The 57,671-nt window shown below is 34.9% G+C and carries 59 protein-coding genes and 1 other annotated feature (2 of these 60 running past the window's edge); of the genes, 10 read left to right on the top strand and 49 right to left on the bottom strand.

Features of this window, described 5'->3' with window-relative positions:
- Positions 1-129, bottom strand: partial view of a PTS system mannose/fructose/N-acetylgalactosamine-transporter subunit IIB gene (locus NQ499_RS02820; RefSeq protein WP_006507021.1) — the 5' end (the start) only. It extends 363 nt beyond the left edge of the window; only the first 129 of its 492 coding nucleotides appear in the window; it begins with the start codon at positions 127-129; its stop codon lies beyond the left edge, outside the window.
- Positions 130-143: 14 nt separating this feature from the next.
- Positions 144-575 (bottom strand): PTS sugar transporter subunit IIA, encoded by a 432-nt coding sequence (locus NQ499_RS02815; protein WP_040390237.1) that lies wholly within the window; start codon positions 573-575, stop codon positions 144-146.
- A gap of 324 nt (positions 576-899) precedes the next feature.
- Here NQ499_RS02815 and NQ499_RS02810 point away from each other — a divergent pair, with 324 nt between their 5' ends.
- The gene (locus NQ499_RS02810; RefSeq protein WP_259848584.1) at positions 900-2,036 is read left to right on the top strand and encodes an IS30 family transposase; all 1,137 of its coding nucleotides are present in this window, start codon (positions 900-902) and stop codon (positions 2,034-2,036) included.
- A 9-nt stretch (positions 2,037-2,045) separates the two neighbouring features.
- Here NQ499_RS02810 and NQ499_RS02805 read toward each other — a convergent pair whose 3' ends face one another.
- From NQ499_RS02805 to NQ499_RS02790, 4 genes are read right to left on the bottom strand one after another with little or no spacing between them, the layout of a single operon-like run.
- Complete coding sequence (locus tag NQ499_RS02805) at positions 2,046-3,317, bottom strand: extracellular solute-binding protein (RefSeq protein ID WP_259848592.1); 1,272 nt, start codon at positions 3,315-3,317, stop codon at positions 2,046-2,048.
- The gene (locus tag NQ499_RS02800) at positions 3,310-3,984 is read right to left on the bottom strand and encodes a response regulator transcription factor (protein ID WP_006506227.1); all 675 of its coding nucleotides are present in this window, start codon (positions 3,982-3,984) and stop codon (positions 3,310-3,312) included. Before NQ499_RS02800 ends, NQ499_RS02805 begins: the two co-directional genes overlap by 8 nt.
- Positions 3,977-5,281 (bottom strand): sensor histidine kinase, encoded by a 1,305-nt coding sequence (locus NQ499_RS02795; RefSeq protein WP_006506226.1) that lies wholly within the window; start codon positions 5,279-5,281, stop codon positions 3,977-3,979. The genes NQ499_RS02800 and NQ499_RS02795 overlap by 8 nt, the downstream gene beginning before the upstream one ends.
- Entirely contained in the window at positions 5,281-6,231 is a 951-nt protein-coding gene (locus tag NQ499_RS02790) for a sugar ABC transporter substrate-binding protein (protein ID WP_259848591.1), read from the bottom strand. The genes NQ499_RS02795 and NQ499_RS02790 overlap by 1 nt, the downstream gene beginning before the upstream one ends.
- Positions 6,232-6,397: 166 nt before the next feature.
- Here NQ499_RS02790 and NQ499_RS02785 point away from each other — a divergent pair, with 166 nt between their 5' ends.
- The 3 genes from NQ499_RS02785 to NQ499_RS02775 all read left to right on the top strand — a co-directional run bounded on the left by NQ499_RS02785 (position 6,398) and on the right by NQ499_RS02775 (position 8,408).
- On the top strand, positions 6,398-6,586 hold the full coding sequence (locus NQ499_RS02785; RefSeq protein WP_040390026.1) for a hypothetical protein: 189 nt from the start codon (positions 6,398-6,400) through the stop codon (positions 6,584-6,586).
- A 195-nt stretch (positions 6,587-6,781) separates the two neighbouring features.
- Complete coding sequence (locus tag NQ499_RS02780) at positions 6,782-6,982, top strand: hypothetical protein (RefSeq protein ID WP_006504377.1); 201 nt, start codon at positions 6,782-6,784, stop codon at positions 6,980-6,982.
- Positions 6,969-8,408 (top strand): IS4 family transposase, encoded by a 1,440-nt coding sequence (locus NQ499_RS02775; protein WP_006504378.1) that lies wholly within the window; start codon positions 6,969-6,971, stop codon positions 8,406-8,408. The genes NQ499_RS02780 and NQ499_RS02775 overlap by 14 nt, the downstream gene beginning before the upstream one ends.
- Positions 8,409-8,614: 206 nt before the next feature.
- On the opposite strand, the gene NQ499_RS02770 is transcribed toward NQ499_RS02775, so the two are convergent.
- Genes NQ499_RS02770 through NQ499_RS02760 form a run of 3 tightly spaced genes read right to left on the bottom strand, consistent with a single transcriptional unit; the run spans position 8,615 to position 12,042 of the window.
- Positions 8,615-8,800 (bottom strand): PspC domain-containing protein, encoded by a 186-nt coding sequence (locus NQ499_RS02770; protein ID WP_006505188.1) that lies wholly within the window; start codon positions 8,798-8,800, stop codon positions 8,615-8,617.
- A 34-nt stretch (positions 8,801-8,834) separates the two neighbouring features.
- Positions 8,835-9,746 (bottom strand): glycosyltransferase family 2 protein, encoded by a 912-nt coding sequence (locus tag NQ499_RS02765; protein WP_006505189.1) that lies wholly within the window; start codon positions 9,744-9,746, stop codon positions 8,835-8,837.
- Positions 9,739-12,042, bottom strand: a complete 2,304-nt coding sequence (locus NQ499_RS02760) for a YfhO family protein (RefSeq protein WP_006505190.1) — start codon at positions 12,040-12,042, stop codon at positions 9,739-9,741. Before NQ499_RS02760 ends, NQ499_RS02765 begins: the two co-directional genes overlap by 8 nt.
- A gap of 162 nt (positions 12,043-12,204) precedes the next feature.
- Here NQ499_RS02760 and NQ499_RS02755 point away from each other — a divergent pair, with 162 nt between their 5' ends.
- From NQ499_RS02755 to NQ499_RS02745, 3 genes are read left to right on the top strand one after another with little or no spacing between them, the layout of a single operon-like run.
- A complete protein-coding gene (locus tag NQ499_RS02755) occupies positions 12,205-12,876 on the top strand; it encodes a PIG-L family deacetylase (protein WP_040389738.1) in 672 nt (223 codons plus the stop codon).
- Positions 12,877-12,878: 2 nt separating this feature from the next.
- Positions 12,879-13,574: a response regulator transcription factor gene (locus NQ499_RS02750; RefSeq protein ID WP_006505192.1), complete on the top strand. Its 696-nt coding sequence runs from the start codon at positions 12,879-12,881 to the stop codon at positions 13,572-13,574.
- The gene (locus NQ499_RS02745) at positions 13,567-14,892 is read left to right on the top strand and encodes a HAMP domain-containing sensor histidine kinase (protein ID WP_006505193.1); all 1,326 of its coding nucleotides are present in this window, start codon (positions 13,567-13,569) and stop codon (positions 14,890-14,892) included. Before NQ499_RS02750 ends, NQ499_RS02745 begins: the two co-directional genes overlap by 8 nt.
- A 194-nt stretch (positions 14,893-15,086) precedes the next feature.
- Here the strand turns inward: NQ499_RS02745 and NQ499_RS02740 are convergent, their stop codons facing one another.
- The 21 genes from NQ499_RS02740 to NQ499_RS02640 form a co-directional block, all read right to left on the bottom strand.
- Entirely contained in the window at positions 15,087-16,526 is a 1,440-nt protein-coding gene (locus tag NQ499_RS02740) for an IS4 family transposase (RefSeq protein WP_006504378.1), read from the bottom strand.
- Positions 16,513-16,713 (bottom strand): hypothetical protein, encoded by a 201-nt coding sequence (locus NQ499_RS02735; protein WP_006504377.1) that lies wholly within the window; start codon positions 16,711-16,713, stop codon positions 16,513-16,515. Before NQ499_RS02735 ends, NQ499_RS02740 begins: the two co-directional genes overlap by 14 nt.
- A gap of 182 nt (positions 16,714-16,895) precedes the next feature.
- Entirely contained in the window at positions 16,896-18,572 is a 1,677-nt protein-coding gene (gene ilvB / locus NQ499_RS02730; RefSeq protein WP_006505170.1) for a biosynthetic-type acetolactate synthase large subunit, read from the bottom strand.
- Positions 18,573-18,588: 16 nt separating this feature from the next.
- Positions 18,589-20,262, bottom strand: a complete 1,674-nt coding sequence (ilvD, locus tag NQ499_RS02725) for a dihydroxy-acid dehydratase (protein WP_006505169.1) — start codon at positions 20,260-20,262, stop codon at positions 18,589-18,591.
- A 9-nt stretch (positions 20,263-20,271) separates the two neighbouring features.
- Positions 20,272-21,354 carry a 3-isopropylmalate dehydrogenase gene (leuB, locus tag NQ499_RS02720; protein WP_006505168.1) on the bottom strand — a complete coding sequence of 361 codons (1,083 nt, stop codon included), beginning with the start codon at positions 21,352-21,354 and terminating at the stop codon, positions 20,272-20,274.
- Between the two features lie 5 nt (positions 21,355-21,359).
- Positions 21,360-21,851 carry a 3-isopropylmalate dehydratase small subunit gene (gene leuD / locus NQ499_RS02715; protein ID WP_006505167.1) on the bottom strand — a complete coding sequence of 164 codons (492 nt, stop codon included), beginning with the start codon at positions 21,849-21,851 and terminating at the stop codon, positions 21,360-21,362.
- Positions 21,851-23,128 carry a 3-isopropylmalate dehydratase large subunit gene (gene leuC, locus NQ499_RS02710; RefSeq protein WP_006505166.1) on the bottom strand — a complete coding sequence of 426 codons (1,278 nt, stop codon included), beginning with the start codon at positions 23,126-23,128 and terminating at the stop codon, positions 21,851-21,853. Before leuC ends, leuD begins: the two co-directional genes overlap by 1 nt.
- A gap of 97 nt (positions 23,129-23,225) precedes the next feature.
- On the bottom strand, positions 23,226-24,242 hold the full coding sequence (ilvC, locus tag NQ499_RS02705) for a ketol-acid reductoisomerase (protein ID WP_006505165.1): 1,017 nt from the start codon (positions 24,240-24,242) through the stop codon (positions 23,226-23,228).
- Between the two features lie 6 nt (positions 24,243-24,248).
- Entirely contained in the window at positions 24,249-24,773 is a 525-nt protein-coding gene (gene ilvN / locus NQ499_RS02700; protein WP_006505164.1) for an acetolactate synthase small subunit, read from the bottom strand.
- Positions 24,773-26,461 (bottom strand): 2-isopropylmalate synthase, encoded by a 1,689-nt coding sequence (leuA, locus tag NQ499_RS02695; RefSeq protein WP_006505163.1) that lies wholly within the window; start codon positions 26,459-26,461, stop codon positions 24,773-24,775. The genes ilvN and leuA overlap by 1 nt, the downstream gene beginning before the upstream one ends.
- 53 nt (positions 26,462-26,514) lie before the next feature.
- Positions 26,515-26,768: a binding site (T-box leader), on the bottom strand.
- 276 nt (positions 26,769-27,044) lie between these two features.
- Complete coding sequence (locus NQ499_RS02690) at positions 27,045-28,073, bottom strand: D-alanine--D-alanine ligase family protein (protein WP_006505162.1); 1,029 nt, start codon at positions 28,071-28,073, stop codon at positions 27,045-27,047.
- On the bottom strand, positions 28,074-29,417 hold the full coding sequence (locus NQ499_RS02685; RefSeq protein ID WP_006505161.1) for a UDP-N-acetylmuramoyl-tripeptide--D-alanyl-D-alanine ligase: 1,344 nt from the start codon (positions 29,415-29,417) through the stop codon (positions 28,074-28,076).
- Between the two features lie 78 nt (positions 29,418-29,495).
- On the bottom strand, positions 29,496-30,722 hold the full coding sequence (locus tag NQ499_RS02680; RefSeq protein ID WP_006505160.1) for a DUF5050 domain-containing protein: 1,227 nt from the start codon (positions 30,720-30,722) through the stop codon (positions 29,496-29,498).
- Positions 30,723-30,992 carry a hypothetical protein gene (locus NQ499_RS02675; protein ID WP_006505159.1) on the bottom strand — a complete coding sequence of 90 codons (270 nt, stop codon included), beginning with the start codon at positions 30,990-30,992 and terminating at the stop codon, positions 30,723-30,725. It lies immediately after the preceding gene.
- 127 nt (positions 30,993-31,119) lie between these two features.
- Complete coding sequence (locus NQ499_RS02670; protein WP_006505158.1) at positions 31,120-31,326, bottom strand: helix-turn-helix domain-containing protein; 207 nt, start codon at positions 31,324-31,326, stop codon at positions 31,120-31,122.
- Complete coding sequence (gene whiA, locus NQ499_RS02665; RefSeq protein ID WP_006505157.1) at positions 31,326-32,270, bottom strand: DNA-binding protein WhiA; 945 nt, start codon at positions 32,268-32,270, stop codon at positions 31,326-31,328. The genes NQ499_RS02670 and whiA overlap by 1 nt, the downstream gene beginning before the upstream one ends.
- Before the next feature lie 15 nt (positions 32,271-32,285).
- Positions 32,286-33,134 carry an RNase adapter RapZ gene (rapZ, locus tag NQ499_RS02660; protein ID WP_006505156.1) on the bottom strand — a complete coding sequence of 283 codons (849 nt, stop codon included), beginning with the start codon at positions 33,132-33,134 and terminating at the stop codon, positions 32,286-32,288.
- A gap of 77 nt (positions 33,135-33,211) precedes the next feature.
- A complete protein-coding gene (gene trxB, locus NQ499_RS02655; protein WP_006505155.1) occupies positions 33,212-34,123 on the bottom strand; it encodes a thioredoxin-disulfide reductase in 912 nt (303 codons plus the stop codon).
- 3 nt (positions 34,124-34,126) lie between these two features.
- On the bottom strand, positions 34,127-34,774 hold the full coding sequence (ppaX, locus tag NQ499_RS02650; protein ID WP_006505154.1) for a pyrophosphatase PpaX: 648 nt from the start codon (positions 34,772-34,774) through the stop codon (positions 34,127-34,129).
- Positions 34,775-34,798: 24 nt separating this feature from the next.
- On the bottom strand, positions 34,799-35,857 hold the full coding sequence (gene hisC / locus NQ499_RS02645) for a histidinol-phosphate transaminase (protein ID WP_006505153.1): 1,059 nt from the start codon (positions 35,855-35,857) through the stop codon (positions 34,799-34,801).
- Positions 35,857-36,633, bottom strand: a complete 777-nt coding sequence (locus NQ499_RS02640) for a Cof-type HAD-IIB family hydrolase (RefSeq protein ID WP_259848590.1) — start codon at positions 36,631-36,633, stop codon at positions 35,857-35,859. Before NQ499_RS02640 ends, hisC begins: the two co-directional genes overlap by 1 nt.
- Before the next feature lie 329 nt (positions 36,634-36,962).
- Between NQ499_RS02640 and NQ499_RS02635 the strand changes: the two genes are divergently transcribed.
- Positions 36,963-38,213 (top strand): IS110 family RNA-guided transposase, encoded by a 1,251-nt coding sequence (locus tag NQ499_RS02635; protein WP_259848539.1) that lies wholly within the window; start codon positions 36,963-36,965, stop codon positions 38,211-38,213.
- Between the two features lie 187 nt (positions 38,214-38,400).
- On the opposite strand, the gene NQ499_RS02630 is transcribed toward NQ499_RS02635, so the two are convergent.
- The 18 genes from NQ499_RS02630 to NQ499_RS02545 all read right to left on the bottom strand — a co-directional run bounded on the left by NQ499_RS02630 (position 38,401) and on the right by NQ499_RS02545 (position 55,047).
- Positions 38,401-38,781, bottom strand: coding sequence for a prealbumin-like fold domain-containing protein (locus NQ499_RS02630; protein WP_006506749.1), 381 nt, complete (start codon positions 38,779-38,781; stop codon positions 38,401-38,403).
- A 177-nt stretch (positions 38,782-38,958) separates the two neighbouring features.
- Positions 38,959-41,292, bottom strand: coding sequence for a SpaA isopeptide-forming pilin-related protein (locus tag NQ499_RS02625; RefSeq protein WP_040390163.1), 2,334 nt, complete (start codon positions 41,290-41,292; stop codon positions 38,959-38,961).
- A 139-nt stretch (positions 41,293-41,431) separates the two neighbouring features.
- Positions 41,432-42,235 (bottom strand): zinc ribbon domain-containing protein, encoded by an 804-nt coding sequence (locus NQ499_RS02620; protein ID WP_040390164.1) that lies wholly within the window; start codon positions 42,233-42,235, stop codon positions 41,432-41,434.
- A 6-nt stretch (positions 42,236-42,241) separates the two neighbouring features.
- The gene (locus NQ499_RS02615) at positions 42,242-42,745 is read right to left on the bottom strand and encodes a thioredoxin family protein (RefSeq protein ID WP_006506752.1); all 504 of its coding nucleotides are present in this window, start codon (positions 42,743-42,745) and stop codon (positions 42,242-42,244) included.
- A gap of 76 nt (positions 42,746-42,821) precedes the next feature.
- Positions 42,822-44,348, bottom strand: a complete 1,527-nt coding sequence (gpmI, locus tag NQ499_RS02610) for a 2,3-bisphosphoglycerate-independent phosphoglycerate mutase (protein WP_006506753.1) — start codon at positions 44,346-44,348, stop codon at positions 42,822-42,824.
- Positions 44,349-44,425: 77 nt separating this feature from the next.
- Positions 44,426-44,821: a hypothetical protein gene (locus tag NQ499_RS02605; RefSeq protein ID WP_040390165.1), complete on the bottom strand. Its 396-nt coding sequence runs from the start codon at positions 44,819-44,821 to the stop codon at positions 44,426-44,428.
- A 48-nt stretch (positions 44,822-44,869) separates the two neighbouring features.
- Positions 44,870-45,778, bottom strand: a complete 909-nt coding sequence (gene ftsX / locus NQ499_RS02600; protein WP_006506755.1) for a permease-like cell division protein FtsX — start codon at positions 45,776-45,778, stop codon at positions 44,870-44,872.
- The gene (gene ftsE / locus NQ499_RS02595; RefSeq protein WP_040390170.1) at positions 45,766-46,458 is read right to left on the bottom strand and encodes a cell division ATP-binding protein FtsE; all 693 of its coding nucleotides are present in this window, start codon (positions 46,456-46,458) and stop codon (positions 45,766-45,768) included. Before ftsE ends, ftsX begins: the two co-directional genes overlap by 13 nt.
- Positions 46,459-46,528: 70 nt before the next feature.
- Positions 46,529-47,425 (bottom strand): YitT family protein, encoded by an 897-nt coding sequence (locus NQ499_RS02590; RefSeq protein WP_006506757.1) that lies wholly within the window; start codon positions 47,423-47,425, stop codon positions 46,529-46,531.
- Positions 47,418-48,533 carry a peptide chain release factor 2 gene (prfB, locus tag NQ499_RS02585; protein ID WP_006506758.1) on the bottom strand — a complete coding sequence of 372 codons (1,116 nt, stop codon included), beginning with the start codon at positions 48,531-48,533 and terminating at the stop codon, positions 47,418-47,420. The genes NQ499_RS02590 and prfB overlap by 8 nt, the downstream gene beginning before the upstream one ends.
- Positions 48,533-51,175 (bottom strand): preprotein translocase subunit SecA, encoded by a 2,643-nt coding sequence (secA, locus tag NQ499_RS02580; RefSeq protein WP_006506759.1) that lies wholly within the window; start codon positions 51,173-51,175, stop codon positions 48,533-48,535. The genes prfB and secA overlap by 1 nt, the downstream gene beginning before the upstream one ends.
- A 67-nt stretch (positions 51,176-51,242) precedes the next feature.
- Entirely contained in the window at positions 51,243-51,653 is a 411-nt protein-coding gene (locus NQ499_RS02575) for a phosphoribosyltransferase (protein ID WP_006506760.1), read from the bottom strand.
- Positions 51,654-51,874: 221 nt separating this feature from the next.
- Positions 51,875-53,011, bottom strand: coding sequence for a DEAD/DEAH box helicase (locus NQ499_RS02570; RefSeq protein WP_040390167.1), 1,137 nt, complete (start codon positions 53,009-53,011; stop codon positions 51,875-51,877).
- 234 nt (positions 53,012-53,245) lie between these two features.
- Positions 53,246-53,362 (bottom strand): putative holin-like toxin, encoded by a 117-nt coding sequence (locus NQ499_RS02565; protein WP_238319897.1) that lies wholly within the window; start codon positions 53,360-53,362, stop codon positions 53,246-53,248.
- A gap of 300 nt (positions 53,363-53,662) precedes the next feature.
- A complete protein-coding gene (locus NQ499_RS02560) occupies positions 53,663-53,935 on the bottom strand; it encodes a hypothetical protein (RefSeq protein WP_006506762.1) in 273 nt (90 codons plus the stop codon).
- On the bottom strand, positions 53,922-54,308 hold the full coding sequence (locus NQ499_RS02555) for a hypothetical protein (protein ID WP_006506763.1): 387 nt from the start codon (positions 54,306-54,308) through the stop codon (positions 53,922-53,924). Before NQ499_RS02555 ends, NQ499_RS02560 begins: the two co-directional genes overlap by 14 nt.
- Before the next feature lie 161 nt (positions 54,309-54,469).
- On the bottom strand, positions 54,470-54,586 hold the full coding sequence (locus NQ499_RS02550; protein ID WP_259848589.1) for a putative holin-like toxin: 117 nt from the start codon (positions 54,584-54,586) through the stop codon (positions 54,470-54,472).
- A 263-nt stretch (positions 54,587-54,849) separates the two neighbouring features.
- Positions 54,850-55,047 carry a type II toxin-antitoxin system HicA family toxin gene (locus NQ499_RS02545; RefSeq protein ID WP_006506764.1) on the bottom strand — a complete coding sequence of 66 codons (198 nt, stop codon included), beginning with the start codon at positions 55,045-55,047 and terminating at the stop codon, positions 54,850-54,852.
- A gap of 458 nt (positions 55,048-55,505) precedes the next feature.
- Here NQ499_RS02545 and asnB point away from each other — a divergent pair, with 458 nt between their 5' ends.
- Together asnB and NQ499_RS02535 are read left to right on the top strand one after the other, a co-directional pair.
- Positions 55,506-57,089 (top strand): asparagine synthase B, encoded by a 1,584-nt coding sequence (asnB, locus tag NQ499_RS02540; RefSeq protein ID WP_006506765.1) that lies wholly within the window; start codon positions 55,506-55,508, stop codon positions 57,087-57,089.
- 27 nt (positions 57,090-57,116) lie between these two features.
- Entirely contained in the window at positions 57,117-57,263 is a 147-nt protein-coding gene (locus NQ499_RS02535; RefSeq protein WP_006506766.1) for a hypothetical protein, read from the top strand.
- A gap of 55 nt (positions 57,264-57,318) precedes the next feature.
- On the opposite strand, the gene NQ499_RS02530 is transcribed toward NQ499_RS02535, so the two are convergent.
- Positions 57,319-57,671, bottom strand: partial view of a GDSL-type esterase/lipase family protein gene (locus tag NQ499_RS02530; protein ID WP_040390168.1) — the 3' portion only. Its footprint extends 1,591 nt past the window's final position; 353 of the gene's 1,944 nt are visible here — the last part of the coding sequence; the start codon falls outside the window, past its right edge; the stop codon is at positions 57,319-57,321.

The following is a 57,671-nucleotide window of genomic DNA, read 5'->3' as shown; positions in this document are numbered from 1 at the left end:
TAATACGCTGTTATCTGCTGCTTTATCATTAACAGCAATTAATCCATCACATGGATATTCTCTTGCCCAGCGAGTACAAGTCTGACCATGAATCATACGGTCATCAATACGAATAAATGAAACTGACATATTTGTTTTCCTCCTTAAATATCGTCTTCTTCGTCATCATCTTCTGATGCGAGTTTAAATTCTTTTAATGCTTCATGTGCTTCACCAAGTACTGCCTGAGGAAGCATTTCCTTATCAAGGTTGTCCTTCATTAATACTGTAGTTAATGCAAGTGGAAGGTTCATACCACCAAGAACAACTGTATTATTTGTGAAACCTTTTTCATTGATTACATTGAGTGCAGTAGTTAATGGTGATCCACCAATTAAATCACCAAGAAGAATGATTTCATCTTCTGCAGTAATTGGACTTACTGCTTCTTTGAATACTTCTGCGAATTCATCAGCAGTCTTACCATTTTCTAATCCTACGGCAATAACTTCTTTCTTTTCTCCAGCTAACATGCTAAGTGCATTGGCTAATCCCTTAGCAAACTCACCATGGCTTACAAGTACTACATATTTCATTTCTTTTCTCCTCCTGTGACTACATTCTAGCATTCAAGCGTTTTCATTCCATCTGTCTAAAGTCATGACTTTAATATGACATTTGTCATATTAAAAAAAGAGTGGCCAAACCACTCTATTCATTTAAATATTTATTTACTGCTTTTTGTAATTCTATTAAAGATCTGAATTGTAAAATGAAACTGGAATTAAGGAATTGGGATAAAGGGGCATGCCCCTTTATCCCAATTCGCGCGGTCGCAGGCCCACTATTCTCAATTTTTGTATAAAAAAAGTCCATAGAAATCGTATTATATAGTTACCACACTTTATAAGGAGATTTCTATGAACAGCATTAATATATCACAAAAAGCCAAAAATAAACACCTTAATTTTTCTCATTATGAATTCATCATCAATTCTTTGATTCAGTTCAATGCTTCCCATTCTGGTAAGCGTAACATTGGCAAGACTCAATTCATTAGAGATTTAGCTTCTACTGTAGGCACTACCGTCTCTAATGTCTATTCAGTCATTAAGGATGCCACTATAACTATCAAAGATACTCATCTTAAAATTCATTATGAACTTTCTGCCATGGCTGCATTCGAAAAGAGATCAAAGATTCATAAAATTCCAAATAACTCTAAATTTGAAGAATCAAAAGAGTTCATCTCTCTTGTCGAACAGGAAATTAAATCAAATAGATTATCCTCTATTGATGAGACCATAAACTATTTAAGGATTCATCAGCCAGACAGAATAAAGAATATGGTGACTGTGTCTACTAAAACTTTTTACAACTATGTACATCAGGGAAAAACATCCATCAAGCCTCTTGATCTTCCTCGCATGGTCAGAAGAAAGACAAAAAAGAACTGGAAGTCATACATTCCAAAAAGACAGAAAGGCACTTCCATTACCGAAAGGCCTGAATATATCAAGAATAGAGAAGAATTCGGACACTGGGAAGGTGATCTAGTTACTGGACCTAGAGACGGACAGAATGGTGCATATCTTACTCTCATTGAAAGAAAGACACGCTTCTATTATATGATTCCCATCTCTGCTAAATCTTCAAAGCAGGTCTATATGCAGATAAACAAGCTTCATAAGTTTTATGGTGATAGCTTTAAGGATATCTTTAAATCAATCACCTTTGATAACGGTAGTGAGTTTTCTAGATGGAAGGATATAGAGCAGAAGCCAAAATCAAAAGAGAAAAGAACCACTGTCTATTTCGGTAGACCCTATCATTCATGTGACAGAGCCTCAAATGAGAACTGCAATGGACTTATAAGATATTTTATTACGAAAGGAACTGATATTAATACAATTGATAAGGAGACAACTATTGATATAAACAATAAAATAAACCAGAAGAAAAGAAAGATACTTGGATACCTTTCTTCTGAAGAACTATTTCTTAACGAACTAGCTAAACTTAATGTAACTGATAATACCATTTTCTATAAAATCTAATTTATCTTCTTATTTCCAGTTTCTGCTTGCAATTCGGGATTCTATTAAAGAGAGATCAAAATCATCACTTGAATGAATCATCTTCATCATATTGATATCAATCATAGTCTTCGCCGCATCATATTTCTTAAACTTTTCACGGTTACGTGCACCCAGTAATGCCTGATTCAATAACGATATACTGATTTTAGAATCACCTGTTTCTTCATCGAGCATATCAATGATTGTTTGTGACTGTGCAACCTTCTTCAAAGGAGAAATTCCTTGAGAGTATTGTGTTATAGACTGCTGAGTTGTTTGATCATGACATAATTCTTTTAACAGATTCCAAGACTGTGATTTATGATGTGATTTTGCACTCATACCCATCAATAATGTAGACACCTGTGCACTTCCCTGATTCTTTGAGGCAGTAGGCATCTTTAAACAATCCCATTCAAATGTAGAATACTTTTTAACACGCCATGGATAGGGCTTATATGTACGATATACAGCTAAAGAAAGAGGTGAAAAAGCAACTAACCCTTTATCAAATTCTTCAGATGTGACTGTATGTCCTTTATTTAAATTATTGAGTTTACGATAAAATTCTATAGCACGCTTCACGGCACTCTGATCTAGATAACATTTAGTTCCCTTTTCATTAAAGACCTGTGCGCCATATGCATAAATAGAATCAAGCCATTCATAATCATAATAGCCATAATAATTTGAAGAATACTCACTTACCTTTTTACATATAGAATAGAGATCATCCAATGTCCAATCATTATCAGGCATCTGAATATGACAATTTTCCAGAAGAGTCTTATTCACAAACATCAATGTCGGATTACATTCATAAGGAAGTGCATATTGACTATTCGAATACGTTCCTGCTTTTAAAACACTGGAATAATAATCATCCGTACTAAAATTCTGATCAAAAGACATATAACTGTCTATTTCAGCAAGTGCACCGATAGAACTTAATGTATTGAAATCATCATCAAGAATCATAAAAACATCCGGTTCTTCTCCCTTGACAATCTTATCTGAAAGCCATGAAGAATAATCATTCTTCATGATTCCACTCTCATACTTTACTTTAACCCCTGGATATTTCTTTTCAAATCGTTCTATAGCACCATCAATGATTTTATAGCTCTCTCCGCTTGGAACATCCCAATTACTTCCTGAGAAAACACCTAATTCCAAAGTAATTGTATCTGGATAATTTGCGATAATCATGAAAAAGAGTGAAAAAACAACAATACTGAGAAAGACCTTTGACCTATTCATCATCAAACGTCCTTGTCATAAGACCACTTTCTACTGCCCATATAGCCAGCTGTGTGCGGTCTCTTAAATTTAATTTAGAGAGGATAGAACTCAAGTAATTTCTTACAGTTCCTTCAGATAAGAAGAGTTTCTGGGCAATTTCTTTATTGGATAAGCCATAGCCCACATGCTGGATTACTTTCCATTCTGGCTTACTTAATGTTTCTACATCTTTTTCATCTACTTGTATTGTATAGTTGTTCTGCTGCATCTTAGAGAACATACTGAAGACTTTTGTCGCAATATCAGGATTAATCATTGCCCCTCCTGTATTCACTGTCACAACTGCCTTATAAAGTTCATCCATGGATACACCTTTTAATAAATAACCACTGGCTCCATAACGCAAAGCACTAAAGACAAAATCATCATCATCAAAAGTCGTTAATATAATTATCTTTGTATCAGGATACTTAGATTTCACTTCTTTTGTTGCCATAACTCCATCCATTCCTGGCATACGAATATCCATTAAAATAACATCAACAACATTCTTTTCTAAACATTTTAATACTTCAAACCCATCAGATGCAGTCCCCACTACATCTATATCCTCATGTGTACTTAATACTATCTTCAATGATTCTCTAATCAGTTCCTGATCATCCGCAATCATTACTTTAATCATAAAGTTCTCCCTCCTGCATTGGAATTGTGACCACTGTTAAGAAACCATGATGTCCATCATATGTCACTCTTCCATTGATCATAGATAAACGTTCTCTCATCTGTTTTAATCCAAAGCCATAATGAATCTCTTCACATCCCTGTCCATTATCCTGGATTTCTAGTTTCAATTTCTGATCTTCTATATATATAGAAATATTAATATGCGTTGCATCTCCATGCCTTACTGCATTAGTAATACTTTCCTGAATGACTCTAAATAAAATATCTTCTTTTGTATTCTCAAAGTCCACCTTCTCAAGACGATAGTCTAAGGTGATTTCTAGATCACTGACACTGGTAAATTCTTCAATCCTATTTTCTAATGCCCCTTTAAAGCCATGCTGTTCTAAAGCACCAGGTCGTAATTTATTCAATGAATTACGTACATCCCCAATTCCCTGCCTTACAACTTTACTGATGACCATCAATTTTTGTTTGGTTGCCTGAGGATTGATATCGATCATCGCAATACAGGCATCAACACCTGCCGCAATTCCTGTTAAAGCATGGCCGAGTGTATCATGTATTTCACGTGCTAATCTTTTTCTTTCTTTATCTTCTGCAATCTTTTCACTTACTGCAGCATAATTCTCTAATTCATGATTGACTTGATGAACCATAATTAATTCCTGTGTCATACGTTCATTTTCCTGTACTTCATTCGCAATATAAATCATCAAGAATAAAATAAAAAACAATAAATTCACAATATCTAGTAAATTGATTCCTACCTGTAATAACCCTCTTGTCGTACTGGTATACACATTTAGATATGCATCAGCATTCACAAGAGGAAATAATGTACTGAAGAAATTATAGTTAGAAATAATAAGAAGTAGACTTAACGGAATAGTCAGCCACTTAACGTATTTATTCTCTTTAAATCTAAATAATGCATCACTGAATATCAAATAGATAATACCACTATAAATGAAATACAATGATTTCATAATAATAAAGCCTATAAGTGTTTCAATAAGTAGAAAGAGAATATTCTCAAATGGATATTCCTTAACACGATGATCAAAGAGATTCATAAGTATCATGATGATTATATATAAAATCAATGATTTAAAGAAAATAATGGATGGATTTGTAGGAATGTAGTTAAGAGAACTCAAAAAGTCTCGTGAGATATTATTCATAATAATATACTTGGTACTAAACATGAATATCATTGCATAACTTGTAATCATGACGAGGTTCCAGAACATCATTATTGCACGTATTCTTTTTAAATTAAATCGTTCTAACATTACTGCCACCCCCTGACATTGAAGGTATCAATATTGTCTTTTGTGATAAGTGTCACAGGGACCTCTATTATTTCAGGCACATCTTTTCTATTGAGAAGAGAATACATGTTCTTTGCAGCTAATCTGCCAAACTGGATAGGTGACTGAGCGGCCGTCCCTGCTACTAAAGGACTCTGCTTAATGAGTGATTTCAAATCTGGTGTGCCATCCACACCATAAACAAGAATATTTGTGCGCTTCATTGACTCAATAGCGGCCAAAGCACCTAAAGCTGAAGGATCATTTAAAGACATAACAACATCTACTTTAGAATGTCTTTTTAGAATATTCTGCATCACCGGCATCGCACGTTCAAGCTGTCCTTCACACTCTGCAGAATCCACAATATGATATTGTGGATTATTATTAATTGTGTCTATAAAGCCCTGAATTCTAGATTTTGCTGATTCAGCAGTGGAATGTTTTAATAAGACGATATTTGCTGATTGAAACCTCTTCATCATATCTTGTGCACATAATACACCCGCATCATAGTTATCTGATTCAATTGTGCAATCTATAAAATCACCATTATCAACTGCAGCATCAATTGCGATAACAGGTATTCCAGCTTTTCTTGCTGATTCTAAAGAAGTCAGCTTATTAGAAACAATAGGATTCACAAAGATTCCATCCACCTTCTTTGCAACAAATTCTTCTATCTGCTGATTCTGTTTCTCTATATCAAGTTCAGGATTACGAACAATAAGTTCGTCTCCTTTTTTTTCTATTTCTTTTCTTAATTCATTGTTGATTACTTCATAAAAAGGGTTATTCATAGTCATATAAGTAGCCCCAAACACCAAATGTGTCTTATAGGGTGTGACATAACTTCCATATATCGTCCCAAGTAATGTCGCAATAACAACCCAGATAATAATATAAAGTGTCTTTCTGCTTCTTTCATCCATACTTTTTCACCTACTTGCATTCATTTTACCACAGTTTCAATCCATCATGTAGAATTAAAAAATTACATCTTTATTATATAATTTATTACAAATCATTTTATTTGTATTATAATATATCTAGCAAGGATAATCTCATTGTTTTTTATTATTCGAGGAGATGATTTCTATGGTTGATATGAGAATTTTAAGTGATCCTTATGAAGAAGAATGCTTTCTAATCTTAAAAAGTAATCTTCCTAAGATGAAAGATGAGGATGCATTGGAACTCTATGTAAAACTTAAAAAATCTTATAAAAGAGACAGAGGTTTAATGCGTTATATCTTCGATGAAACAGATAAGATTGCACAAGAATAACAACTATCTAACCAAAAAAAAAGAAGGTTCTAACACGAGCCCAATGGAGTCAACTTAAGAAGTCGGCTCTTTTTTATTGCTATTTTTCCTATTATAAGTGTATATTTATGGTGTTGTAGTTAAGAATAAAAGATTGCATATGTTTATATAAAGCCATAAATATAGTATAATGTAGTTAAGAAAGAAGGCGATTATATGTTTGTTAGAGCTGTAAAAAATAATAAAGGTAAGAAAAATACCTACTTCTGCTCACTTGTTGAGTCATATCGTGACGAATCCGGTGTCCCTAAACACCGTGTCCTTATCAACTTTGGACAGGTTGATGAGGAAGCTGTCCCTTATTTAAAGGCTGCTTTCGCTAAAAAGAAGCCTCGTCTTGTTTATGATGATGAATGATGTAGTTAAGTCTTCTGAACTATCTGAACTTTTCTTTGACTTCAATACTTTAATACATTCTACCAGGGTCAATGAACTCTGCAGAAAGAAAAAGTGCGATTTCACTCGCAGCAGAAACATGAACTTCTATTCTATTATCTACTATTTCATTTTCAGAAACAGAACTACCACTAATGCTGAGCTTACACATTTCTACTCTTCTATAGACAGATTTGAAAAGAGAATCAGTAAGCAGGCACTGAATAAAGCTATAAGAAAGCTCAACCCTAATGTCTTCACATATCTTATTAATCAGTTCGCATCTATCTATTATTCAACTTCACTTCCTAAAAAATACCGAGATCATCTTCTTATTGCAGAAGACGGTACCTATATGGAGATTCCTTATAATATGCTTAATATCAATGAATTTCAGTTCGCGCTTGGATGTCATGTACGTAATATGTTTGATGTAAAGAAGGTCCAGTCAAAGGCAGGAGGGCTATATGATGTTACCAATGGATTATTTATAGACTTTTCATTGAGACAGGCTCCCTATTCTGAGACGCCTCTAGCCTTTGCACATCTCTACAGGACAAGGGAGATGCTGGAAAATCAAAAAGTCATCTATCTGGCTGACAGATATTATGGATCTGCTGAAATCATATCTCACCTGGAAGACCTAAGATACAGTTATGTCATCAGAGGGAAATCAAACTTCTATAAGAAGCAGGTTGCGGGCATGGAATCAGATGATGAATGGATTGAAGTTGAAGTTGATGAAAAATGGCTTAAAAGATTTCGATTTTCTCCAGAAGCCAAGAAACTGAGAAAAGAAAATCCAACCCTTAAGATCAGGGTCATTAAAAGAGAGTATCGATATACTGATAATAAGAATAAGGAGCACTGTGAAAACCTGATATATTTTACTAATCTTAGTAGCGAAAGCTTTACAACTGATGAAATCATGGAAATCTACTCAAGAAGATGGGATATAGAGGTTTCGTATAAGACAATGAAGACAACACAGGAAGTTGAGAGACATATAAGCAGTGATGGAGATGTTGCAAGAAATGATATATATGCCAAGGTTCTGTTTCATAATATAGCCGGTGTTATAAGAAAGGAAATGAATCAGGAATTAAAGAATAGACATGTACCAGATACTAAAGAATGCGTAACGAACATAACGCAGCTGCACTCTATTATTCATGAAACGAATTTCCTGTACTGCTTTATGTTTGGATTGAAGGAAAGAATCAAAGAAAAGATAGATAATATCACGAAGCATCTAAACAAAATAAAAGTACCTGTCCGTCCAAACAGGCACTTCCAACGCTGGGGTAGAATCATGAAGAGTCCGCCATCATATCGCTTTAGACTTGATGGAAGGAACAATCCGAAATACAGACGACACCAGTCTGTTCTCATGACCGTAGCCCCGTAGTTAAGAATATACATATATATTCTAACACACAATTTTTAAAAATGGGCTGATTTTTTATGGGGATTTATGCGCTTTTTTTGGAAGTTGAAATCCAAACTCAAATTAATCCTCACATTTTTCTATAAAACTAAAAAAAGCATCAACTTAGTGGATGTCTAAATCCTTAAGTTGATGCCATTGAGAAGGTTCTAACACGAGCCTTCTTTTTAGTATTCACTTGGTACAATAATCGCAAGAATAATATATGCAAGAATACCGCTTCCTCCAAGTGCTGTAAATGCAACCCATCCTAATCTTACTAAAGTAGGATCAATCTGGAAGTATTCTGCAATTCCTCCACAAACGCCTGCTAACATACGATCATGTGCTGAGCGATATAGTCTTTTGTTCATTTTTACCCCTCCTCACAAATATTACCATATATCTTTAATATTTTCTATTTGTATCTTTAATAATATAGATTGGTCTTTTCTTTGTTTCAAAGTAACATGATGTACAATACTGACCAAGTATGGAAACAAAGATCAATTGGACACCACTTAAGAAAAGGATAAGATCAACCACTAAAGTATGATAGTGCATCACTACAGAGATCACACTAATAATAAGAGATAAGAAAATCAGGAATGTACCTATAATACCTGCAAAGGTAATAGGTGTTGCCGAGAAAGAGAAGATACCTTTAAAGGCATAAGAGAATAGACTCGTAAAGTTCCATTTTGTCTGCCCTGCGGCTCTTTCTACATTATGGAATTCAATCCATTTTGTATCAAAACCTACAAAAGAGAATAAGCCTTTCATATATCTATTATATTCTTTGAGTTCTAGTATGGCATCCACCATCTGACGAGACATCATTCTAAAGTCCCCTGCACCATCATCCATATCCATCTTTGTTAATTTCTGAATGACTTTGTAGAAAGAATGAGAAAGGAAGTTACGAAGTCTTCCTTCTCCAGTACGGTCTACTCTTTTACCTGCTGCACAATCATAGCCTTCATATTTACAGGCATGATACATGTCAGGTAGAAGTCTAGGTGGATGCTGTAAGTCGGCATCCATGATAACGACATAGTCACCTGTAGCCTTTTCTAATCCTGCAAACATGGCTGCTTCTTTCCCAAAATTACGAGAGAATGTGAAATAGAAACAATGGCTATCTTTTTCAGCAAGTTCTTTTAAGACTGATGCTGTATGGTCTTTCGACCCATCATTTATAAATAATAATTCATAATCGATATCCGGTATACGATGTAATTGTTTAGTTGTTTCCTGATAAAACATAGAAACAACGTCCTCTTCATTAAAACAAGGAACGATAATACTGATTTTATCCATTTAAATGTCTCCTTCCATAGACATAGAATATAACTAATAAAATAACGCCTGCACCACTTGTAATACATGCAAGAGTATATCCAGGTGGACTAAAGGTGATCTTTATTTGATGAGATCCTTTACTTATAGGACATCCAATAAAAGCTTGATTCACTTTTTCAATATTGACTTCTTTATTATCAACATAAAGACGGTAACCTTTTTCATAAGGAATACGGGTAATGAAGTAACCATCTTTTGATACATGGATGTTTCCTTCTAAAACATGGGAAGTTTTCTTTAAGTTTAAGGCATCTACTTTTTGATTTAAGGCTGATGCAGGTAAAGTATGCATCTTGATATTCTTAATCAAATAGTTTCCTTTAGATAAAGAAACCTTTAATTGGTTTGTAGTAGTGACAAATGTGAAATGTGTATGCGGATGATAATAAGGGTTTGTAATACTTGCTAGCTTATTTTTCATTCCATTAACTGTGATAAAGACACCTTTTTCAGGTCTGTTGTTGACAATATCACATTCTAATACAACGATTTCATTGTTTGTCTGACGCTTAAGTGTCAATTCTATCTTCTGTTTATTTTTAATATGATAAGATTTCTTAAATCCTGGATTCTCTTCTACAAATTGACTTTTGTAGTGACTATTACCTTTATTCACAATGGCACAATTCATTAATGTATCCAATGTATAAGGGTAAGAGAGCTGTTTAAACTGCTTCTCACTCATTAATGAACTTGTTGCATAGGCCTGTGGTAAGGCTGTATTGGATTGATAAAGCTTAATCTTCTTAGCATGATCTTTTAAAGAATAACCATAAGGAGCCTGGCTTTTAGATATCACTGTATCAATACCTAATGTTCTTAAGTAGAAGATATTGTCGGTATCATTCTGAGCGACACGGTTATTTGTCGGAATAGGTATTCTTAATGTATCAAATAGGAATGTATTGTAGTATTTATTATTTGTTGATGTATAACCTGATACACGCTTTATTCTATTCCCATATGTCTGATTGACATTCTGTCTTGTAGTGAGATCGGCTGCAGTGACTATCTTATTTCTTCTTACTAACTGTGATACATTCTTTTCATACTTCTTAGGCTGATAGAAAGAGGATGGACAGTTTGTATAGGATACAACCAACATTGGTATAACAAGATAAGCATAAATGAGATTCTTTCTTTTCTGTAATAAAAGAAGAATCACAAAGAGACAGTCTATAAGTGCTGAAAGTGGGTATTTAATAAAAAATACTGGAATAATAAGTAATACAAGAGAATACTTAGAGAGTTTGATATTTCCCTCTTTAATCTTAACCAACATCATACACATGATATAAGCGACGAGTGGTATAAAGACAAGCATGATCTTACTTCTTGCATATAAGAAGCCATTCATAATAAACCATACAAATGGAGAGTAGAATGATGCAAGACATACAGCTGAAAGCTTCTGTAACTGTTTATCACTTAATGCGAGAACTAAGAGTACATAAGAGATATAAGTGAGTCCACACCCATATTCACTATAAAGAAGTCCTTTTAAATTAAGTGAAGGAATAAATAGAGAAGCAAGCTGTATAGGAGCCCCAGATTTCCCATTACTTAAAATAACAAGTAATGTAGGGATTGTCAGTATTGCTGTCAATAAGACAATGAGTATATAAGAGACAAAGAGCTTCTTCCATTCACCTGGATGACGATAAAGTAAATAGATAAAACATACAATAAAGCATCCAATACAATAGAAATAACTATGAAGTACAATTAAACTCCCACATAGTGTAAAAGCCACAAAGTTCTTCTTTTCAATGCTGATTAAAGCTAAAAATAAGAAAGGCATATAATTCACAAACATGATCTGTTTATGAGAATGAAAGAAGATACTTGATAATAATACAAGTAAGCTGACAAAAATGCAGATGTTCTCATCTTTGGTATGCTGTCTTAAGAAGATATAACAGCATAAAACAGACAATGTCATCATCAATACACTATACGCAATGATAATTGTCTGCATATCAATATGTATAAGTAAAGCACCTATGAGTATGTCAGGTCTTAAATAGCCATAATATGAGAAATGATAAATATTGCCTCCACCCATCAATTCTTTAATATAGGTAGGAAAGAGTGTTCCTTCACTTCTTATAGCATGTCTTAATGCATCCCCAATAACGACATGCTGGCTATACCAGTCAATCCTGTTTCCAAAGACATGAGTTGTAAGCAGGAATACAGATACAATGCTTAATAGACCTAATAGACAAAGAGTGCGTTTGTCTTTTCGTGTCATGATTTTCACCTCGTTACTATTATAAGAAATAAACCTTAATTTTAGGCTTAATATTTTCTTAAAAACGCTTAATTTTTGTAAGCTTTATGTTTAAGAATTCTTAAGATTTCTTTTAAGGTTTTTTAAATAAAGAGATGGTATTGTAAAAATGGGTGATAAAATATGAATAATTTAAAAATGTTGACAATCAGTTCTTTGTTGATGATTAGTTCATTATTTGGTTCTAATAATACGATTAAGCATAAGAAGATGATTGATGGATTAAATCTAAAAAATATAGATTCTGTGATGTTTGTAGCACATCCTGATGATGAAACAATCTGGGGTGGCAGTCATCTTTTAAAGAAACATTATCTTGTCGTATGTATAACTAATGGCAATAATAAGACAAGAAGAAAAGAATTCATGAATGTCATGAAAGCCACACATAATACAGGTGTAATGTTTAATTATCCAGATAAGACAAATGGACAGAGAGATAACTGGGATAAAGCAAGAAAATATATTAAAAATGATGTACACTATATATTAAGTAAGAAGAAATGGAAAACTGTAGTCACACATAATCCAGATGGAGAATATGGTCATATTCACCATCAGATGACATCTTATATAGTAAGAAAAGATAGTCGTGTGGATATGAACCAGCTTGTCTATTTCGGTAAATACTATAGAAAAAAGAATATGCCTAAAAACCTCAATTCTATATCTTCAAGTGATTTAAAGAAGAAAATGAAGTTGACTGGTATGTATAGTTCACAATCCAAGGTGATGGATCATCTTGGTCATATGTTACCTCATGAAAATTGGGTGAAGGCAAAGGATTGGAGATAGTTATGAACGAAAAGATCATGGTTGTGGATGATGATAAGGACATACGTGAAGTCATCCAGGTATTATTATCAAGTGAAGGGTATGAAGTGATAGAAGCAAGTAATGGAAAAGAAGCACTCGAATTAGTGGATGATGATACAGATCTCATTATTCTTGATGTGATGATGCCAGAGATGAATGGATATCAGGCTTGTGTTCTATTAAGAGAGAAAACAAAAGCCCCTATTCTCTTTTTAACCGCAAAGGGGCAGGATAGTGATAAGACATTAGGTTTTTCTAGTGGTGGTGATGATTATCTGACTAAACCATTTTCTTATAATGAATTAAATGGGCGTGTGAAAGCATTACTGAGACGTTATCATGTGTATCAGGGTAAAGGTACTACACAAGAAAAACAGATTACATATAAGACAGGTAATATAGAAGTCAATAGTGCGAAACGTACAGCATCAATAGATGGAGAGAAACTCAACTTAACAGATTTAGAATATAATATTCTAGAGTATCTATTAATGAATAAACAGCAGGTTATTTCTCCTAGTCAGCTATTTGAAGCTATCTGGCATGAAGAATATTATTATGGGGCAAACAATACAATCATGGTGCATATTAGACATTTAAGACAGAAGATTGAAAAGGATCCTACAAATCCTGAACATATCAAAACAATCTGGGGTAAAGGATATTATTGTGAGTAAGAGATATGTAAGTCTTGCATCTAAGATTGTTATGATATTGATTGTCTCTAGTATTTCCGCTGTACTTGTCTATAGCTGTTTTAGAGAACAGATTTCCCATTATTATTCTTTTGTTGATGATATTGCTGGTATTAAAGAAAAAAGAACAAAGTTCTTTAAGGATTTTAAAGAAAAAGCGAAAGATGTGAATCTGACTGATAAGAAAAAGATTAAGAAATTAATTAAGACAAAAGACCCTTATTTGTCTATTTATATTTATGATAATGTGGATGAGTATTATGTAGCAGGTAATTATGCCACTATTCTTACAGAGCCAGTGAGTATGATTACACCACTTTATATCTTACAAAATGACTTTGAAACAGATGCTTATAATATGGTTTATACAAAGACAATCCAATTTAAGGATCAAAAAGCTGAAGTAGAACTGTATGATATGAACTTGCTTAAGTATATTAAGTATTATTTCTATGCTGCTTTGTTTGCTTCTTTCCTCACATTCCTTCTTCCTACTTTCTTTTTTATTCGTCATAAAGTCAAATATATTGAATGTTTAAAACAGGAAATACTCAATATGTCCCATGGTGATTTATCTCATCCTATGACAATTCAAGGACGTGATGAACTTGCAATACTTGCTCATCAGATGGATGGTCTAAGAGTGACATTAGAAGAAAATTATGAGAAAGAAAAAGAAATGCAGCAGACACATCATGATCTGATTACTGCCATGTCACATGATTTAAGAACTCCTCTCACAAGTTTAAGAGGTTATCTGGATATTCTTGCCTTACATTGTTTCAAGGATCAGGAACAGATGGATAACTACTTACATAGATGTATTGACAAAGTAGAACAAATCAAAGAACTCTCTAATAAGACATTTGCCTATTCACTTGTGTTTGAACAGAATAGTCATCCTCAATTAGAAAAGATATCTACAGAAGAACTCTTAGGTTATATAGAAGAGAATCTCAACTATCTAGAATTAGAAGGTTTTATCATTCACAAAGACATTAAATACATAAAAAAAGAAGTCCTTTTAGACTTCTCCATGATCAAAAGAATGATCAATAACCTCTGTTCTAATATTCATAAATATTCAGATAAACATGTAGATATGACTCTTACTCTTGATGATTCTTTTGATCTCCTCTTAACCAATAAAAAGAAGAGTGACTTATCTAAAGTAGAAAGTAATAAGATTGGTTTAAAAAGTGTTAAACGTATTGTAGAATTACATGAAGGAACATGTTCTATTGAAGAAAGTGAAGAAACATTCTCCATCCATATCTCTATCCCACTAAAAAAGGCTTGATTTTATTTCAAGCCCAATGGCATCAACTTAAGGATTTAGACATCCACTAAGTTGATGCTTTTTTTAGTTTTATAGAAAAATGTGAGGATTAATTTGAGTTTGGATTTCAACTTCCAAAAAAAGCGCATAAATCCCCATAAAAAATCAGCCCATTTTTAAAAATTGTGTGTTAGAATATATATGTATATTCTTAACTACGGGGCTACGGTCATGAGAACAGACTGGTGTCGTCTGTATTTCGGATTGTTCCTTCCATCAAGTCTAAAGCGATATGATGGCGGACTCTTCATGATTCTACCCCAGCGTTGGAAGTGCCTGTTTGGACGGACAGGTACTTTTATTTTGTTTAGATGCTTCGTGATATTATCTATCTTTTCTTTGATTCTTTCCTTCAATCCAAACATAAAGCAGTACAGGAAATTCGTTTCATGAATAATAGAGTGCAGCTGCGTTATGTTCGTTACGCATTCTTTAGTATCTGGTACATGTCTATTCTTTAATTCCTGATTCATTTCCTTTCTTATAACACCGGCTATATTATGAAACAGAACCTTGGCATATATATCATTTCTTGCAACATCTCCATCACTGCTTATATGTCTCTCAACTTCCTGTGTTGTCTTCATTGTCTTATACGAAACCTCTATATCCCATCTTCTTGAGTAGATTTCCATGATTTCATCAGTTGTAAAGCTTTCGCTACTAAGATTAGTAAAATATATCAGGTTTTCACAGTGCTCCTTATTCTTATTATCAGTATATCGATACTCTCTTTTAATGACCCTGATCTTAAGGGTTGGATTTTCTTTTCTCAGTTTCTTGGCTTCTGGAGAAAATCGAAATCTTTTAAGCCATTTTTCATCAACTTCAACTTCAATCCATTCATCATCTGATTCCATGCCCGCAACCTGCTTCTTATAGAAGTTTGATTTCCCTCTGATGACATAACTGTATCTTAGGTCTTCCAGGTGAGATATGATTTCAGCAGATCCATAATATCTGTCAGCCAGATAGATGACTTTTTGATTTTCCAGCATCTCCCTTGTCCTGTAGAGATGTGCAAAGGCTAGAGGCGTCTCAGAATAGGGAGCCTGTCTCAATGAAAAGTCTATAAATAATCCATTGGTAACATCATATAGCCCTCCTGCCTTTGACTGGACCTTCTTTACATCAAACATATTACGTACATGACATCCAAGCGCGAACTGAAATTCATTGATATTAAGCATATTATAAGGAATCTCCATATAGGTACCGTCTTCTGCAATAAGAAGATGATCTCGGTATTTTTTAGGAAGTGAAGTTGAATAATAGATAGATGCGAACTGATTAATAAGATATGTGAAGACATTAGGGTTGAGCTTTCTTATAGCTTTATTCAGTGCCTGCTTACTGATTCTCTTTTCAAATCTGTCTATAGAAGAGTAGAAATGTGTAAGCTCAGCATTAGTGGTAGTTCTGTTTCTGAAAATGAAATAGTAGATAATAGAATAGAAGTTCATGTTTCTGCTGCGAGTGAAATCGCACTTTTTCTTTCTGCAGAGTTCATTGACCCTGGTAGAATGTATTAAAGTATTGAAGTCAAAGAAAAGTTCAGATAGTTCAGAAGACTTAACTACATCATTCATCATCATAAACAAGACGAGGCTTCTTTTTAGCGAAAGCAGCCTTTAAATAAGGGACAGCTTCCTCATCAACCTGTCCAAAGTTGATAAGGACACGGTGTTTAGGGACACCGGATTCGTCACGATATGACTCAACAAGTGAGCAGAAGTAGGTATTTTTCTTACCTTTATTATTTTTTACAGCTCTAACAAACATATAATCGCCTTCTTTCTTAACTACATTATACTATATTTATGGCTTTATATAAACATATGCAATCTTTTATTCTTAACTACAACACCATAAATATACACTTATAATAGGAAAAATAGCAATAAAAAAGAGCCGACTTCTTAAGTTGACTCCATTGGGCTTGATTTTATTTCAAGCCTTTTTAATTACTTATTAATATCTGCTTCATCAAATACTTCCGCAATAGAGCTTCCTGGCGCAACCATTGGGAATACCTTGTCATCATCATCAATAATACATTCGATTACAACTGGACCATGATAATCCACTGCTTCCTGTAAAGCAGGCATCACTTCTTCTTTCTTAGTGACACGGATGGCTTTACAACCTAATCCTTCTGCTACCTTACAGAAGTCTACCTTATCATGAAGTACTGTTGCACTATAGCGTTCACCATAGAATAATGTCTGCCACTGTCTTACCATTCCAAGTACATGGTTATTAAGTACTACTTCAATGATTGGGACATTGTAACGTGATGCAGTGGCTAATTCATTGAGGTTCATACGGAAACATCCATCACCTGCAATATTGAATACTAACTGATTAGGACAGCCATATTTAGCTCCTATTGCAGCACCTAGTCCATAACCCATAGTACCAAGTCCACCAGAACTTAAGAACTGTCTAGGACGTCTATAGTGATAATACTGAGCTGCCCACATCTGGTTCTGACCTACTTCAGTTGTAATAATAGCCTGAGAATCAGTGAAGTTATCAATCTGTTCAATAACATATGGACCAGTTAATCTAGACTGATCATATGTTAAAGGATAACGATCCTTTAATGTACGTATTTCTTTCATCCATACTGGATGGTTCTGTTGTGTTAAAGTTAAATTAATAGCTTCAATAACATCTTTTGCATCTCCGACAATACCTAAATCAGCAGGCACATTCTTATCGATTTCTGCATCATCGACATCAATATGAATAATCTTCGCATTCTTCGCAAATGTATCCACATTACCAGTAATACGGTCACTGAAACGTACACCAATCGCAATCAATAAGTCACATTCTGATACACCAATATTACTTGCTTTAGTCCCATGCATACCAAGCATTCCTGCATAACGTGGATTAGTGCCATCATAAGCCCCTTTACCCATTAATGTATCAGTAACTGGTGCATCAATTTTTTCTACTAATTCTTTTAAAGCTGCACTAGCCTGAGAAGCAATACATCCACCACCGACAAATACAAATGGCTTTTCTGATGCTTCAATCATTTCTACTGCCTTCTTAATTGAAGATGTAGGGAATGTATAATTACGGCTGCCAATGGTCTCTGGTACCTTTTTAGTATATTCACATGAACCTACAGTCGCATTCTTAGTCATATCGACTAATACTGGACCTGGACGACCTTCTTTCGCAATCTGGAATGCTTTACGAATAGTAGGAGCCAATTCTTCTGGTGATTTACAAATAAAGTTATGTTTAGTAATAGGGATAGTCACACCCTTGATATCAATTTCCTGGAAGGCATCTTTACCTAAGGCATTAACACCTACGTTGGCAGTTAAAGCAACTAAAGGAATAGAATCCATCATGGCTGTCGCAATACCTGTGACAAGGTTAGTGGCACCTGGTCCACTTGTTGCCATACAGACACCCACTTTACCAGTGGCACGTGCATAACCATCAGCTGCATGAGACGCCCCCTGTTCATGAGATGTAAGGACATGATGAATCTTATCCTGATATTTATATAAACTATCATAGACTTCTAGGATTGCCCCTCCTGGATAGCCAAAGATAGTATCAACGCCCTGTTCAAGAAGGCTTTCTACTACAATGTCCGATCCTTTCATTAACATTTTTGGATTTCCCCCTTTACTTATCGTTTGGCTGTAATACAGCACCAGTATTGGCACTTGTTACCTGTGCTGCATAACGTCTTAAGTAACCTGTAGTGATACGAGGTTCTCTTGGCTGCCATTTAGCACGACGTGCTTCTAATGTTTCATCATCTACGGCAACATTGATCTTATTATTTGGAATATCGATAGAAATCATATCTCCTTCTTCAATTAAAGCGATAGGTCCACCTACTGCTGCTTCAGGAGACACATGTCCAATAGAAGCCCCTCTAGTAGCACCTGAGAAACGACCATCAGTAATTAATGCAACATCTTTATCAAGACCCATACCAGCAATTTCACTTGTAGGAGATAACATTTCTCTCATACCAGGACCACCTTTAGGACCTTCATAACGAATAACAACAACATCACCTTTCACAATCTTACCAGCACGGATTGCCTTGATTGCATCATCTTCACTATCAAATACTCTAGCTGGTCCAGTATGTGTCATCATTTCAGGAGCTACTGCAGCTGCTTTAACGACACAGCTATCAGGTGCAATATTACCCTTTAATACCGCAATACCACCTGTTTTCATATAAGGGTTATCAACAGGACGGATGATTTCTGGATCTAAGTTCACACATCCTGAAATATTTTCTTTAATAGTCTTACCAGTACATGTAATACCTGTTGTATCTAAGATACCTAAAGAATCAAGTTCATTCATGACTGCGTATACGCCACCTGCATCATCTAGGTCTTCCATAAATGTAGAACCTGCTGGTGCTAAGTGACAAAGGTTTGGTGTATATTTAGAAATTTCATTCGCAATTTCAAGATTTAAATCAACACCTGCTTCATGTGCGATAGCTGGTAAATGAAGCATTGAGTTTGTAGAACATCCTAAAGCCATGTCTACTGTCATTGCATTCTTGAATGCAGCTGGAGTCATGATATCTCTTGGTTTGATGTTCTTTTCTACTAATTCCATGATTTTCATACCAGCATGTTTTGCAAGTCTAATACGTGCTGAATAAACAGCTGGAATAGTCCCATTACCACGAAGACCCATACCGAGTGCTTCAGTTAAACAGTTCATAGAGTTTGCAGTATACATACCTGAACATGAACCACATGTTGGACATGCTTTTTCTTCAAACTCTTCTAGATGTGCAGCATCTAAAGTACCAGCATTATATTGACCGACTGCTTCAAATAGTGAAGAAAGACAAGTCTTCTTACCATTTAATTTCTTACCTGCAAGCATTGGACCACCTGATACAAAGATAGTTGGAATATTTAAACGAGCGGCTGCCATTAATAAGCCTGGTACGTTCTTATCACAGTTAGGAATCATGACAAGACCATCAAACTGATGGGCTGTTGCAAGACATTCTGTACTATCTGCGATTAATTCTCTAGTAACAAGTGAATATTTCATACCTGTATGGTTCATCGCAATACCATCACATACCGCAATGGCAGGTACTTCAACTGGTACACCACCAGCTAAATAAACACCTTTCTTAACTGCTTCACTGATCTTATCTAGATTCATATGACCAGGAACGATTTCATTATAGGAACAAACTACCCCGATTAGAGGTCTTTCTAACTCTTCTTCTGTCATGCCTAAGGCATTAAAGAGTGAACGATGAGGTGCACGTTCTACTCCCTTTTTTACATTATCACTTCTCATATTACCCTCCTAAAGTCTTTCTACCACAGCATCACCCATCTGTGATGTAGATACTTTTGTCATTCCTTCTTTATAAATATCAACTGTACGGATATTGTCCGCAAGAACCTTTTCTACTGCTTTTTCAATACATGCTGCTTCTTCATCCATATCAAATGAATAACGTAGCATCATAGCGGCACTTAAGATAGTAGCGAGTGGATTCGCAATATTTTGTCCTGCAATATCTGGTGCACTGCCATGGCTTGGTTCGTACATACCTAAATGATCTTCACGAAGTGAAGCACTTGATAACATTCCAATAGAACCAGTCACCATAGAGGCTTCATCACTTAAAATATCCCCAAACATATTCTCAGTGAGGACAACATCAAACTGTGCTGGATCTTTGACTAACTGCATCGCACAGTTATCTACAAGCATATGTTCTACTTTGACTTCAGGAAAATCCTGAGCCACTTCATTCACAATCTTGCGCCATAAACGTGATGTATCTAAGACATTTGCTTTATCAACACTTGTAAGCTTCTTATCACGTTTCATCGCAATTTCAAATCCTCTTTGTGCGATACGTCTAATTTCATGTTCTGAATAAACAAGATTATCATGAGCTACTAATTCGCCGTTGATTTCTTTTGTATTTCTTTCACCAAAATATAAGCCACCAGTAAGTTCTCTTACGATAATCATATCAAAACCTGCTGCAGAAGTACTTTCCTTTAAAGGACATGCACCTGCAAGTTCTTTATATAAATAAGCAGGTCTAAGATTTGCGAATAATCCTAATTCTTTTCTAATCTTTAATAATCCTGCTTCCGGTCTTAATGCAGGATCTAATTTATACCATGGAGATGTATTTGTATCTCCTCCAATAGAACCTAATAATACAGCATCGCTGTTTTTTGCGACTTCTAATGCCTCATCAGTTAATGGGACTCCATAAGCATCAATAGAACAGCCTCCCATGAGGATATTCTTGTAATTGAATGTATGATTATATTTCTTTGCGATGGCATCAAGTACCTTAATTGCTTCATTCACAATTTCAGGACCGATTCCATCACCTTTAATAACCGCAATATTCTTTTCCATATCCTCTATCCTTTCTTATTATTGACATAGTTTACAAGACCACCCTGTTCAATAATCTTCTGCATGAATGGTGGGAAAGGCTGACCCTGATATTCTGTATTCTTAGTTAAGTTATAAATCTTACCTGTTTCATAATCTACTTTTACTTCATCGCCATCATCAATACCATCTACGGCTTCTGGACATTCAAGAATCGCAAAACCGATATTAATAGAGTTACGATAGAAGATACGTGCAAAGCTTTTTGCGATAACACATGAAACACCTGCTGTCTTTAATGCAAGAGGGGCATGTTCTCTTGATGAACCACAGCCAAAGTTCTTCTTTGCGACAATAATATCACCAGGCTGGACTCTTTCTACAAATGTAGGATCTAAGTCCACCATAGCGTGACTCGCTAATTCTTTGGCATCAAATGAATTAAGATATCTTGCTGGAATAATAACGTCTGTATCAACGTTATCACCATATTTAAATACTCTACCTTTAGCTTCCATTAGTTATTACCTCCGAATTTTTCTGGATTTGCGATATAACCTGCAATCGCACTTGCAGCTGCTGTTTCAGGAGACGCAAGATAAATTAATGATTCTACATCACCCATACGTCCAACGAAGTTTCTATTTGTTGTAGAAACACACTTTTCACCTTTCGCAAGTACACCCATATGACCACCCATACATGGACCACAGCTTGGTGTATTGACAGCACATCCTGCTTCTACAAATGTTTCTAGAATACCTTCTAGGATACACTGTAAGTAAATCTTCTGAGTTGCTGGTACAACCATCACTCTCACATTATCAGCGACTTTCTTACCTTTAAGGATAGCGGCTGCTTTTCTTAAGTCTTCCATACGACCATTTGTACATGATCCAATAACAACCTGATCAATATAGATCTTATCCATTGCTTCAATCTCATCCACTGTCTTCGCATTACCTGGAAGATGAGGGAAAGCAACAGTTGGTCTAATAGCAGATAAGTCTACATCTACTATTTCTTCATATTCTGCGTCTTTATCTGCTTCATAGATCTTATAGTCACGTTTAGCATGTTTATCTAAGTATTCAATAGCGGCTTCATCAACAGGGAAGATACCGTTCTTAGCTCCTGCTTCAATAGCCATATTACAAATAGTGAAACGATCTGCCATAGATAATTCTTTAACACCCTCACCCGTAAATTCCATTGATTTATATAAAGCACCATCTACACCAATACGTCCAATAATATGTAAAATAACATCCTTACCAGATACGTATTTTGGTAGTTTACCATGAAGATTAAATTTAATGGCTGAAGGTACCTTGAACCATAACTGTCCAGTTGCCATACCTGTCGCAATATCAGTTGTTCCTACACCTGTAGAGAAAGCACCAATAGCCCCATAAGTACAAGTATGTGAGTCTGCACCAATGACAGCATCTCCTGCCACAACAATGCCGCTTTCAGGTAAGATAGCATGTTCTACACCACATTTACCCTGTTCCATATGATGTGTTAATCCCTGCTCACGAGAGAATTCTCTGATTGCTTTAGAGTTCTCTGCAGATTTAATATCTTTATTAGGTGTAAAGTGATCTGGCACTAAGACAACCTTATCTTTATCGAAGACCTTATCAGCCATTTTCTTAAAGATTGGTAAAGCCATAGGTCCTGTAATATCATTTGCCATTACAATATCTACATTTGCTTCAATTAATTCACCTGCATGAACTTCTTTTACTCCCGCATGATCAGCTAAGATCTTCTGCGTCATTGTCATTCCCATTATATATAATCCTCCTCAAGTTATTTTTGAATGTTGTAACGAGAAAGTACCGAAGTACTTCCTCTTTACAACACACAAAGTGTGTGTTGCTTAGTGATTAGTTATTTAAAAGCTTATCTTCATCAGACCAAGAATATAATGAACGGATATCAGCACCTACTTTTTCACATTCATGTTCATTGTGTAACTGTCTCATTGCTTTGAAGTGAGCCTGTCCGCCTGCTGCTGACATTTCAAGTAAGAATTCTTTAGCGAATGAACCATCCTGGATATCAGCTAATACTTTCTTCATTGCTTTCTTAGTGTCTTCAGTAATTAATTTAGGACCAGTGATATAGTCACCATATTCTGCAGTATTAGAAATAGATTTTCTCATACCTTCGAAACCTGACTGGTAGATTAAGTCTACGATTAACTTCATTTCATGGATACATTCAAAGTATGCATTCTTTGGATCATAACCAGCTTCTACTAATACTTCGAAACCAGTCTGCATTAACTGACATACACCACCACAAAGAACTGCCTGTTCACCGAATAAGTCTGTTTCTGTTTCAGTTCTGAATGTAGTATCTAATAGACCAGCTCTTGCACCACCGATTGCAGCACCATAAGCTAATGCATAATCATGAGCCTTACCAGTGTAATCCTGTTCAACTGCTACTAGACAAGGAGTTCCTTTACCTGCCTGGTATTCTGAACGTACTGTATGACCTGGAGCTTTTGGAGCAATCATAGTTACATCAACGTTCTTTGGTGGAACAATCTGATTGAAATGAATATTGAAACCATGAGCGAACATTAACATATCGCCTTCGTTTAAGTTTGGTTCGATAGCTTCTTTATAAAGTTTTGCCTGTAATTCATCAGGAATTAATACCATGATGATGTCTGCCCAAGCAGCTGCATCAGCAGATGTCATAACTTTAAGTCCCTGTTCTTCTGCTTTCTTCCAAGACTTAGAACCTTCATATAGACCAACAACAACGTCTACTCCAGATTCCTTAAGGTTTAGTGCATGTGCATGTCCCTGAGAACCATAACCGATGATAGCAACCTTTCTACCATCCAATAAAGATAAATCACAGTCTGTGTTGTAATAGATTTTAGCCATATTTCTTTACCCCCTATTTTTCTTAGCTTTCATCTTTTCTATATCAAAATCATCTAGTCCTCTTCCGATGCCAGCAATACCAGTACGGACGATCTCGGTGATATTGAACGTATCTAACATTGTGAGAATACCATTGATCTTACTTTCATCACCTGTTACTTCCACAACGAGTGAATTTGGCGCAACATCTACAATCTGCGCTCTAAATATATTAACAATTGACACAATATCAGGTCTTTGTGAGTGGTCTGCTTCTACCTTAATAAGCACCAATTCACGATAGACTGAATGGTCATCATCTAACGGAAATATTTCAATTACATCTTCCAGCTTTCTTAACTGCTTTTTAATCTGTGCAAGAGTGGCTGGTTCTCCTCTTGCAGATACTGTCATACGTGAGACTGTTGGATCATTTGTTTCCCCAACAGTCAATGAATCAATGTTGTAGCCTCTTCTAGAGAATAATCCAGCGACACGGCTTAGTACGCCGGCTGTATTATCAACTAGAATAGACAGGACAAGTCTTTCCATTAAGCGGCCTCCCTCATATCTTTATGTATTCTATTCATAGCAGAAATAATCGCTTTAATAGTGGCAGTTGTAATATTTGGATGAACACCTACACCCCATTCAATAATAGATGTACCTTTGGCTCTAAGCTGTACATAAGCTGCTGCTTTAGCACTTGAACCAGATGTTAATGCATGTTCTGAGTAATCTAATAAGTGAATATAATGGTAGCCATTATCATTGAAGGCATTCTTAACTGCATCAATTGGACCATTACCATAACCAACAATTGTACGTTCTTCACCATGATCACGAATTGTTAGTTCTACTTTTCTTTCATATTCGTTTTCTGTATCTTCTGAGATATCTGTTAGTTTCTGATATATGAACTGGAATGGTTCTTCATTTTCAATATATTCATTTCTGAAAGTATCATAGATTCTTTCTGGTGATACTTCTCCTTCTGCTTCAGAAATATTCTGTACGATCTTTGCGAAATCACCCTGTAATGCTTTAGGTAGATGATAACCAAAGACTGTATCCATAACGAAAGCCACGCCGCCTTTACCTGACTGAGAGTTAATACGAACAATCGGTTCATATTGTCTATTTAAATCAGCTGGATCAATTGGAAGGTAAGGTACTTCCCACTGCTTCTGATGTCTTTCATGATATTTATGAATACCTTTATTAATCGCATCCTGATGGCTTCCAGAGAAAGCAGTAAATACTAGCTGACCTGCATATGGTGAACGAGGATTGACTTCCATCTTTGTACATTCTTCATAAACATGCTTGATATCATTCATTTGTGAGAAGTCAAGTTCTGGATTGACACCATGTGTATACATATTCAACGCAACAGTGACAATATCGACATTACCTGTTCTTTCACCATTTCCAAATAGTGTACCTTCTACTCGATCTGCCCCAGCCATTAATGCAAGTTCTGTAGCGGCTACGCCACATCCTCTATCATTATGTGGATGAACAGAAAGAATCACTCTTTCACGATCCTTTAGGTTTCTACATACATATTCAACCTGGTCTGCAAAGACATTTGGTGTATCCATTTCTACAGTAGAAGGAAGGTTGACAATCACTTTATTATCTTTAGAAGCTCCCCATACATCTAAGACTGCATCCACTACTTCTACCGCATAATCCATTTCTGTACCAGTGAAGCTTTCAGGTGAATATTCAAGAATGACTTGACCTTTGAAATTATCACATAACTTCTTTACAAGAGCACAGCCGTCTGTCGCAATCTTCTTGATTTCATCTTTATCTTTGTTGAAGACAACATCTCTTTGAAGAATACTTGTAGAGTTATAAATATGCACAATAGCACGATCTAATCCATCAAGGGCTTCAAATGTTCTTTTGATAAGGTGTTCACGGCACTGAGTTAATACCTGAACAGTGACATCATCAGGAATGAGGTTTTCTTCAATCAATAGTCTTAGAAAATCATATTCAATCTGTGAAGCAGATGGGAAACCTACTTCAATTTCCTTGAATCCAAGTTCTACTAATAACTTGAACATTCTGACCTTTTCCTGAATATTCATTGGTGTCACAAGTGCCTGGTTACCATCACGTAAATCTACTGAACACCAGATAGGAGCTTTTTCAATTGTCTTATCTGGCCATGTGCGGTCTTTCAAGCTCACTGTTTCAAATCTCTTGTACTTTTGGTAATTCATCATAATTGTTTATTCTCCTTTCCAACCTATAAAAAAAGCCCTCGCCCTTACTAGCGTAAGAGGACGAGAGAATAATTCTTCGTGGTTCCACCTCAATTTATTGATATCTCACAATATCAACCTTATCGAGTACGCTTTATATATAAAGTTCATACTCTAGCGAGATAACGGTCGCAAGTGCCGTAGCAGCCTACTTAATTCAGTGCTCCACTCAAGGATGAGTTCAAAGATGATCAAACAGTTCTTTACACCAGCCAGAACCTCTCTGCGCTTTCATCATTCCCCTACTAGTTCCTATCAAAGTCGTTTTCTTTTGGGTTGTTGTGTTTATCATATACTTCTCACATAGACATGTCAACAAACTTTTTCACTTTTTTCATTATTTTCCTAATTATATTAATTATTTGTCGGATTATCAGTTATATAAGCGGTTTCTTTTAATAACTTACATGAATTTTATCGTAATATTCAATGTTTTTTTCATTGTTTTTAATTACAGACATTTTTGTACTTACTTCGCAAAATATTTATTACATTAATAATTATTTATCTATTAAGGCTATAAAAAAAGATGTCTTTCGACATCTTATCTCTGTAATGCAAGCTTGATTAATTCATCAATAAGAGCTGGTGTATCTAGTCCTGCATCCTTCATTAACTGAGGATACATAGAGATATTTGTAAAGCCAGGCATTGTATTGATTTCATTTAAGTATACATTTCCTGTATCGTTATCATAGAAGAAATCACATCGAGCTAGACCTGTTCCATCTACTGCCTTGAATGCTTTCACTGCAGCCTGTCTGATATAATCCTGGATAGACTGATCTACTCTTGCAGGAATGCATGTAGCACTCTGTTCATCTTCATATTTAGATTCATATGTATAGAATTCACCATGAGGTAAAATCTGTCCTACACGTGATGCACTGATATCATCATTACCAATAACAGCACATTCTAATTCTGTCGCATTAATAGCCTTTTCTACAACAACATGACGGTCATAAGTTGCTGCTTCATGAAGTCTTGGTAATAATTCAGTAAGGCTATTGACTTTATAACATCCTACACTTGAACCAGAACGACTTGCTTTCACAAAGCAAGGGAATCCTAAGTGTGTATAGATTTCCATTTCTACGTTAAAGCTTTCTCTTCCTTCATCATCTACTACAACTAATTTATCATCATATCTCTTCTTAACATATAAAGAAGGTACCTGAGGAATATGAGCCTGATCAAATAGCTTCTTTGCATAGATCTTATCCATTGCAGTACATGATGCCATTACACGGCATCCAACATAAGGAACCTGAGCCATTTCTAATAAACCCTGGATAGTTCCATCTTCACCAAACTGACCATGTAATACAGGGAAGACAACATCAAATGATTTTAAGAAAGTGAAATGATCAGTAATCTTTGTTGCACCTTCTAGCCAGCTATCACTAGAAAAATCAGTAGATACTAGATCATACCATTCTCCTTCTTTAGTAATACCTGCAATCTTGATATCATACTTACTCTTATCTGCATTTTTATAGATATTCACACATGACATACGGCTGACAGCATGTTCTGTAGACTGTCCACCACATACTAATAATAATTTCATTTAATTATTCTCCTTTAAATCATTAATGACTTCCTTAAGATGCATACCATTAGAAGCCTTCACTAGAACAACATCATTTTCTTCTAGACATTCTTGTAAATAAGCACTTAATGATGCATTATCATCAAAATGATATGCAATACCTGGTTTAGCCTTATTGACCTCGTCTGAAATATAACGCGCAGCAGGGCCTACAGTCAAGATTAAATCAATATTCTTTTTAAGTAAATGAGCACCTACAGCACGATGAAGTGTTTCTTCATAGTCTCCAAGTTCTAACATATCCCCTAATACTGCAATCTTACGATCTGTATAGCCTGATAATACATCAATACTTGATTTCATAGAATCAAGGTTCGCATTATAAGTGCCATCAATAACACGGATATGACGGTCCAGTGTTAAGATATCATTTCTATTTTTAGTAAGTTCAAATGTTTCAATACCTCTGATACATTTTTCCATTGGAATATCTAATAATAAGCCAATCTGAATCGCAATTAATGCATTAAAGATAAAATGAACACCTGGCACATAAACTCTTACAGCATAGTCCTGACCATTGACCTTCACTCTAAATGATGACATATCTTCATTAAGAATAATATCAGTTGCCTTGAGATCAGCATCACTTTCAATACCAATAGTCTTTAATGAAATCCCTTCAGGGTGAACTGTTGATAAAAGATCATTGTCGTTATTCACAACTAAAGTACCATGATTCATACCATGTACAATTTCCATCTTAGCCTGTAAGATATTTTCTCTAGAGCCAAGTTCACCAATATGTGCTGTACCGATATTAGTAATAGCTGCAATATCGGGTAAAGCAATCTTCGTTAAGTAATCTATTTCTTCTAGATGGTTCATACCCATTTCAATAACCATGACTTCTTCACCATTATAACGAAGAATAGTGAGTGGAAGACCGATATTATTGTTGAAGTTTCCTTGTGTTTTTAATGTTGTATATTGCTGTGAAATAACACTTGCAATCATATCCTTAGTACTTGTTTTTCCTGCTGAACCTGTAATACCAATAACTTTAGCATGAGAATGTACACGTACATAACGTGCTAAATCACCTAATGCCTTCATTGTATCTTCTACTAGAATAACATTATGTGAATCATCTTCAATCGGGCGATTTGTAAGAGTGGCTGCTGCACCTTTATTAAATGCCTGTGGAATATAGTCATGTCCATCTTTAATACCAACAAGAGGGATATATAGGTTGCCTGGCTGAATCACACGTGTATCCTGTGTAAAGCCATTGACCTGGTCATCTAAGTGGCCGCTTAAGAGTTTTCCATTTGTGGCCTCAATAATTTCGCGTATAAACATATAATCATCTCCATTTTTTACCCAACCATTATAGCATAAATCCTGCGTACAAAAAAAGGCACTGAAGTAAATCAGTACCTAATTCTCAAATATAACTGCATACTTTGTATTAGAAGTATTCACTACTTTCCAATCCTGATTGTCTTTAATATATAACTGATCATTCACAATCTGCATACCATTAATACGATGTGACTGGAATTGATAAACTGCAGTAGGATCTTTTTTCTTAAGATCAAGACGATACATTTTTGCATCACTTCCTACATAGTAGATAGCTTCATCACTCATCACAAACATAGAATAACCCATATCAGTAAGTATAGTCTGTGATTCTTTTGATTTCACATTCACTCTACCAAGTGTCTGTTTATCTGTAATGAAATAAAGATAACCATCATTATAAACTGAACCATATACCTGTTCATTATAGATAGTATCAGTAGCTTTTGTTGTCATATTATATGAAATAATAGAAGACTTACCTGTAAGATAAATGTTATCTCCTACAATATTCATATTATAAATATGTTCTTCTAATAACTTTGTAGATGTCTTTGTAGAAAGGTCATATGCATAAAGACTTTCATTATCGTCATCATTTTGATAATAAAGCTTATTATCATGATAAGTCATATAGAACGCCTCTACATTCTGTAGTGTTTCATGCTTACCTGTCTTTGTATCAAGAACAGAGATATGATGATCACGATCAGTATAATAAAGTTTCTCACCTACTAGATTTAAATAAGTGGCCTGTTTGATACCATAATTCTTGATGACATTCATATCCTTATCTAATTTCACTAACTCATTGTTGGTATTAGACATATAGATGTACTGGTCATCCGCTGCTACCATTCCATCATTGGATAAGTTAGAAGATTGTTCGATGTCCGTTGTTTTCTTAAGCTTTACAATAGATTTAATCTGTTCTGAAACACTTGTATTACTATCAGAAAACTTAACACTTTTAGAATGTTTAAGATAATATTGCGCTCCTGTAGTGGCAAGTATAAGAACTAATACTGAAATAAGAACGACTTTCCAGTTTACTTTACGTGATACCTTTTCTGGTTCGTATGTTTTTTCTTCTTCCTGATAAATATCCTCTGTTGGTGTAAATGAACCCTGTGGACGACGTGTTGTTCCTCCTACAAGAGGTCTTCCACAAAAAGCGCAGAATTTCGCATTTGGAATATTCTGATGTCCACAATGTGGACATTTGTCATCAAGTGGCGTACCACAGTGAGGACAGAAATGAGACCCTTCAGGGACTTGTCTATGACATGATGGGCAGATCATTTATTGGTCATCCCCTGTCTTTTCTTCATCTACAACTTTATATTCTACATCAATGATATCAGGATTATCATTACGTGTACTTGACTGGGATTGAGATGAATATTGTGATTGTGCTTCTTCATACTGCTTTCTGATTTTCTTGAGTTTGAAGTATTTCCAGATTTCATATACAACAAACATAATTAATAAGAAAGGCCATGCATATGCAATGATGTTTAAGAAAACAGATAGAATTAAAAATATAATTATAAAATAGATTAGTGCATCCATATAGTTTCTCCTTTAAGTGTAGTCATTATATGTCTCTATTGTAAACATATGATGAACTCACGAAAATTATACCAATTCCAAACAAAAAATAGAAGATGCCTTAGACATCTTCTGAAATTTCACATGATTAGTAATCAAAAAGTTCTTTAAGAGTAATACCTAAACCCTTCGCAAACTGATCAATTGCTTTAAGACTGACATTTCTAGTGCCTCTTTCTACATCAGATATATAATTCTTGGAAAGATGACATCTAAAGCCTAGTTCTTCTTGAGAAATACCCTGCTGTACTCTCAATTCTTTGATACGCATTCCAAATCTTTCTGTTACAGTCATTATTCTTCCTCCATCTGACGAAGACGTGCTGCTTCATCCTTTATTTTCTTAAAACGATGGTGAAGCCCTGATTTAGAAATAGTCTGTCCTGTTTTATCAAAATAAACATCTGCAAGTTCATTAAGTGTAAGTTCTGGGTTTTCTAAACGAATCTGAGCGACTTCAGCCGTTTTAGAATCTAGAATTTCTATTCCTGCTTTATCAATCACATAAGCTATATCTTCAATCTGTTTGGCACTAGCTGTCATTGCCTTCATTTCATTCGCAATATCGCAATTATTCCATCTGTTTACAGTATTAGCCATAGAACGGTCAATACGTGTTGTTTCAAACTCCATAACAGAAGTAGAAGCACCAATCGCACGTAAGAAGTCCCCTATTCTTTCTGCAGATTTCATATAAATCACAAAACGATTACGTCTCTTGATAACATGCGCATTTAAACCATAATGATTCATCATATCTTCAATATACTGAGCAAGGGGTTCATCCTGTACACTCATTTCTAGATGATAGTTAGATGTATCAGGGTTATTCACTGAACCGCTTGCGAGGAAGATTCCTGCAAGATAAGCTCTTCTTGTACGATCATCATAAAGAATCTTATCAGAAGGCAGCATAGTGAAACCTAAACCATCTAATAAATGAAGATCTTCTAGTATTTCTCTTGCTTTAGAAACCTTAAGAAGATATATATTATTCTTCTTAAGTTTCATCATCTTTTTAACTTTAAATTCTATTGAAGGTGCATAAAGTTCTTTAAGAAGTTTATGCATCTTTGACGCTATTTTTGCGTTTTCTGTACGGATCAAGAGAGAGAGTCCCTGTCCTAACATAAGGGTTCCATTGGTTTTTAATAAAGCACAAAGAATCGCTTTAGAGCAGTCATGATCAAAATCATTAAAAACGATCTCTTCCTTTACTTTTCTTGAAAACGACAACATTTCTTTTCACATCCTCTAGTGGTCAGCATCACGATGCCACTTATATACTTTGTAATATTTCTTGTAATGGTTCGCAAGGAAATTTGTAAGAGTAACAGAACGGTGCTGACCACCTGTACAGCCAATACCAACTATCAATTGCATCTTTCCTTCTTTTTCATATTCTTCCAATAAATAATCATAATATGCCAGAGTCTTTTTTACAAATTCCTGAGTTTCTGGCTTTTCCATGACATAGTCATAGACTTCCTTATCATTTCCTGTCTTATTTCTTAATTCAGGAACATAAAAAGGATTAGGTAGGAATCTTACATCAAGAAGTAAATCAGCATCCTTTGGAATACCAAACTTATACCCAAATGAAACAAAAGAGACACGGAATGTTTCTCCTGTTTCGTGATAAAAAGATGCTTCTAGTCTATCCTGCAAAGCTGTACGCTTTAATAAAGTTGTATCTATGACTAAATCAGCCTGTGTTTTAATCTGTTCAAATTCATGACGTTCTAGTTCAATAGAATCATAAAGTGTGTTGGCTTTATTCATAATCATCATTGGATGAGAACGTCTTGTCTGCTTATAACGCTTCAAGATTTCTGAATTATCACAATCTAAAAATACAATAGTCAGCTTGATCCAATCCATATTAGATAGTTCACGAATTGCCTGCAAAGCATCCCCTAATGAAATACCCATCGCAATCTTACTACCTAATGTTTCATTGAGTAAATAATCTCCAAACTCTTCTAATAAAGCGACTGGATAGTTATCGATGCAGTAATATCCCATATTTTCAAAAACAGCCATAGCAGTAGATTTACCTGCACCAGACATACCAGAAACTAATACAACTTCTACATTTGACATAGACCTTCCTCCTTAATATCAACGTTATTATAACATACATAGATGAGTCTATAAAGCATTCAAAAAGAGAACTATTATTAGTTCTCTTCTACAAGCTTAGCAGCATATTGTCCAGCAATCGCGCCATCATTTGCGGCTGTGACAACTTGTCTTAATGTCTTAGTTCTAACATCACCAATCGCAAATAAACCTTGAATAGATGTTTCCATATGTTCATCCACATCAATATAACCCTGTTCATTTGTAATACCTAAATCCTTCACAAAATCAGTGACTGGATCTAATCCAATAAATGGGAAGATACCTTGTACATAAAGTGGTTCTACTTCTTTTGTTTCACTATCTTCTAATTCTAAGCCCTTTAATATATCATCTTCAACAATCAATGCATGAGGCTTCTTTTTGAAATGGAACTCAATCTTTTCATTATTGAGTGCTTTTTTCACTAGATAATCATCTGCACGGAATACATCACGTCTCATGATAATATGAACCTTTTCTGTAATACCTGCCAAATAAAGTGATTCTTCAATAGCACTATTACCACCACCAATGACAGCAACCTCTTTACCTCTAAAGAAAGGGCCATCACAAACAGCACAATAGGAAATACCTCTACCCGTCATTTCATCTTCTAAGTCGAGCCCCATCTTACGTTCTTTAGTCCCTGTCGCAATAATGACAGCACGTGCTTCTAGTTCTTCTTTAGATGTAATAACCACCTTATGGTCATTCTTATCTACAATGCCTTTTACTTCTGTCATCTTTAATTCAGCACCGAAGTTAAGAGCCTGTTCATACATATCATAGGCTAATTGTGGGCCCATCATCTCTTTTATGCCAGGATAGTTTTCTATATGCGCTGTTAAGTTTAATTTACCACCAGGTGCCCCTGATTCAATAACCATCACATCTGCTCCGGCACGACTTGCATATAAAGCGGCAGTTAAACCAGCTGGTCCACCACCAATAATAATGATATCTTTCATAGTCTACATCCTTTCTAGATATTGATATAAATCATCATAAGACTCCATCATATAATCTGGATGTTCTTCTAGGAGTAACTGAGTTCCTTTAAGTGACCAGGTCACCCCTATTGTCCCAATACCTGCATTTTTACCTGCTTGAATATCTGTCACATTATCACCAATCATATAGCCTTTTGTCGCATTAAGATGGGACAAGGCAACGCGTAATGCTTCTGGATGAGGTTTACCATGAGTGACTTCATCACTTCCTATCACTACATCAAAATATTGATCTAAGTCTGCACACTTTAATCCATAGACAGCGGCATCCTTGTATTTTGTAGTGACAATAGCCATCTTTATACCCTCTTCATGAAGTTTTTTTAATACTTCTGTTTCATGAGGATAAAGAGTGACATAATCATTATGCTTCTCACGATTATAAGCACGATATACTTGTACTGCTTCATCTACCTGATGACCAGAAAGATAACGTGCAAATGATTCTCTTAAAGGAGGTCCTAAAAAAGAAAGTAATTCTTCTTCTAATAAAGTATATTCAGGAAGAAACTGCTTAAATGTATATCTGAATGATTGAAAGATCAATTCATCGGTATTGAGTACTGTACCATCTAGATCAAATAGAAGTACGTTATCTGTATTTATCATATCATTAATTGTTTCCTTATGCTTTTATGATGCTTGAATAATTTCTTTGACAGCATCTAAGAATGCATCCATCTCTTCATCATTTCCGATAGTCACACGTAAATACTGATTAATACGTGGTGCATTGAAATATCTTACAATAATATGTTTCTTTCTTAATTCTTTAAAGATATATTCTGCATCAAAATCATCATGATGAATAAAGATGAAGTTAGAATAGCTGTCTGTCATTGTGAATCCCATTTCTTTAAGGGACTTCTTTGTACGTTCACGTGTTGCCACAATCTTTTTAGCATGTTCTTTGATGACATCACTGTCTTGTATAGATGCTTCACCAATAACCTGTGCAAGTGCATCGATTGGATAAGAGTTGAATGAGTTCTTCACATCATATAAATGTGAAATCAATTCTTCATTACCTAACGCAACACCCAGTCTGCTTCCTGCAAGTGAACGGAATTTAGAGAATGTATGAATCACAAGTAAGTTATCATATTTCTTTAATAGTGGAATCACTGTTTCTCCACCAAAATCAATATAAGCTTCATCAATCACCACAACACTATCAGGATTATGACTGATGATCTCATCAATGTCTTCTACAGACATCAATTCACCTGTAGGTGCATTGGGATTAGGGAAGATAATGCCACCATTTTTTGTGAAATAATCTTCTTTCTTAATCTTAAATGCGTCATCTAACGGCATTGTTTTATAGTCAATATTAAATAGTTCACAGTAAACAGGATAGAAAGAATAAGTAATATCTGGGAATAGAAGTGGATCTTTTCCATTGAAACATGTTAAGAATGTTAAGGCAAGAACCTCATCACTTCCGTTTCCAATAAATACCTGTTTATCATCTAAACCATGATATTCCGCAATTAAATGTTTAAGCTTTGATGCATCGGCATCAGGATAAAGTCTTAGCTTAAATGGATCAAAAGTTTGAATAGCTTCTTTAACCTTTTCTCCTGGTTCATATGGATTTTCATTTGTGTTTAGTTTGATAAGATGAGACATCTTAGGCTGCTCCCCAGCAACATAAGGTTCTACATCTCTTAAGTTATTTTTCCAGTTCATTATATTTTACCCCCTAGTATATCATCGATCATTTCATAGACATAACTATAGACATGATCAGCCTTTTTTTGAATAGCATCATGTGCATAATCAAATGTGCAGCCATGATCTCCTGCTTCAATCATCGATAAATCATTCCATGAATCACCTATCGTATAAGTTGTCGCATTTGTGTTTTCTTTTAGATAGTTCACACCTGTTCCTTTTGAACAGTTATTAGGAACAACATCTAGAAAATGAAGATTGGGATGACACTCTACATAGCTGCCATACTTTTCTTCAATTCTCTTCTTAATCATATCAATTTGGTCTGTCTGCCTATTTTCCTGATTCAAGCTGATAATCTGGAATGAAGGACTTTTCTTCATTAGAGTCATATAGTCATCAGGAATAGGTATATCTCCCTGGTCACTATGTGCAAAGGATTGATGATTAAAACAGCCATAACTCTTCTTTCCATCACACATATGGACAAACATGTTCGCATCTACACCCCATTGTAGAATATCAAGTCCAACTGATGCTTCTATATGTTTTTCATAAAGAGTATCCTTATTGCCGTCTAGTATAGCCCCACCATTGTTTAATACTAGATAATCAAAAGGATAACCGTCTTTTTCAAGAATCATTCCCATTTCTAGAATATGACGTCCTGTGCAATAGACAACCTTGCCACCTGCATCACGAAAACGCATCAGAGCTTCTTTATTTAATGGTGATATTTGTTTGTTATCACGATAAAGAGTCCCATCTATATCACAAAATACCATTTTCATAGTTTCCTCCATTTCCCCGCGCCTTCGTTGCGCGGACACAAATATATAATCAAACTCAAATCAAACTCAAATCCACCAAAACTCTAGTGTGCCTCTCGATATAATAGTATAATCAAAGAGAGGTGGTATACTACAGAGCACGTGAGGGAGAGTAGGCAATTCTACTCAAATAGAATATCCTGAATTGTTATAAGTAGCCGCTATCTTTTCAAGCACAAATAAGTTGGACTTAGAGCCAGGACACTTATGATTGTACAATCAACTGAGTGATTAGCTTAGATAGCAGTCAATGCCACTTCTCTTCTTTCAATGAAAGGAGAGATTTTTTTATGAAGATTGTTAGACCAATCTGCTGTGGCATGGATGTTCACAAGAATATCATTGTGGCTACAATCGGTATTACTAATAAGAAAACTCGTATTACCGAATACATCCAAGAAACGTTTTCAACTTTAAACCCTGATTTACTGAATCTTAAACAGTGGCTCATTAATCACAAATGCTTTGATGCATGCATGGAATCTACTGGTAAATATTGGATTCCAATTTTTAACATCTTAGAAGATGAAATCAATATTTACTTAACTCATCCAAAATATGTCAAAGCAATTAAAGGAAAGAAAACTGACAAGAAAGATTCAAAATGGATCTGTGATTTATTTAAACATGATCTAATCAAATTTTCTTTTATACCACCCAAAGAAATAAGAGCTTTACGAGAAATATCTCGCTATCGCTATAAATTGGTTGGGATGCGTTCCTCTGAACGTAATCGATATCAGAACTGTATGACAGTTTCCAATATCGGTATTGGTTCTGTATTTTCAGATCCGTTTGGAAAGTCTGCACAAGCAATCATGAAAGAAGTACTTGAGTCAGATATCATTGAAGATGAGAAAATTTTGAAATGTATCCATAGATCGTGTAAAAATAAAGATAAGATTCTAGATTCCATTAAACACTGCAATATTGAAACTGATCAAAGGTTTAAAATGAATGAGTCAATGACTCATATGGAAGAATTACAAGTCCATATTGATAACTGTGAAATCGAAATGATGAAACGTGCAGCACCAATGTTCGATCAATTCATGCACATCACCCAACTACCAGGTATCAGCACTTTATCTGCAATCCTCATTATTTCAGAAATCGGAGTAGATATGAAACAATTCGAATCAGATAAACAGCTAACCTGTTGGGCTGGATTAGCACCTGCAAACAACGAAAGTGCTAACAAGAAAAAATCAGTTCGTATTTCTAAAGCAGGTCAATATTTAAAACCTTTATTAGTTCAGTGCGCTCTTGGAGCAATCAAAGATAAGGATGGCTATTTTGGAATTAAGTATTCTCGTATCAAAAAGAGACGAGGTCACAAGAAAGCCATTATCGCAATTGCAAGAATGATGCTTGTCAGTATATACCATATGATTCTTACTGGAGAGACATTTAATCCTTCAGATTATGAATCATTTAAAAATCCTAAGCCACCTATAAAGCAACAAGTTTTAACAGAAGAATCAGCAATTGAGTTTCTTAAGAAATCAGGTTTTGACGTTTCTAAATTAACTAAACCATAATATTCGATTATTCTATTTTTTCTAAATTATTCAAACTTGTTTTTAAGTTCGTCTTTTTTTATACGTTTTGATTGATTTTTGTTTCACACTTATGCCCTCCTTATTTCCCCATTATATAGGAAGGGCTCAATAAAAAAAAGTCATATTAATAGAAAAAGACTGGAGAAAACTCTCCAGCCTAAATGAACTATTCAATTTTCTTCTTTCTAAGAAGTAATACAATAGAAATCAAAGATAAGATACATAGAATTACAATGATCATTATCTGTGTTGAATCGCCTGTATGAATGATTTCTATCGGTGTATTCATATAATCAAATGTATAAGTATCTCCTTCTACATTTTCATCTAAAACAACCTTCTTGACTTCCTGAGATAGATAGTAGCCAAGAGGGGCTTTTGTTTCCTTGATATAATAAGTTCCAAATCTTAAAGACTTGAATGTAGCGATACCGTCATGAGAAGAAATAGAGGTAAGACTCTTTGTACATTCAGGATCAGTATATAATGTGAATTCAAAGTTTTTGTCTTTAATAAGCTGTTTTGTCTTCGCATCTAATTTATTCACCTGGATATTAATTAGTCTTGGCTGTTCTTTAATCTCTAGAGATACATCTTCACTTGATGCAACAAATGTCTGATCCGAGATTGTTAAAAAGCCTTTAGGTGTTTTAGTTTCTTTAAGATTATATTCTTTTCCTACTTCTAGATGATTGACTGCATGAAGTGAGCCATCTGTGATCCATTAATCCACTAGATTTCCTTGCTTATCAAAAACAGAAAACTCTGCACCCAATACATCTTCACCTGTCTCTTCATCAACTTTAGAAACTTTCATCTGAGCATCCTTCATTGTCACATTCATGTTTTCCTTATGAGTGAGAGTAAATGTGATTGATTCTGCTTTGATATATCCATCAGGTGCAGCTGTTTCAATTAAAGTATAAGTCTTGCCTTCTTCTAAACCATTGACAAAATGAGGATCTTTTGTGGAAGTCCAAGAATCGACCACTTGATTGAATTCATTTCTTACTTCAAGCTTTGCGCCTTCTAATTCTTTTTTACCTGAAACATCTGTCTTTGATACTTTTACTTGTGTATCTTTCATAACAATTGTTTCATCCTTCTTCTCTTTAGAAACAGTAAACTTTATAGATTGCGCTTTAACATAGCCATCAGGTGCACTTGTTTCAGTAAGAATATAATCATGTCCTTCGATTAATCCTTTAATAGAGTGAGGCTGTCCATCAGAAACCCAAGAATCCATGATTTCTCCATTTAAATCAGTTACCTGAAGCTGAGCCCCTTTGATTTCTTTTGAACCTGTGATATCTGTCTTAGTCACATATACTTTCTTATCAATAAAAGCAACAGGTGTTGCCACAATCAGCATACGTGCATCACTATAACCAGTAATCTTGACATGCTGTGTTTCATCAGATAATACAAAGTTCTCTTTGTTTCCATCTTCTGTGCTTGGTGCCTTTAACTCTTTTACATAATATGAACCATAAGGAAGTATATCAGATGACGCAATACCATTCTCATCTGTCTTGATAGACATAACAAGCTGCCCCTTCTTATAAAGTGTAGCACCTATATACATATCAGCATTCGCATAGATTCCAAACTCTCCACCCTTTAATGGCTTTGAATCTGTATCTGTCTTTTCTATTTCAATACTTCCTATCTTTGCCATATCCTTAGAATCAACATGCCCTAGAATAATAGAAGATGTCTGGTCCTTGTATGTTAAATCCACTGTATAAGTATTCCAATCTAAATTATAACCAACAGGTGCTTTTGTTTCTTTAACTGTATAAGTACCTAGTGGTAGATTATCCAAACGACCATCGCCTTCTTGATTAGTAATGATTTTTCCGACTTCTTTCTTATTTAAATCATAAACAGTATATTCTGCGCCTTCTAATGACGCTTCTCCTTGTACGATACCTGTTGTATCTGACTTCTTAATTGTAATTTGTCCTGTAGGGGCTTCATCAGTAATTGTAATCACTGATGTATCTCCTGCTTTGATTGTTGTACTGTATGTTGAAGTATTGAGTAAATAACCATGAGGTGCACCTTTTTCAGTCACTGTATAATCACCAATAAGCAAATTATTGAGCACTATTTCCCCCTTTGTGACTGTGACGTCTTTCTCATAATCATGACCTGACACATGAAAGATGGCACCATCTAAAAGTTTTCCACCCATATCTGTCTTTCTAAGTTTCAAACTGCCAATTACTGCATGAAATGTCGCATTTAAATAAGTAGACTGAACTGGAGCAATGGCATACCATGTACCAATACGTTGATTTTCACTCTTTCCATTAGAAACAATTAATGGCGCAAAAGTGAATCCACCTGATTTCTTACCAGACTGAATTGTCCCTGTATATGAAGCATCCGCTTCTAAATGAATTGTATCTCCACCATAGATATCAACTGTTTCGCCTGATTGATTTCTTGATTCATTGATGACTAAAACACTCTTTGTCCCAGTATTAAGTGTGAAATGATATCCACTTGGACCATTTAGTTTTACTGATTCAGATTTCTGAACCTTTGCGTTCTTGTCATAATAAGTATATAAATCATTCTTACTGAACATCAGGTTATTCTGATTTAATGGATCAGGCTGTGCAGTGGCATAATTATAAAACTCAGCCACCTTGCCTTTATTAAGTGATGTGCCTGAATAAGCATGAGACAATGCTTTTGACATAATAACATTCTTCTGTGCATCTGTAAGACCATTCATGCCTTCCCACATCTGATAACCAAACCATCCATAATACATAATCTTACGAATATTCGCATATTTAGGTTCTGTACTTGTATAAAAGTCACCTGACATTGTTTGAGATGGCGGTGTAGTCTTATTGTGTTCTAGACACCAGGCTTTTCTTCCATCAATCGCAAAGTTCCCCACTGTACTGCCATAGGCTGTTGTCTTTCCATAATACTGCATTTGGTATGATGCTGCATTGACGATATTCATACTTTGTGTAGTGATTCCAACTATCATCAATAGAGATAATATCGCTGCACTTATTCTTTTTAAAATCTTCATCTTCATTTCCCTTTCTACAAATAAAAAAAGACATATATTACTATGTCATGAGAGAATCTATATAAAACAGTCTATTTGACTGGAATTGGCACGAAAAAAAGGAAGCATGCGTTTTGCATACTTCCCTAAGGAATACTCGTTAGCGAGCAAGAGAATGATTTCCTTCTGTCTGTGCTTTAAATTGTGATTGGTATTTATTCCCCGGGTAAACGACTAGAGATACTTGACTATCATTGATATAAGCACCTAAACCATAGTGACCTAGGAATTTTTTATTTGTTTCAAATTCTTCTTTTTTACCATTGAAAGCTTTCATCAGCTTATTGTATGTAGGCTGATCAATGACTGTAGTAATCAATTCTTTATTTTCAACTTGCAAAAGATCGTTGAAGTTTTCACAATTATCTTTTGTGATTGTTGTCTTAATTGTATCAGTCTTAGAACGATTGTATGTACGTTTCAATACAATCTTTGTATTGTCATCTATACGCGCCTTGCAGGTAATAGTCGTATAGAGATCATTATTCGAATAAACAGTATAATCATAAGTTGCAGTAAATGTCTGCCCATATTGTTTTTCTAATGATTTCTTATAAGACTCAGCCGGCTTGATGAATGTTTCCGCATTTGAAAACTTCTTTTTAAACGCTTTAGAAGAATCAAAGTGATAGACTTCTTCTCCTTCTGTTTTCTTTAATTCACCTAATTCATAGAGGTTAGTCTGAGGAAAATTAGATGTAATTGACTTTCCTGTAAAGAACTGACTATAGAATATAATAGCCATAGGAAGTGCAACTGTAAGTAACATGATAACAAGATAACCTTTCATCATACGACCTAGAATAGAAGTACTTCTTGGTGGATTTCTTTTTAAATCATAACCACAATGAGGACAGAAATGATCTGTGGGTCTGATCTCTTTATGACAGTGTGGACATTTCATAGTTTACTACTCCTTAAAATAATCATTCATAAATACTTTGAATTCTTTAATGAATTCTTTTTTCTTTTTAATCTGTTTACTACGATCCTTGATAGAATAATAGTCTTCATCAAGATACTGATATTTTTTCTGTACCTGTCCTTGTGATATAACTTCTAGTGTCGGTGTCCAATTAAAATCAAATGTCTTATAAAGATTCTTATAGAACTCTTTCTCTTCTTTTGTGCCATCTTCTTTTAATGACGCATCACGATATGCTTTGATATTTAGATAATAAACACCTTCATTAGGATGATTATTGAGATAGTCTTCAAGGATGGGTCCAAAAGCCTGACAGTCTCCACAATCAGGACGACCAAGATAAAGTATGAAAGAAACATCTTCTTCCATCACTTTCTTTAATTCTGCATATTGTATCTCTTTAATACCTTTTACACTCTTTTTTTTAACTGAAGATGTACTACAGCCTAAAAGTATCAAGGAAAGGCATAAAATGAGTAATTTCTTCATTTTGATTTCTCCTTTCGACTATATTAACATAAATACAAAAAAAGCGAAACTAAGATGTCTCGCTTTAATAGTTCAATTATTTAATAAGGCTTGTACCATCCATTTCTTCTGGGATAGCAAGTCCTAGAAGCTGTAACATAGTTGGAGCTAAGTCTCCAAGTTTTCCGCCTTCTTTTAATTCAAGGTGAGAATTTGTTACGATTAAAGGTACATCATTTGTAGTATGTGCTGTGAATGGGTTACCTTCTTCATCAAGAAGTCTTTCTGCGTTACCATGGTCAGCAGTGATTAACATAGTACCACCAAGTTCAGCAACCTTTTCATATACTTCACCAACACAGTCATCAACAACTTCAACTGCCTTGATAGCTGCAGGAATGACACCTGTATGACCAACCATGTCGCAGTTAGCGAAGTTAACAATAACAACATCGAATTCACCAGAATCTAATTCTTCGATTAACTTATCTTTTACAAGGTAAGCACTCATTTCTGGCTGTAAATCATAAGTAGCAACCTTAGGTGAGTTGATTAAGTCACGCTTAGCACCTTCGATTTCCTTATCTTCTCCACCATCAAAGAAGAATGTTACATGGGCATACTTTTCAGTTTCAGCAATTCTTAACTGCTTTAATCCCTGAGCTGATACATAATCACCAAATGTATTAGTTAATTCTGGTAAAGCGAATGCGACATGACCATTTACTGAATCAGCATATTTCATCATACATACGAAGTAAATACCATTTCTCTTTGTAGCAGGTGTATATCCTTTATCAGCATAGAAATCAGGGTTTGTCATAACAGTTGCAAGCTGGATTGCTCTGTCTGGACGGAAGTTAGCGAAGATGATTGAATCGTTATCTTCAACAGCACCATCTACAGCTGAGTTGTATCCTGGTACAACGAATTCATCAAATACTTCTTCAGCATAAGAATCTTTTACAAACTGTACTGGATCAGTGAAGCTGTTTCCTTTATGATCAACAATTGCTTCATAAGCTAAGTTAACACGATCAAATCTCTTATCACGGTCCATTGCATAGTAACGACCTGAGATAGATGCGATTTCACCAACACCGATCTTCTTCATTTCTTCAGCAAGTTCCCCAACGAAATCTACAGCTGAATCAGGTGCTACGTCACGTCCATCTAGGAATGCATGTACATAAACCTTAGTTAAACCAGCATCTTTAGCAAGCTTTAATAATGCATAGATATGTTCATTTGAAGAGTGAACTCCTCCGCTAGATAATAATCCCCAGATATGTAACTTAGAATCATTCTTCTTAGCATTTTCTACTGCTTCTACAAATTTTTCATTTGTGAAGAAAGTACCTTCATCAATTGCCTTATTGATTAAAGTAAGTGACTGATAAACAGTACGTCCTGCACCAATATTCATATGACCAACTTCTGAGTTACCCATCTGTCCTTCAGGTAAACCAACAGCGTTACCACAAGCTTTAATAGTTGTAGTAGGATATATTGCCATTAAATCATCAAGATTAGGTGTATTAGCAAGTTTTACTGCGTTACCATCAACTCTATCAGTTAATCCGTAACCATCCATAATACATAAAACAATAGGTCTTTTTTTCATAACTTTTCATCCTCCGTATACTCCAAAGATAATAGCATTATCTACTTTGAAATTCAATAAGCATGATTTAAAAAAAATCAATTTAAACCATAACTTTCTAAGAGGTCTTCACCAAAAGAAATCAGATGTTCTATATCAATATCTTCTTCTCCTCTTTGTGAATAAACGATAATCACATGATCATGATACTCAAAGCGGTTACAATGAATTAATGCATTAATATCCTTACTCATAGCAGGAAGATAATTAATAAACTGATTTTCTTTCATCTTTCTTAATAGAATACAATAATCTGCCAAAGCAAGTTCTAGATGCAATATTGTACGCATACGATCCTTATTTAAAACAGCTTCTTCGAGTATGCCTTCTTGTAAATCAATCTTTTTCATATGATTCAATACAACCTTTACATTTGATATAGAACCATCTAGCGCTTCCATATAACATTTCTCTTTGAGATCTCTTTCCTTCATGATCATCACCTCACTCTTATTCTACAAAAAAACTGCACATATGTGCAGTTATAATTTCAAGAATTTACGTACTGAGAAGAATGAACCAATTAATCCTACAACAGCACCAAGTAGTGCTAAGAATGCACCTAATTCCCATACAAGTGGATAAGGTGGTACAAATGTGATCAAGTTAGAAGACATCAATGATGTCATTGTCACATAGGCAAACTTATAACCATAAGCAAGGATAATTAAAGGCACAATAGAACCAATAAGTCCAATAAAGATACCTTCTAACATAAATGGAATACGGATATACCAGTTAGAAGCACCAACCATTCTCATGATTGAAATTTCAGTTGAACGAGATGTAATAGTGATTTTAATTGTATTTGCAATCATAAAGAGTGCTACTACAATTAAGGCAACCACAAAGATAGCTCCGCCATTACGTACTGATTCAAGGATATCTACTAATTTATTTGTAGAAGAACCACCATAAGTGACTTCTTTTACATAAGGGATATCCCCAATCTTTTTCGCAACCTTATCAAGATTCTTCGCATTCTTGACTTCTACAATATATGCATCACCAAGAGGATTATCACTACGATAGTTTTCAAATAACTGTTTTGAATTTTTATCCTGAGATGCAATTAATTTGTCTAACTCTTTATCTTTACTAGAATAATTAATCTTCTTGATACCAGTTAATTTATTGATTTCATCACCAACAGCTTTACTTTGTTCATCAGTAGCACTACGGTCTACCTTCACATAAATATTCAAGCTATTTTCAATATTAACAGTCATATGATTCACATTAATAGCAATGACTGATACAACACCAATCAAAATCAACGTAATAGTAACTGCAAAAATAGATGAAATAGACATCACACCGTTTCTCCAGATATTCTGGAAAGCAGTTTTACAATGCTTAGGCATTGCTTTCAATTCTTCTACGAATTCCATGACTGATAACCTCCTAAACTTGTATCTGTTGTGACACAACCATCTTCAATAAGAATAGTTCTCTTCTTATTTCTCTGAACGATTTCACGGTCATGTGTAACAACAAGTACAGTTGTTTGACGGACATCATTGATTCTTTCCAACAATTCAATGATTTCCTGAGATGTATCAGGATCTAGGTTGCCTGTTGGTTCATCCGCAATTAAAACCTTAGGCTGATTGACAATAGCACGCGCAATCGCTACACGCTGCTGCTGTCCACCTGATAATTCATGTGGGAACGAATTCGCTTTGTTTTCTAGACCTACAAGTTCTAGTACATTACGAACCTTTTTTCTAATTTCAGTTTTTGGTGTATTAGTTACTTCTAGCGCAAAGGCGACATTTTCAAATACTGTCTTTTTTGGCAGAAGACGATAGTTCTGGAATACAACTCCAATTTTACGTCTAAAAAATGGGACTTTAGAGTTCTTAATACGAGACACATCGGTACCATCCACAAGAACTTTACCTCTTGTAGCTTTTTCTTCACGATAGAGGAGCTTGATAAATGTTGATTTACCAGCACCAGTAGGACCGATGACATAAACGAATTCGCCGACATCGATTGTAAGTGACATGTCATTTACTGCACGTACGCCAGTTTTATATACTTTTGTTACGTTTTCAAGTTTAATCATTTCTTGCATATCATCACACTCCTTTGTTTCCCCATTATAACACATACTCATTATAATACATGCTTTATTTTTAATTTTCTTTAGAAGACCATCTCTCTAAGTTAACATTCGGTAATGTGAATCCTCTACCATTGACACTATGTACTTCGCTTGTAATTTCAAAAGCTTCTGGATCCATATTTTGAACAATATCATGGAAAGCCGCATATTCACGACGATTAAAAACAACCATGACTGCTTTAGAATCATTTTTCATAAATCCTGTTGTGATATTTAAGAAAGTACATCCTCGATCTAAGTCTTTCATTAAAGATTCCGCAATTTCTTCATATTTTTCTGATACAACGATAACCTGGATGTTATTTTGTCCAAGTAACATCATCTTATCAATAATATATGTAGAAATAACAACAGTAATAATACCATAAAGGATTTCTTCAACATCAGAGAATGGAATCTGAATAATTAAGATAATAATATCAAAGATATTAATTAATAATCCTAATGCAAGCCCTGTATATTTATTAACAAGTAATGGTGGAATATCCATACCACCTGTACTATATCCAAGTCTTAATACGAGTCCTAATCCAACACCAATAAGGAATCCTGCATAAACAGCTGCAAGTAAAGTATCCTTAGTCAAATGTGTTAAATAGTAACTCTTTTCAAATATAGCAAGGAAGAATGGGAATGCGAATGTAGAAACAAGTGTTCCCACCGCAAACTTCTTTCCTAATAAGAAATATCCAGCAATAAATGCAATAACGTTGATTACAAGTACAAGTGTTGATAAATGAACATAGAACACATAATGCTGGAATGCAAGGGCAAGACCTGAAACTCCACCAAGGATAATCTTAGCAGGTACTGCAAAACCGGCAGTACCTAAAGCCATAATGGCATTCCCTAACATCACTAAAATAAAATCAATCACTAATTTCTTTGCAGAATGCATTTTACTCATTACTTTTCTCCTTTACTTGAGATCTTAAATAAGCATAAATAAGATCATCAAGCTCACCATCTAATATTTTCTTTTGATCATTTGATTCATAACCTGAACGGTTATCTTTGACCATAGAATAAGGATGAAGAACATAAGAACGGATCTGTGATCCCCATTCAATATTCTTCTTTTCACCTTGAATTTCAGATAGTTTTTCAGCATGCTCTTCCTGCATTAATAAATACAATTTACTCTTCAGCATCAACATAGCCTGTTCTCTGTTCTGTAACTGAGAACGCTGTGACTGACAAGAAACAACTGTATTAGTAGGAATATGAGTAATACGGACTGCTGAATCAGTTTTATTAATATGCTGTCCTCCAGCACCGGATGCACGATATGTATCAATACGTAGATTCTTTGGATCAATCGTAATCTCAATATCATCATCTAATTCAGGTGAAACTTCTACAGACGCAAATGATGTATGTCTTCTCTTTGATGAATCAAACGGTGAAATACGTACAAGTCGATGAACACCCTTCTCTGCTCTTAAATGACCATACGCATTATAACCAGTAAAACGGATAGAACATGATTTTAATCCTGCTTCATCACCTGCAAGATAATCATCAACGTCAACCTTCCATCCTTTCTTTTCGCCATAACGTATATACATACGCATAAGCATCTCAGCCCAGTCCTGAGATTCAGTTCCTCCAGCACCTGGATGAATTTCTACAATCGCATTCGAATGATCATATTCCTGATCAAACAACAATGTCTTTTCAAACTCATCCAAATTCTTATGGAACGTCATATAATCTTCTTCTAAAGAAGCCATAAAGTCAGGATCTTCAGTATCCTTAACATATTCATAAACTTCCATGAGTTCTTTATAGCTTGCTTCTAAAGAAGCGTCTGTATCAGCCACTTTCTTCATTTCATTCAGATGCGCATATACTTTAGTCGCATGTGCCTGATCATCCCAGAAATGTTCGTCCATTGTCTGTACAGTTAATCCTTCTATTTCTCTTTTTAATACTTCAATATTCGCAGAAACATATAATTGGTCTAATAATAAACGGGCGTCTTCCAGCCCGTTTTTGATTTCATATAATTCCATTATTTAAATTCAAGTTCAACCTTAATTTCTGGAATGTTCATTTCTGCTTCTGTACCAGGACGGATACCCATATGGACAATGTTACGAGCAATTTCCTGAGAAATAGATTTTGTCATCTCTTCGAACATATAGAAACCTTCTTCTGTATATTCCTGAAGAGGATCACGCTGTGCATAAGCTCTTAAATAGATACCATTTCTAAGTTTCTGCATTGCATCAATATGGTTGATCCATGTATGGTCAATGATACCTAAAAGAACACGGCGTTCATAATCAAGTTTTACTGAATCTTCAAGATCCTTATTGAATCTGTTTTCATAGCTCATGAAGACGACTTCACTCACAGCATCAATCACCTTCTGAGGATCATTCACTGCTACGTCAGGATTCTTAGCAACTAATTCACTTAATAACATGTAGTTCTTACCAACATAGCTTAAGAATTTTTCTACATCTACAACTGGCTTCTTACCTTCATTATTAGTGAACTTAGGAATATCTAGTTCGATTGCTGTTAAGAATTCACCCTTGATGATTTCTGATAAGTCTTTAGAACGCATGATATCATCTCTTTCTTTATACATGATTTCACGCTGCTGACGCATAATATCATCATATTCTAGCAACTGTTTACGCATATCGAAGTTCTGACCTTCAACACGCTTCTGAGCAGTTTCAATAGACTTAGTAATCATCTTAGATTCAATGGCTTCATCATCCATGAATGAATCAGTGAGAGCTTTAATCTTTTCACTTGCAAATCTCTGCATCAATTCATCTTCAAATGATACAAAGAACTGTGAACATCCTGGGTCACCCTGACGACCAGAACGTCCTCTTAACTGGTTATCAATACGTCTAGATTCATGACGTTCAGAACCAATAACCATTAAACCACCAATTTCAGCAACACCTTCACCGAGTTTGATATCAGTACCACGACCAGCCATGTTAGTAGCGATTGTAACAGCACCCTTCACACCAGCTTTAGCGATAATAGCTGCTTCTTTTGCATGGTTCTTAGCGTTTAATGTATTATGCTTAATACCTTTTGCGCTTAACATCTTAGATAAGATTTCAGATGTTTCTACTGCAACTGTACCAAGAAGGATTGGCTGACCATAAGCATGGCGCATTTCTACTTCTTTAATAATAGCTGCATATTTAGCATTCTTGCTTGAGAATACTAAATCTGGTTTATCATCACGAATAACAGGCTTGTTTGTAGGAATAACAACGACTCGCATGTTATAGATCTGACGGAATTCTTCTTCTTCAGTCTTTGCAGTACCTGTCATACCAGCTAACTTATCAAATAATCTGAAGAAGTTCTGATAAGTAATTGTTGCAAGTGTAACAGTTTCTTCTTTAATTGGTACACCTTCTTTTGCTTCAATAGCCTGATGTAAACCATCAGAATAAGCACGACCTGGCATAACACGTCCAGTAAACTGGTCAATAATCATAATAGAAGCATTTCTAATATCATGGCTGCCATCTTCTGTTGCAATCATATATTCAATGTCCTTAGTCATTGTATAGTTTGCTTTAAGTGCCTGGTTGATATAGTGTACTAATGCAGTATTTTCTGGATTATATAGGTTTTCTACATTAAATGCCTTTTCTGCTTTCGCAATACCATCAGGTGTTAATGTACATGTCTTACTTTCAACATCTACCTGATAATCCTTTTCATTCTTTAAGCTCTTCGCAAAGTGGTCAGCAGATACATACATAGAAGCAGTCTTCTTCTTACCACCACTGATAATTAATGGAGTACGTGATTCATCGATCAAGATAGAGTCTACTTCATCGACTAATGCATAATGTAATGGACGAAGTACTTTATCTTCATAGTTAGTCACCATGTTATCACGTAAGTAATCGAATCCTAATTCAGCATTTGTAGTATATGTAATATCACATGCATGCTGTTTTCTCTTATCATCTGCATCTAGTTCTCTTTCATTTAAACCAACAGTCAAGCCTAAGAACTTGAAAACCTGACCATTTAATTCACAGTCACGACGTGCTAAATATTCGTTAACTGTAACAACATGAACACCCTTACCATCTAAGGCATTCAAATAAACTGGGAAAATAGATGTTAAAGTTTTACCTTCACCTGTTTTCATTTCTGCGATATCGCCATTATGAAGTGAAATAGCACCCATTAACTGTACTTTGAAGGCTTTGAGTCCTAGTACTCTGTAAGCTGCTTCACGTACAACTGCAAAGGCTTCTGGTAAAATATCATCTAATGTTTCACCCTTTGCAAGACGATCCTTAAAGAACTGAGTCTGAGCACATAGTTCTTCATCGCTCATCGCCTGTGCCTGAGGTTCTATCGCAATAATTTCATCTGCCTGTTTTTCTAATTTACGTAGAATAGAACTGTCCTGTGAGAAAATACTCTTAATACGGCCAGTAATTCCTTTTTTCTCTTTCTGTGGTGTTGTAGAGAATGGTAATGGTTTTGCATCTGTCTTGATATCATCAAATGATTCTACAATGATATCATCTCCACGACGATCGCCTAAATCGACGATTTCAGCGTCTGCAGCGAGTTCCTGATGCTCCATTCCTTCCTTTTTTAACTTTTTCTTAACTTGTTTTCTAATTTCTTGTTTTTTACTAGGCATGATGTGTCTCCTTTCAATACAAAATCGTATACATTATATCATACATATAGCAAAAAACAAAAGCATTTTATATACTCCTTGCTTGTTTAATTATTCCCAAGTTTACAAGGTATTTCTCTTTTATTGCGAGGATCAATATTTCGATTTTCTGGGGCTTTTCTTTTTCAATTAATTTAAGACAAGTCTTAATGGTTTCTCCAGAAGTCATCACGTCATCTAATAGAAGTATTTTCCTATTTTCAAGGAATAATCCACCCCTTAATCCAATCACATCACGTATCCCTGCTCTTTGCGTATAAGACTGGTCACTTTGTTTATAATCCACTTTCTTATAGAGTCCATTGAAAACATGAGAGTGAATTGTCATTGCAATGGCCTGGTTGGGAGCAAAACCACGCACATCATTCGCCTTTGACGCACTTGGTGCAACAACAATCAAATAATCCTTATAGCGTCTTTGTAGTTCTCTTTTGTACATATCTAAGAAAGCATCCTTTAAGGCATAATCATATTGTCCCTTATAACGAAAAAGCAGGGTACGGAAGAAATCATTGTAAGCATATAATATGCGTAGCGGATAACCTTGAAAGTTTGTCTCAATATCAATTCTCTTAAATAAAGATAAACAGGAGGAACAGATACAGTGATGGGAAAATAATTGATGAAAAGAAGATGTTTTAGATATAGAGGATAAACAGATCAAACAGACATCCTGTTGAGAGATTGAATGGTTTTGATACATCCTTTCATTGCCTTTGAATAATGGTTATCTATTAATAATATTCTTCCATCCTCATATCCTATTTTTCTTCCTACTCTTCCCGCAATCTGTATCAATGTTCTTTCATCAAATATACGATCTCCTGCTTCTAATACAATCACCTGTACATCCTCTATTGTGATTCCTCTTTCTAATATCGTTGTGGTGATTAAGACATCTAATAATCCTTCTTTAAAATCCTTTGTATATTCATTTAAATAAGGAGACTCTGAACTCACACCCTGTACTTTATATGTATCCCTTAACAAGTCTGCATAGTATTGTGCATCACTTTTTCTAGGTACATAAACAAGTACTCTAAGGTGCGTTTCTAATAGTTTCTTAATCCAATATTTCAAGGATATGAGCCACAAAAATTGAGGAATGATATAAATATGAGGAACAGGCAGATCATGACCATGGTAGCGTCGATTCATGATCATGACACATTCATCATGAATATCTTCCTCAAGTAATGTAGCGGATAATTTAATATACCTTTTAGAGGCATGATAAAAGATAGAGTTCAATACATCATCTCCATAAAAAGGAAATGCATCGGCTTCATCCATAATAATTAAATCAAAAGGAGAAGATACAAATCGATAGAGCTGATGGGTAGTACAAATGATTAAGGGGGCATCATTATTCTCTTGATAGCCCCCATATAGAAGACCAATGGTCAGATGAGGAAAATCCTTCTGGATTCTTTCATGTAATTCTATACACAATTGTCTTCTAGGGATTGTGAAACATACGCGTCCCCCTTTTTCAATCACATGCTTGATGATCGCATAAGAGATTTCTGTTTTACCAGAGCCACATACAGCAAGGACAATAGAATTCGTGGCATTCTCATAATTCGTGATCAGTTGTTCAGAGATGAACTGCTGGCGGGACGACAAGGTAAAAGAAAGATGATAGGACGCATCAGTCATTATTAAAGGAGTCGTATGTATTGGATAAGATTCATCTAAATAAGTACGTCCAAACGCTATACACTTTCTACAATAAGGTCTCTTATTGATATAGCTGATATAGTGTTCATCCTCATTACCACATACAGGACATTTCACAATCACCACCTCCTTTGGTCCTCTACTTACCTATACACTTAGAAGATGGTTTTTTTCTCAAAGAAATTTAAATTTTTTTCAAAAAAACTATGAGCATCGCTCATAGCTACAAATATTGACTTTAGATTTGGTCTAAACTATAATAAAAACGAAAGAAGGAACAGCCAGTAAGCGGCTGTCCTTGGATTTATTTTGGTAAGTAACTACCTCAAACTTTTCCTAGGAGCGAGGTAGTTACTTTTTTTCGTTCTTATCAATAATGATAAGAAGTAATCTAACAACAAATGTCAATAAAGATATGATCAGTGTTAAACATGTTAACATAATCATGATTACTTCATACGTTGTCATTAGGCATCACCTCCGTTTTCAACTTAAGAGAAGAATCACGAAGGGTTGCGTACCTTCGTCATAACGACCAAGGATAACCACCTACCGTATACGGCTGTTCCACGCATAAATTACATCATAGGATTCTATCTGCCAAGATAAGTAATCAATTATTACATTTTCATAATAAGCCACAACCTATCGGTAGAAATACAGCATAAAACAACCCCTAAGCCATTGTACTTGCTTAGAGGTTGTTTCAATTTTTTTATTGTCTATAAAACGCAGAAGAAGCATTAATATGTTGTTTTCAGCATAGAATTAACAATCAACCCACGTAATATCATTTTCTATTTCCCAAAAAGTCTTTCCATCAAAAATTCTATCTGATAAAAAATCTTCCACAGGATAATTATTGTTGTCACCTTTCCATTTATAGTCCTGACCGTTTTCTTTCATTTCGTAGAGCACTAACTCTAATATATCATTTTCTATCCACCCTTCTAGAAAATATTTTGTATCATTATATAGGAACCACAATTCATCACCATAATGTATATGATCTACAAATTCCTGAACATTACCATTTTTCATATTGAGGCACTCCCTTAAAAAACTTTTTGTACTTTTCATGCTCTTCTTTTGTTATAAGATGGACAGGTCGAATTTTAAAATTGTCTCTTTCTAAATAATCATGTACATGCAATATATTATGTTTTCTGTCCCCGTGATTTATTGCAGGTTCTGGATGATAAGCTATCTCTTTGATTAAATAATGATTTTCGTCATATATTCTCATTTCATAAAATGTACCACCTGGTTTTAACTTAATATATGCTGTACTTGAATAAGATTCCTCTAACAAACCATTCTTTCCACTCAATACTTTAACACCTTCTATTTTATCAATACTTTCATAAGTATAATCCACATTATTGCCTATTGCAAAAGTTCCTCTTCCGCTCATACTATCTCATAACTTATGAGCATCGCTCATAGCTACAAATATTGACTTTAGATTTGGTCTAAACTATAATAAAGACGAAAGATGGAACAACCAGTAAGCGGTTGTCCTTGGATTTATATGTTTGAAATAACTACCTCAAACTTTTGCCGAGAACGAGGTAGTTATTTTTTTGCATTCTTATCAATAATGATAAGAAGTAATCTAACAACAAGTGTCAATAAAGATATGATCAGTGTCAAACACGTTAACATAATCATGATTATTTCATACGTTGTCATCAGGCATCACCTCCGTTTTCAACTTAAGAGAAGAATCACGAAGGGTTGCGTACCTTCGTCATAACGACCAAGGATAACCACCTACCGTATACGGTTGTTCCACGCATAAATTATATCATAGAAATCTATCTGCCTGGATAAGTAATCAATTATCACGATTTCATAATAAATCTCAATTTATTGGTAGAAATGCAATATACAAATAACCTCTAGGCTATTCGTCTAGAGGTTATTTTCATGCTTAAGTTATGTGAATAGTGACGTTAATCATCTACCTTTAAATCATATTCCCTAATAAGTCTACGAGCAATCATCTTATTCACATGAGTCCTCTTAATAGTGATAGTACGCTCACCGTTAGAGTAAATACAATGGTCCCCTTTTGCATGTCTAAGGAATCGATAACCATTGTTTTCTAATATTCTTTTGAATTCTATGATGGAATACGTTCTTGCTTTCATGGTCTTTCCTCCTTGTCTATCTCTATTCTACCACATTTATAATCTTTAATGATTTTTTTACATATAACGACATATTTAATCACAAATTAGCATATATGCTAAATTACGATTAATTTTTAACACTTCTATAAGAATTTATTATTGCATTGACTAAATCTTTGTACTATACTTAAACCCAACAAAGGCGAAGACGAGGAGAGTAATCTATGACAGAGACTCTAGCGAGTAAGTGATGGTGGAAGACTTACAGTTAAGTGATAGATGAAAAACACCTCTGAGCTGTCTACCCAAAGCATAATGCAAGTAGGCTAGAACGTTCTTTCAGCGACGTTACCGCTGGCGGGTATCGCATGCTCTTTGAAGTATGTCTGTACTTAGTTATAGACTCAACGACTTAGTAAGATACTCGCACCACAAAGCGAGTTTTTTTTGACTCAAGTATAGGGAGGAAGATGTAAATGTGTGGTTTTTTAACAGTAGGTTCTAAAGAACTAGAAATTGATGTATTTGATGAAGCTTTAGGAAAGATTGAAGGCAGAGGTCCAGATATGGTCGAGACGTATCGATTATTCGATAAGACTTTTGGTTTTAATAGATTAGCTATTATGGATTTAAGTGAAAAGGGTATGCAGCCTTTTTCTGATGATCATACTATTGTGGTATGTAATGGAGAAATCTATAACTATCCAGAATTAAAGAAGAATATTATGGATGAATATACTTTTAAGTCTTCGAGTGATTGTGAAGTATTAATTCCTTTATATAGAAAATATGGTTTAGATACACTTGTAAGATATTTAGATGGTGAATATGCATTCTGCTTATATGATGCATTAACTGACAAGATGATGGCTGCAAGAGATCCTATTGGTATTCGTCCGATGTTTTATGGATATACTGAAAAAGGCACTATCGCATTTGGTTCTGAAGCCAAAGCTTTAATGCCTGTCTGTAAAGAAATCATGCCTTTCCCACCAGGACATTATTATGATGGTGAGAAGTTTGTATGCTTCAATGATGTGGCTGATGTGAAATTAATGCATAATGATGATGTAGAAACTATCGCCTTGAACCTACGTGTTAAATTAATTGAAGCCGTTAAGAAGAGATTACAGAGTGATGCCCCTGTTGGTTATTTATTATCTGGTGGTTTGGATTCATCTTTAGTATGTGCGATTGGTCAACGTATTACTGATATACCTATCAAGACATTTGCGATTGGTATGGAAACAGATCCAATTGACTTAAAGTATGCGAAAGAAGTAGCTGAATTCCTAGGTACTGATCATACAGAAGTGATCATGACTAAAGAAGATGTACTTGGTTCTTTAAGAGAAGTCATCCGCACATTAGAAACATGGGATATTACAACTATTCGTGCAAGTATCGGTATGTACTTATTATGTAAATATATTCATGAACATACTGATTTAAAGGTCATTTTAACAGGAGAAGTCAGTGATGAATTATTTGGTTATAAATATACAGACTTTGCGCCTAGTCCTGAAGAATTCCAGAAAGAATCTCAGAAACGTATGCGAGAATTATATATGTATGATGTATTAAGAGCAGATAGATGTATTAGTGCGAATGCCTTAGAAGGTCGTGTTCCTTTCGCAGATCTTGATTTTGTAGATTATACAATGCGTATTGATCCAAAGAAGAAGATGAACACATACAACAAAGGTAAATATCTCTTAAGACATGCTTTTGAAGGTTTAAACTATCTTCCTCATGATATCTTATTTAGAGAAAAAGCAGCTTTCTCTGATGCTGTTGGACATTCTATGGTGGATTATTTAAAAGAATATGCTGATTCACTCTATACAGATGAAGATGTTAAAAATGCTAAGGATAAATATCCTTACTGCACTCCATTTACTAAAGAATCTCTATTATATCGTGATATCTTTGAATCTTATTACCCAGGAAAAGCCAAATGGATCAAGGACTTCTGGATGCCTAACAAGACTTGGGAAAACTGTGATGTCAATGACCCAAGTGCGAGAGTACTTAAAAACTATGGTGATTCCGGAAAATAAGGTTATAATAAGAATGAGGTGATGATTATGTTAGGCACATTATTATCAATGGTGTTCTTTCTCGCATTTCTTCCATTTATTCTTATGTACTATATCTTTAAGTGGAGTATTAAGGTTGTAATCTATCTCATTCTTATCTTCTTTGCATTAGGATTACTATTAATGTTTCTATAAGACTATGATTTCATAGTCTTTTTTTGCGTATAAGAAAAGAGGACATCATGTCCTCCTAACATACAACACCATTATGAATTGTATGGTTGTTGTAATAGCCATTATATGACCAGTTGATCTGTCCATTTTCAACATAGTACCATGTACCATGCCCATCAACCTGAGATAAAGTTATCTTATTCCAGTCGATCTTGCCATTCTCTACATAATACCAAGTACCATTATATAAAACGAGATTAGAATAGTTCCAGTCAATCTGTCCATTATGGACATAGAACCAAGTCCCATGATAATACACCAATCCATTATAAGACCAGTTCAATGCACCATTCTGGATATAATACCATGTACCAAAATATTGTGTTAAGCCAGTATAATGCCAATTAATCTGACTGTTTTCAATATAAT

The sequence above is a fragment of the Catenibacterium mitsuokai genome (assembly GCF_025148785.1).
GTDB lineage: Bacteria > Bacillota_I > Bacilli_A > Erysipelotrichales > Coprobacillaceae > Catenibacterium > Catenibacterium mitsuoka.
The sequence above is the reverse complement of the archived record's forward strand: the minus strand, read 5'-3'. Positions and strand labels throughout refer to the sequence as shown.

Bases quoted from the DNA above. Each gene is read 5' to 3' on its own strand.
- NQ499_RS02690 (WP_006505162.1), bottom strand. From the start codon at position 28,073: ATGAAATTATTATTAGTATGTGGTGGACAGTCTACAGAACATGCTGTC.
- NQ499_RS02800 (WP_006506227.1), bottom strand. From the start codon at position 3,984: ATGATTAAAGTAATGATTGCGGATGATCAGGAACTGATTAGAGAATCA.
- asnB (WP_006506765.1), top strand. From the start codon at position 55,506: ATGTGTGGTTTTTTAACAGTAGGTTCTAAAGAACTAGAAATTGATGTA.
- NQ499_RS02555 (WP_006506763.1), bottom strand. From the start codon at position 54,308: ATGAGCGGAAGAGGAACTTTTGCAATAGGCAATAATGTGGATTATACT.
- NQ499_RS02780 (WP_006504377.1), top strand. From the start codon at position 6,782: ATGTTTGTTAGAGCTGTAAAAAATAATAAAGGTAAGAAAAATACCTAC.
- prfB (WP_006506758.1), bottom strand. From the start codon at position 48,533: ATGGAATTATATGAAATCAAAAACGGGCTGGAAGACGCCCGTTTATTA.
- ppaX (WP_006505154.1), bottom strand. From the start codon at position 34,774: ATGATAAATACAGATAACGTACTTCTATTTGATCTAGATGGTACAGTA.
- NQ499_RS02635 (WP_259848539.1), top strand. From the start codon at position 36,963: ATGAAGATTGTTAGACCAATCTGCTGTGGCATGGATGTTCACAAGAAT.
- secA (WP_006506759.1), bottom strand. From the start codon at position 51,175: ATGCCTAGTAAAAAACAAGAAATTAGAAAACAAGTTAAGAAAAAGTTA.
- NQ499_RS02795 (WP_006506226.1), bottom strand. From the start codon at position 5,281: ATGTTAGAACGATTTAATTTAAAAAGAATACGTGCAATAATGATGTTC.
- NQ499_RS02575 (WP_006506760.1), bottom strand. From the start codon at position 51,653: ATGTACAAAAGAGAACTACAAAGACGCTATAAGGATTATTTGATTGTT.
- leuC (WP_006505166.1), bottom strand. From the start codon at position 23,128: ATGGGAATGACAATGACGCAGAAGATCTTAGCTGATCATGCGGGAGTA.
- NQ499_RS02550 (WP_259848589.1), bottom strand. From the start codon at position 54,586: ATGACAACGTATGAAATAATCATGATTATGTTAACGTGTTTGACACTG.
- NQ499_RS02765 (WP_006505189.1), bottom strand. From the start codon at position 9,746: ATGGATAAAATCAGTATTATCGTTCCTTGTTTTAATGAAGAGGACGTT.
- NQ499_RS02620 (WP_040390164.1), bottom strand. From the start codon at position 42,235: ATGAAATGTCCACACTGTCATAAAGAGATCAGACCCACAGATCATTTC.
- NQ499_RS02805 (WP_259848592.1), bottom strand. From the start codon at position 3,317: ATGAATAGGTCAAAGGTCTTTCTCAGTATTGTTGTTTTTTCACTCTTT.
- NQ499_RS02535 (WP_006506766.1), top strand. From the start codon at position 57,117: ATGTTAGGCACATTATTATCAATGGTGTTCTTTCTCGCATTTCTTCCA.
- NQ499_RS02670 (WP_006505158.1), bottom strand. From the start codon at position 31,326: ATGACTGTAACAGAAAGATTTGGAATGCGTATCAAAGAATTGAGAGTA.
- ftsX (WP_006506755.1), bottom strand. From the start codon at position 45,778: ATGGAATTCGTAGAAGAATTGAAAGCAATGCCTAAGCATTGTAAAACT.
- ilvC (WP_006505165.1), bottom strand. From the start codon at position 24,242: ATGGCTAAAATCTATTACAACACAGACTGTGATTTATCTTTATTGGAT.
- leuB (WP_006505168.1), bottom strand. From the start codon at position 21,354: ATGGAAAAGAATATTGCGGTTATTAAAGGTGATGGAATCGGTCCTGAA.
- NQ499_RS02605 (WP_040390165.1), bottom strand. From the start codon at position 44,821: ATGAAGGAAAGAGATCTCAAAGAGAAATGTTATATGGAAGCGCTAGAT.
- NQ499_RS02775 (WP_006504378.1), top strand. From the start codon at position 6,969: ATGATGATGAATGATGTAGTTAAGTCTTCTGAACTATCTGAACTTTTC.
- ilvD (WP_006505169.1), bottom strand. From the start codon at position 20,262: ATGAGAAGTGATAATGTAAAAAAGGGAGTAGAACGTGCACCTCATCGT.
- NQ499_RS02615 (WP_006506752.1), bottom strand. From the start codon at position 42,745: ATGAAGAAATTACTCATTTTATGCCTTTCCTTGATACTTTTAGGCTGT.
- ftsE (WP_040390170.1), bottom strand. From the start codon at position 46,458: ATGATTAAACTTGAAAACGTAACAAAAGTATATAAAACTGGCGTACGT.
- ilvB (WP_006505170.1), bottom strand. From the start codon at position 18,572: ATGTTAATGAAAGGATCGGACATTGTAGTAGAAAGCCTTCTTGAACAG.
- hisC (WP_006505153.1), bottom strand. From the start codon at position 35,857: ATGAACTGGAAAAATAACTTAAGAGATGTAGAACCTTATGTTGCTGGG.
- whiA (WP_006505157.1), bottom strand. From the start codon at position 32,270: ATGTTGTCGTTTTCAAGAAAAGTAAAGGAAGAGATCGTTTTTAATGAT.
- leuD (WP_006505167.1), bottom strand. From the start codon at position 21,851: ATGGAAGCTAAAGGTAGAGTATTTAAATATGGTGATAACGTTGATACA.
- NQ499_RS02750 (WP_006505192.1), top strand. From the start codon at position 12,879: ATGAACGAAAAGATCATGGTTGTGGATGATGATAAGGACATACGTGAA.
- NQ499_RS02760 (WP_006505190.1), bottom strand. From the start codon at position 12,042: ATGACACGAAAAGACAAACGCACTCTTTGTCTATTAGGTCTATTAAGC.
- NQ499_RS02560 (WP_006506762.1), bottom strand. From the start codon at position 53,935: ATGAAAAATGGTAATGTTCAGGAATTTGTAGATCATATACATTATGGT.
- NQ499_RS02565 (WP_238319897.1), bottom strand. From the start codon at position 53,362: ATGACAACGTATGAAGTAATCATGATTATGTTAACATGTTTAACACTG.
- NQ499_RS02740 (WP_006504378.1), bottom strand. From the start codon at position 16,526: ATGATGATGAATGATGTAGTTAAGTCTTCTGAACTATCTGAACTTTTC.
- NQ499_RS02770 (WP_006505188.1), bottom strand. From the start codon at position 8,800: ATGAACAAAAGACTATATCGCTCAGCACATGATCGTATGTTAGCAGGC.
- NQ499_RS02785 (WP_040390026.1), top strand. From the start codon at position 6,398: ATGGTTGATATGAGAATTTTAAGTGATCCTTATGAAGAAGAATGCTTT.
- NQ499_RS02755 (WP_040389738.1), top strand. From the start codon at position 12,205: ATGAATAATTTAAAAATGTTGACAATCAGTTCTTTGTTGATGATTAGT.
- NQ499_RS02685 (WP_006505161.1), bottom strand. From the start codon at position 29,417: ATGTTTATACGCGAAATTATTGAGGCCACAAATGGAAAACTCTTAAGC.
- trxB (WP_006505155.1), bottom strand. From the start codon at position 34,123: ATGAAAGATATCATTATTATTGGTGGTGGACCAGCTGGTTTAACTGCC.
- NQ499_RS02815 (WP_040390237.1), bottom strand. From the start codon at position 575: ATGAAATATGTAGTACTTGTAAGCCATGGTGAGTTTGCTAAGGGATTA.
- NQ499_RS02810 (WP_259848584.1), top strand. From the start codon at position 900: ATGAACAGCATTAATATATCACAAAAAGCCAAAAATAAACACCTTAAT.
- NQ499_RS02735 (WP_006504377.1), bottom strand. From the start codon at position 16,713: ATGTTTGTTAGAGCTGTAAAAAATAATAAAGGTAAGAAAAATACCTAC.
- NQ499_RS02680 (WP_006505160.1), bottom strand. From the start codon at position 30,722: ATGATCTGCCCATCATGTCATAGACAAGTCCCTGAAGGGTCTCATTTC.
- NQ499_RS02590 (WP_006506757.1), bottom strand. From the start codon at position 47,425: ATGAGTAAAATGCATTCTGCAAAGAAATTAGTGATTGATTTTATTTTA.
- leuA (WP_006505163.1), bottom strand. From the start codon at position 26,461: ATGATGAATTACCAAAAGTACAAGAGATTTGAAACAGTGAGCTTGAAA.
- rapZ (WP_006505156.1), bottom strand. From the start codon at position 33,134: ATGTCAAATGTAGAAGTTGTATTAGTTTCTGGTATGTCTGGTGCAGGT.
- NQ499_RS02790 (WP_259848591.1), bottom strand. From the start codon at position 6,231: ATGGATGAAAGAAGCAGAAAGACACTTTATATTATTATCTGGGTTGTT.
- gpmI (WP_006506753.1), bottom strand. From the start codon at position 44,348: ATGAAAAAAAGACCTATTGTTTTATGTATTATGGATGGTTACGGATTA.
- NQ499_RS02640 (WP_259848590.1), bottom strand. From the start codon at position 36,633: ATGAAAATGGTATTTTGTGATATAGATGGGACTCTTTATCGTGATAAC.
- NQ499_RS02625 (WP_040390163.1), bottom strand. From the start codon at position 41,292: ATGAAGATTTTAAAAAGAATAAGTGCAGCGATATTATCTCTATTGATG.
- NQ499_RS02545 (WP_006506764.1), bottom strand. From the start codon at position 55,047: ATGAAAGCAAGAACGTATTCCATCATAGAATTCAAAAGAATATTAGAA.
- NQ499_RS02675 (WP_006505159.1), bottom strand. From the start codon at position 30,992: ATGGATGCACTAATCTATTTTATAATTATATTTTTAATTCTATCTGTT.
- ilvN (WP_006505164.1), bottom strand. From the start codon at position 24,773: ATGGAAAGACTTGTCCTGTCTATTCTAGTTGATAATACAGCCGGCGTA.